The organism is Pseudomonas sp. C2B4 (assembly GCF_013359695.1).
Lineage (GTDB): Bacteria > Pseudomonadota > Gammaproteobacteria > Pseudomonadales > Pseudomonadaceae > Aquipseudomonas.
The window spans coordinates 57,672-113,846 of the sequence record NZ_JABFMU010000012.1 but is presented as its reverse complement, the minus strand read 5'-3'; the positions used below and the strand labels follow the sequence as shown (position 1 = coordinate 113,846).

58 protein-coding genes (2 of these 58 running past the window's edge) are annotated in these 56,175 nt (G+C 59.4%); 14 read left to right on the top strand and 44 right to left on the bottom strand.

The genetic code is table 11. The features are described from left to right. Both mprF and HNQ83_RS11430 read left to right on the top strand, forming a co-directional pair. A protein-coding gene (mprF, locus tag HNQ83_RS11435; protein ID WP_175389043.1) for a bifunctional lysylphosphatidylglycerol flippase/synthetase MprF crosses the window boundary here: on the top strand, window positions 1-1,605 show its 3' portion. Its footprint begins 1,038 nt before the window's first position; 1,605 of the gene's 2,643 nt are visible here — the last part of the coding sequence; the start codon falls outside the window, past its left edge; its stop codon occupies window positions 1,603-1,605. Further along, the gene (locus HNQ83_RS11430; RefSeq protein ID WP_175389042.1) at window positions 1,605-2,894 is read left to right on the top strand and encodes a virulence factor family protein; all 1,290 of its coding nucleotides are present in this window, start codon (window positions 1,605-1,607) and stop codon (window positions 2,892-2,894) included. Before mprF ends, HNQ83_RS11430 begins: the two co-directional genes overlap by 1 nt. Before the next feature lie 251 nt (window positions 2,895-3,145). On the opposite strand, the gene HNQ83_RS11425 is transcribed toward HNQ83_RS11430, so the two are convergent. Further along, window positions 3,146-5,047, bottom strand: a complete 1,902-nt coding sequence (locus HNQ83_RS11425) for a potassium transporter Kup (RefSeq protein ID WP_175389041.1) — start codon at window positions 5,045-5,047, stop codon at window positions 3,146-3,148. A 288-nt stretch (window positions 5,048-5,335) separates the two neighbouring features. Between HNQ83_RS11425 and rimO the strand changes: the two genes are divergently transcribed. From rimO to tsaA, 6 genes are all read left to right on the top strand, one after another. Further along, a complete protein-coding gene (gene rimO, locus HNQ83_RS11420) occupies window positions 5,336-6,673 on the top strand; it encodes a 30S ribosomal protein S12 methylthiotransferase RimO (protein WP_175389040.1) in 1,338 nt (445 codons plus the stop codon). A gap of 112 nt (window positions 6,674-6,785) precedes the next feature. Then, window positions 6,786-7,259, top strand: coding sequence for a GNAT family N-acetyltransferase (locus tag HNQ83_RS11415; protein WP_175389039.1), 474 nt, complete (start codon window positions 6,786-6,788; stop codon window positions 7,257-7,259). Between the two features lie 102 nt (window positions 7,260-7,361). Further along, complete coding sequence (locus HNQ83_RS11410) at window positions 7,362-8,072, top strand: rRNA pseudouridine synthase (RefSeq protein WP_175389038.1); 711 nt, start codon at window positions 7,362-7,364, stop codon at window positions 8,070-8,072. A gap of 75 nt (window positions 8,073-8,147) precedes the next feature. Then, window positions 8,148-8,618, top strand: coding sequence for a DUF1456 family protein (locus HNQ83_RS11405; RefSeq protein WP_175389037.1), 471 nt, complete (start codon window positions 8,148-8,150; stop codon window positions 8,616-8,618). 204 nt (window positions 8,619-8,822) lie between these two features. Further along, on the top strand, window positions 8,823-9,593 hold the full coding sequence (locus tag HNQ83_RS11400) for an SDR family oxidoreductase (RefSeq protein WP_175389036.1): 771 nt from the start codon (window positions 8,823-8,825) through the stop codon (window positions 9,591-9,593). 187 nt (window positions 9,594-9,780) lie between these two features. Then, window positions 9,781-10,479: a tRNA (N6-threonylcarbamoyladenosine(37)-N6)-methyltransferase TrmO gene (tsaA, locus tag HNQ83_RS11395; RefSeq protein WP_175389035.1), complete on the top strand. Its 699-nt coding sequence runs from the start codon at window positions 9,781-9,783 to the stop codon at window positions 10,477-10,479. Between the two features lie 132 nt (window positions 10,480-10,611). Here tsaA and fpr read toward each other — a convergent pair whose 3' ends face one another. Continuing rightward, complete coding sequence (gene fpr, locus HNQ83_RS11390) at window positions 10,612-11,391, bottom strand: ferredoxin-NADP reductase (RefSeq protein WP_003443014.1); 780 nt, start codon at window positions 11,389-11,391, stop codon at window positions 10,612-10,614. 133 nt (window positions 11,392-11,524) lie between these two features. Here fpr and HNQ83_RS11385 point away from each other — a divergent pair, with 133 nt between their 5' ends. Continuing rightward, window positions 11,525-12,451: a LysR family transcriptional regulator gene (locus HNQ83_RS11385; protein ID WP_095197037.1), complete on the top strand. Its 927-nt coding sequence runs from the start codon at window positions 11,525-11,527 to the stop codon at window positions 12,449-12,451. On the opposite strand, the gene HNQ83_RS11380 is transcribed toward HNQ83_RS11385, so the two are convergent. The 3 genes from HNQ83_RS11380 to HNQ83_RS11370 all read right to left on the bottom strand — a co-directional run bounded on the left by HNQ83_RS11380 (window position 12,448) and on the right by HNQ83_RS11370 (window position 14,470). Continuing rightward, window positions 12,448-12,810, bottom strand: a complete 363-nt coding sequence (locus HNQ83_RS11380; RefSeq protein ID WP_095197038.1) for a diacylglycerol kinase — start codon at window positions 12,808-12,810, stop codon at window positions 12,448-12,450. The two genes, HNQ83_RS11385 and HNQ83_RS11380, sit on opposite strands and share 4 nt — an antisense overlap. Window positions 12,811-12,885: 75 nt before the next feature. Beyond that, window positions 12,886-13,536 carry a response regulator transcription factor ErdR gene (gene erdR / locus HNQ83_RS11375; protein ID WP_175389034.1) on the bottom strand — a complete coding sequence of 217 codons (651 nt, stop codon included), beginning with the start codon at window positions 13,534-13,536 and terminating at the stop codon, window positions 12,886-12,888. Window positions 13,537-13,726: 190 nt separating this feature from the next. Further along, window positions 13,727-14,470: a tRNA-uridine aminocarboxypropyltransferase gene (locus tag HNQ83_RS11370; protein ID WP_175389033.1), complete on the bottom strand. Its 744-nt coding sequence runs from the start codon at window positions 14,468-14,470 to the stop codon at window positions 13,727-13,729. 186 nt (window positions 14,471-14,656) lie between these two features. Here HNQ83_RS11370 and HNQ83_RS11365 point away from each other — a divergent pair, with 186 nt between their 5' ends. Beyond that, the gene (locus tag HNQ83_RS11365; RefSeq protein WP_175389032.1) at window positions 14,657-15,082 is read left to right on the top strand and encodes a PA3611 family quorum-sensing-regulated virulence factor; all 426 of its coding nucleotides are present in this window, start codon (window positions 14,657-14,659) and stop codon (window positions 15,080-15,082) included. On the opposite strand, the gene HNQ83_RS11360 is transcribed toward HNQ83_RS11365, so the two are convergent. Then, a complete protein-coding gene (locus tag HNQ83_RS11360) occupies window positions 15,083-15,283 on the bottom strand; it encodes a hypothetical protein (RefSeq protein WP_175389031.1) in 201 nt (66 codons plus the stop codon). A gap of 483 nt (window positions 15,284-15,766) precedes the next feature. Between HNQ83_RS11360 and HNQ83_RS11355 the strand changes: the two genes are divergently transcribed. Beyond that, entirely contained in the window at window positions 15,767-16,891 is a 1,125-nt protein-coding gene (locus HNQ83_RS11355; protein WP_175389030.1) for a TIGR00730 family Rossman fold protein, read from the top strand. A 43-nt stretch (window positions 16,892-16,934) separates the two neighbouring features. Here HNQ83_RS11355 and recX read toward each other — a convergent pair whose 3' ends face one another. The 22 genes from recX to HNQ83_RS11245 all read right to left on the bottom strand — a co-directional run bounded on the left by recX (window position 16,935) and on the right by HNQ83_RS11245 (window position 34,109). Continuing rightward, a complete protein-coding gene (recX, locus tag HNQ83_RS11350; RefSeq protein WP_175389029.1) occupies window positions 16,935-17,402 on the bottom strand; it encodes a recombination regulator RecX in 468 nt (155 codons plus the stop codon). Between the two features lie 8 nt (window positions 17,403-17,410). Next, window positions 17,411-18,469, bottom strand: coding sequence for a recombinase RecA (gene recA, locus HNQ83_RS11345; protein WP_175389028.1), 1,059 nt, complete (start codon window positions 18,467-18,469; stop codon window positions 17,411-17,413). A gap of 83 nt (window positions 18,470-18,552) precedes the next feature. Continuing rightward, entirely contained in the window at window positions 18,553-19,053 is a 501-nt protein-coding gene (locus HNQ83_RS11340) for a nicotinamide-nucleotide amidohydrolase family protein (protein WP_175389027.1), read from the bottom strand. Window positions 19,054-19,133: 80 nt separating this feature from the next. After that, window positions 19,134-19,658 carry a lysis system i-spanin subunit Rz gene (locus tag HNQ83_RS11335; protein ID WP_175389026.1) on the bottom strand — a complete coding sequence of 175 codons (525 nt, stop codon included), beginning with the start codon at window positions 19,656-19,658 and terminating at the stop codon, window positions 19,134-19,136. After that, entirely contained in the window at window positions 19,640-20,203 is a 564-nt protein-coding gene (locus HNQ83_RS11330; protein WP_175389025.1) for a glycoside hydrolase family 19 protein, read from the bottom strand. Before HNQ83_RS11330 ends, HNQ83_RS11335 begins: the two co-directional genes overlap by 19 nt. Window positions 20,204-20,352: 149 nt before the next feature. Next, complete coding sequence (locus HNQ83_RS11325) at window positions 20,353-21,369, bottom strand: phage late control D family protein (protein ID WP_175389024.1); 1,017 nt, start codon at window positions 21,367-21,369, stop codon at window positions 20,353-20,355. A gap of 9 nt (window positions 21,370-21,378) precedes the next feature. Further along, complete coding sequence (locus HNQ83_RS11320) at window positions 21,379-21,591, bottom strand: tail protein X (RefSeq protein WP_175389023.1); 213 nt, start codon at window positions 21,589-21,591, stop codon at window positions 21,379-21,381. Then, on the bottom strand, window positions 21,584-21,967 hold the full coding sequence (locus HNQ83_RS11315; RefSeq protein WP_175389022.1) for a phage tail protein: 384 nt from the start codon (window positions 21,965-21,967) through the stop codon (window positions 21,584-21,586). Before HNQ83_RS11315 ends, HNQ83_RS11320 begins: the two co-directional genes overlap by 8 nt. After that, entirely contained in the window at window positions 21,967-24,138 is a 2,172-nt protein-coding gene (locus HNQ83_RS11310) for a phage tail tape measure protein (RefSeq protein WP_175389021.1), read from the bottom strand. The genes HNQ83_RS11315 and HNQ83_RS11310 overlap by 1 nt, the downstream gene beginning before the upstream one ends. Window positions 24,139-24,266: 128 nt before the next feature. Continuing rightward, window positions 24,267-24,851 (bottom strand): phage tail assembly protein, encoded by a 585-nt coding sequence (locus tag HNQ83_RS11305; protein WP_175389020.1) that lies wholly within the window; start codon window positions 24,849-24,851, stop codon window positions 24,267-24,269. Window positions 24,852-24,924: 73 nt separating this feature from the next. Next, on the bottom strand, window positions 24,925-25,431 hold the full coding sequence (locus HNQ83_RS11300) for a phage major tail tube protein (protein WP_175389019.1): 507 nt from the start codon (window positions 25,429-25,431) through the stop codon (window positions 24,925-24,927). Continuing rightward, entirely contained in the window at window positions 25,431-26,597 is a 1,167-nt protein-coding gene (locus HNQ83_RS11295; protein WP_175389018.1) for a phage tail protein, read from the bottom strand. Before HNQ83_RS11295 ends, HNQ83_RS11300 begins: the two co-directional genes overlap by 1 nt. Window positions 26,598-26,599: 2 nt before the next feature. Next, window positions 26,600-26,809, bottom strand: coding sequence for a hypothetical protein (locus HNQ83_RS11290; RefSeq protein WP_175389017.1), 210 nt, complete (start codon window positions 26,807-26,809; stop codon window positions 26,600-26,602). A gap of 99 nt (window positions 26,810-26,908) precedes the next feature. Next, on the bottom strand, window positions 26,909-27,340 hold the full coding sequence (locus HNQ83_RS11285) for a phage tail assembly chaperone (protein ID WP_372241894.1): 432 nt from the start codon (window positions 27,338-27,340) through the stop codon (window positions 26,909-26,911). Between the two features lie 57 nt (window positions 27,341-27,397). Further along, window positions 27,398-29,389, bottom strand: a complete 1,992-nt coding sequence (locus tag HNQ83_RS31155) for a phage tail protein (RefSeq protein ID WP_256668940.1) — start codon at window positions 29,387-29,389, stop codon at window positions 27,398-27,400. Then, window positions 29,390-30,025, bottom strand: coding sequence for a phage tail protein I (locus HNQ83_RS11275; RefSeq protein WP_175389016.1), 636 nt, complete (start codon window positions 30,023-30,025; stop codon window positions 29,390-29,392). After that, window positions 30,022-31,017: a baseplate J/gp47 family protein gene (locus HNQ83_RS11270; protein ID WP_175389015.1), complete on the bottom strand. Its 996-nt coding sequence runs from the start codon at window positions 31,015-31,017 to the stop codon at window positions 30,022-30,024. Before HNQ83_RS11270 ends, HNQ83_RS11275 begins: the two co-directional genes overlap by 4 nt. Beyond that, window positions 31,014-31,346 carry a phage baseplate protein gene (locus HNQ83_RS11265; protein ID WP_175389014.1) on the bottom strand — a complete coding sequence of 111 codons (333 nt, stop codon included), beginning with the start codon at window positions 31,344-31,346 and terminating at the stop codon, window positions 31,014-31,016. Before HNQ83_RS11265 ends, HNQ83_RS11270 begins: the two co-directional genes overlap by 4 nt. A gap of 11 nt (window positions 31,347-31,357) precedes the next feature. Continuing rightward, window positions 31,358-31,969, bottom strand: coding sequence for a phage baseplate assembly protein V (locus HNQ83_RS11260; RefSeq protein ID WP_175389013.1), 612 nt, complete (start codon window positions 31,967-31,969; stop codon window positions 31,358-31,360). A 3-nt stretch (window positions 31,970-31,972) separates the two neighbouring features. After that, a complete protein-coding gene (locus HNQ83_RS11255) occupies window positions 31,973-32,497 on the bottom strand; it encodes a hypothetical protein (protein WP_175389012.1) in 525 nt (174 codons plus the stop codon). A gap of 29 nt (window positions 32,498-32,526) precedes the next feature. Continuing rightward, window positions 32,527-32,877 (bottom strand): phage holin family protein, encoded by a 351-nt coding sequence (locus HNQ83_RS11250; RefSeq protein ID WP_175389011.1) that lies wholly within the window; start codon window positions 32,875-32,877, stop codon window positions 32,527-32,529. 497 nt (window positions 32,878-33,374) lie between these two features. Beyond that, window positions 33,375-34,109, bottom strand: a complete 735-nt coding sequence (locus HNQ83_RS11245; protein WP_175389050.1) for an XRE family transcriptional regulator — start codon at window positions 34,107-34,109, stop codon at window positions 33,375-33,377. 199 nt (window positions 34,110-34,308) lie between these two features. Here HNQ83_RS11245 and mutS point away from each other — a divergent pair, with 199 nt between their 5' ends. Beyond that, on the top strand, window positions 34,309-36,888 hold the full coding sequence (gene mutS, locus HNQ83_RS11240; RefSeq protein ID WP_175389010.1) for a DNA mismatch repair protein MutS: 2,580 nt from the start codon (window positions 34,309-34,311) through the stop codon (window positions 36,886-36,888). Between the two features lie 142 nt (window positions 36,889-37,030). After that, window positions 37,031-37,372, top strand: coding sequence for a ferredoxin FdxA (gene fdxA, locus HNQ83_RS11235; RefSeq protein ID WP_175389009.1), 342 nt, complete (start codon window positions 37,031-37,033; stop codon window positions 37,370-37,372). A 485-nt stretch (window positions 37,373-37,857) separates the two neighbouring features. On the opposite strand, the gene rpoS is transcribed toward fdxA, so the two are convergent. The 8 genes from rpoS to HNQ83_RS11195 form a co-directional block, all read right to left on the bottom strand. After that, a complete protein-coding gene (rpoS, locus tag HNQ83_RS11230; protein WP_175389008.1) occupies window positions 37,858-38,865 on the bottom strand; it encodes an RNA polymerase sigma factor RpoS in 1,008 nt (335 codons plus the stop codon). 104 nt (window positions 38,866-38,969) lie between these two features. Further along, on the bottom strand, window positions 38,970-39,827 hold the full coding sequence (locus HNQ83_RS11225) for a peptidoglycan DD-metalloendopeptidase family protein (RefSeq protein ID WP_175389007.1): 858 nt from the start codon (window positions 39,825-39,827) through the stop codon (window positions 38,970-38,972). A 211-nt stretch (window positions 39,828-40,038) separates the two neighbouring features. Then, a complete protein-coding gene (locus tag HNQ83_RS11220; RefSeq protein WP_175389049.1) occupies window positions 40,039-40,674 on the bottom strand; it encodes a protein-L-isoaspartate(D-aspartate) O-methyltransferase in 636 nt (211 codons plus the stop codon). Window positions 40,675-40,715: 41 nt separating this feature from the next. Then, on the bottom strand, window positions 40,716-41,465 hold the full coding sequence (gene surE / locus HNQ83_RS11215; protein ID WP_175389006.1) for a 5'/3'-nucleotidase SurE: 750 nt from the start codon (window positions 41,463-41,465) through the stop codon (window positions 40,716-40,718). Further along, entirely contained in the window at window positions 41,453-42,511 is a 1,059-nt protein-coding gene (gene truD, locus HNQ83_RS11210) for a tRNA pseudouridine(13) synthase TruD (RefSeq protein WP_175389005.1), read from the bottom strand. The genes surE and truD overlap by 13 nt, the downstream gene beginning before the upstream one ends. Beyond that, window positions 42,508-42,981, bottom strand: a complete 474-nt coding sequence (gene ispF / locus HNQ83_RS11205) for a 2-C-methyl-D-erythritol 2,4-cyclodiphosphate synthase (protein WP_038979164.1) — start codon at window positions 42,979-42,981, stop codon at window positions 42,508-42,510. The genes truD and ispF overlap by 4 nt, the downstream gene beginning before the upstream one ends. Window positions 42,982-43,046: 65 nt before the next feature. After that, window positions 43,047-43,889, bottom strand: coding sequence for an S-formylglutathione hydrolase (gene fghA / locus HNQ83_RS11200; protein WP_175389004.1), 843 nt, complete (start codon window positions 43,887-43,889; stop codon window positions 43,047-43,049). A gap of 8 nt (window positions 43,890-43,897) precedes the next feature. Then, window positions 43,898-45,010, bottom strand: coding sequence for an S-(hydroxymethyl)glutathione dehydrogenase/class III alcohol dehydrogenase (locus HNQ83_RS11195; RefSeq protein WP_175389003.1), 1,113 nt, complete (start codon window positions 45,008-45,010; stop codon window positions 43,898-43,900). Window positions 45,011-45,117: 107 nt separating this feature from the next. Between HNQ83_RS11195 and HNQ83_RS11190 the strand changes: the two genes are divergently transcribed. Next, window positions 45,118-46,014, top strand: a complete 897-nt coding sequence (locus tag HNQ83_RS11190) for a LysR substrate-binding domain-containing protein (RefSeq protein WP_175389002.1) — start codon at window positions 45,118-45,120, stop codon at window positions 46,012-46,014. A gap of 147 nt (window positions 46,015-46,161) precedes the next feature. Here HNQ83_RS11190 and ispD read toward each other — a convergent pair whose 3' ends face one another. The 8 genes from ispD to dnaE form a co-directional block, all read right to left on the bottom strand. Next, on the bottom strand, window positions 46,162-46,869 hold the full coding sequence (ispD, locus tag HNQ83_RS11185) for a 2-C-methyl-D-erythritol 4-phosphate cytidylyltransferase (RefSeq protein ID WP_175389001.1): 708 nt from the start codon (window positions 46,867-46,869) through the stop codon (window positions 46,162-46,164). Beyond that, entirely contained in the window at window positions 46,866-47,144 is a 279-nt protein-coding gene (ftsB, locus tag HNQ83_RS11180) for a cell division protein FtsB (RefSeq protein WP_175389000.1), read from the bottom strand. Before ftsB ends, ispD begins: the two co-directional genes overlap by 4 nt. Window positions 47,145-47,315: 171 nt before the next feature. Further along, the gene (gene eno, locus HNQ83_RS11175) at window positions 47,316-48,605 is read right to left on the bottom strand and encodes a phosphopyruvate hydratase (protein WP_095197077.1); all 1,290 of its coding nucleotides are present in this window, start codon (window positions 48,603-48,605) and stop codon (window positions 47,316-47,318) included. Window positions 48,606-48,761: 156 nt separating this feature from the next. Next, window positions 48,762-49,607, bottom strand: a complete 846-nt coding sequence (gene kdsA / locus HNQ83_RS11170) for a 3-deoxy-8-phosphooctulonate synthase (RefSeq protein WP_008057333.1) — start codon at window positions 49,605-49,607, stop codon at window positions 48,762-48,764. Between the two features lie 5 nt (window positions 49,608-49,612). After that, window positions 49,613-51,244, bottom strand: coding sequence for a CTP synthase (locus HNQ83_RS11165; protein ID WP_175388999.1), 1,632 nt, complete (start codon window positions 51,242-51,244; stop codon window positions 49,613-49,615). A 274-nt stretch (window positions 51,245-51,518) separates the two neighbouring features. Next, on the bottom strand, window positions 51,519-52,847 hold the full coding sequence (gene tilS, locus HNQ83_RS11160) for a tRNA lysidine(34) synthetase TilS (RefSeq protein WP_175388998.1): 1,329 nt from the start codon (window positions 52,845-52,847) through the stop codon (window positions 51,519-51,521). A gap of 149 nt (window positions 52,848-52,996) precedes the next feature. Continuing rightward, the gene (locus tag HNQ83_RS11155) at window positions 52,997-53,944 is read right to left on the bottom strand and encodes an acetyl-CoA carboxylase carboxyltransferase subunit alpha (protein WP_175388997.1); all 948 of its coding nucleotides are present in this window, start codon (window positions 53,942-53,944) and stop codon (window positions 52,997-52,999) included. A 139-nt stretch (window positions 53,945-54,083) separates the two neighbouring features. Beyond that, window positions 54,084-56,175 carry the 3' portion of a DNA polymerase III subunit alpha gene (dnaE, locus tag HNQ83_RS11150; protein ID WP_175388996.1) on the bottom strand. It continues 1,430 nt past the right edge of the window, so only the last 2,092 of its 3,522 coding nucleotides appear in the window; its start codon lies beyond the right edge, outside the window; its stop codon occupies window positions 54,084-54,086.

Here is a 56,175-nt window from a genome sequence, read left to right as displayed (position 1 = left end):
ACCTTGCGTGCAGCCTCCGGTCTGGCCGCGCCGATACTGGCGGTGCTGGTGTTCCTGTCCGGCGTGGTGCTGTTGTTCTCCGGTGCGACCCCGGAAATCGATACCCGCCTGGAACACATCGGCTTTCTGATCCCACACCGACTGGTCGACGCCTCGCACTTTGGCGCCAGCCTGATCGGCGTGCTGTGCCTGCTGCTGGCCCAGGGCCTGCGCCGCCGACTGTCGGCGGCGTGGATGCTGACCACCATTCTGTTGCTGGTCGGCGCCCTGCTCTCCCTGCTCAAGGGCTTCGACTGGGAAGAAGCCAGCCTGATGGTCCTGACCGCCAGCTTGCTCGGGGTTTTCCGGCGCTCGTTCTATCGTCCGAGCCGCCTGACCGAGCTGCCGTTCTCACCGCTTTACCTCGTGGCCAGCCTGTGTGTGCTGGGCGCCTCGATGTGGCTGCTGCTGTTCGCCTACCAGGACGTTCCCTACAGCCATCAGCTCTGGTGGCAGTTCACCCTCGACGCCGATGCCCCCCGTGGCTTGCGCTCGCTATTGGGTGCCGCCGTGTTACTGCTGGTGGTGTCCCTGACCTGGTTGCTGCGCACGGCGCGCCCGGTGATTCACCTGCCGACACCCGATGAACTGGAGCGCGCCAGCAAGATCCTCATGGCTTCGGCGCAACCGGATGGCGGCCTGGCCCTGACCGGCGACAAGGCGCTGCTGTTTCATCCCAACGACGAAGCGTTCCTGATGTACGCCCGCCGTGGCCGCAGCCTCGTGGCGCTGTACGACCCGATCGGCCCGGGCCAGCAACGGGCGGAAATGATCTGGCAATTCCGAGACCTGTGCGACATCCACCACGCCCGGCCCGTGTTCTATCAAGTACGCGCCGAGAACCTGCCGTACTACATGGACATCGGCCTGACCGCGATCAAGCTCGGTGAAGAAGCCCGGGTCGATCTCAGGCGCTTTGATCTCGAAGCCAAGGGCAAAGAGATGAAGGACCTGCGCTACACCTGGAACCGTGGCACCCGCGATGGCCTGTCGCTGGAGATCTTCGAGCCGGGCCAGGCGCCGATGGATGAGCTGAAGGTGATTTCCGATGCCTGGCTGACCGGCAAGAACGTGCGAGAGAAAGGCTTCTCCCTCGGCCGTTTCAGTGATGACTATCTCAAGCACTTTCGCATTGCGGTGATCCGTTTCGAAGGGCGCCCGGTGGCGTTCGCCAACCTGCTCGAGACCTACGGCCACGACCTGGCCAGCCTCGACCTGATGCGCGCGCACCCGGACGCCCCCAAGCTGACCATGGAGTTCATGATGGTCGGCCTGATCCAACACTATAAGAGTCATGGATACGCGCGCTTCAGCCTGGGCATGGTGCCGTTGTCGGGGTTGCAACCCCGTCGCGGCGCACCATTGACCCAGCGCTTGGGCTCGATGGTATTCCGCCGTGGTGAGCAGCTCTACAACTTCCAAGGCTTGCGCCGCTTCAAAGACAAATTCCAGCCTGACTGGGAACCCCGTTATATGGCCGTGCCCGCCGGACTCGATCCGCTGGTGGCCCTGGCCGACACTGCTGCCCTGATCGCGGGCGGCTTGACTGGATTGGTGAAACGCTGATGATTCAACGCTCCTTGCGCTACGTACTGGGCACGCTGGTTGTGCTGGCCCTGATTCTCGGTGGTGGCTACTGGTACCTGAAACGCCCGGCACCGGAACCGACCCTCGAACAGCTGAACCCGGCCGACGGCCCTGCGATGACCCGCGTCATTCCCGGCAACACGCCACGCGCCCAGGTGCTGGTGGCTGTCAACGAAGATCAAAAACTCAGCGACAAACAATTGTTGACCCTGAGCCGCAGCGGCTCGGCGCAGATCGTTCAAGTGATCCTGCCCAAGGACTGCCTGCTGCAAAGCCGCGCCCTGCAAACGGGTCTGAGAGAACTCAAGGGCCCGGCGACCCTGGTCAGCGGCATCGGCCCGGGCGCCGTATTGGCCTGGCGCTGGTTGTCCGAGCAGAAGGACGATAAATCCCAAGCCGTTTCGGTGGACCTGGCCCTGGAAAAACCTGGCTGCACGCACCTGCTGCCGAAAAGCGCCGCCCACGGTCACTGGCTGGTGGCATGGAACGACAACCCGGACGACACCAGCGCCGGCTTCGTGCGCGATCAACCCAACGCCGAAACCAGCATCAGCGACTACGACATCAACCTGCCGCAAGTGCTGAACAATGAACTGCGCAAGATTCTCGTCGGTGGCGATAAAGCCGCGGGCGGCTTGCAAATTCCGGTCGTCGAAGTGCCAGCAGGCCAGGCAAAGGACACCGTAACCCTGTTCCTGTCCGGTGATGGCGGCTGGCGCGACCTGGACCGCGATGTCGCGGGCGAGATGGCCAAGATCGGCTATCCGGTGGTCGGCATCGATACCCTGCGCTACTACTGGCAGCACAAGAGCCCCGAGCAAAGCGCCCTGGACCTGACCGAACTGATGCAACACTACCGGCAGAAATGGGGCACCAAGCGCTTCATCCTGACCGGTTACTCGTTCGGCGCCGACGTTCTGCCGGCGATCTACAACCGCTTGCCCGAGTCGGAGCAGCAGCGCGTCGACGCGATCATCCTGCTGGCCTTCGCCCGTACCGGCAGCTTCGAAATCGAAGTCGAAGGCTGGCTCGGCAACGCCGGCAAGGAAGCCGCCACCGGCCCGGAAATGGCCAAGCTGCCACCCGCCAAAGTGGTGTGTATTTTTGGTGAAGAAGAAATCGACGAAAGCGGCTGCACCGACAAGACCGCCGTGGGGGAAACCATCAAATTGCCTGGCGGTCACCATTTCGACGAGAACTACCCGAAACTGGCCCAACGGTTGGTGGATGTGATCGAGAAACGCCAGACCAAGGTGGCTGAAGAGTGATCTGAGCCAGCACACACAAAAAGCCCTCGCCATTTCACGATAGCGAGGGCTTTTTCATTTTCGCAGACACTAAAGCTCCCTTGTGGGAGCGAGCCTGCTCGCGAAAGCAACCTTTCAGACAACGTTGATGTTGAATGTCAGTCCGCCTTCGCGAGCAGGCTCGCTCCCACAAGGGAACTGTGGTGTCTGCCGAAATGCAAAAAAGCCCCCGCAGCCGCAAGGCTGACGGGGGCTTTTTGATGAGGCAGTGCTTACATTTCCACCTGCGTCCCCAATTCAATCACCCGGTTCAGCGGCAGATTGAAGAAGCGCAGATTGCCGTTGGCGTTCTGCAACATGAAGGCGAACAGCGCCTCGCGCCAGCGGGACATGCCTTCGAGCTTGGAAGCGATGACCGTCTCGCGACTGAGGAAGTACGTGGTGCGCATCGGACTGAAGTCCAGTTCAGCCAGATGGCACAGTTTCAGCGCCTGCGGCACATCCGGCTCGTCGGTGAAGCCAAAATGCAGAATCACCCGGAAGAACCCTTCGCCATAGGAATCGACTTCGAAGCGCCGACTTGGCGGTACTCGAGGGATGTCTTCATACAACACGGTCAGCAGGACCACCTGCTCATGCAACACCTGGTTATGCAGCAGGTTGTGCAGCAACGCGTGGGGCACGGCGTCCGGTCTCGCGGTGAGGAACACCGCCGTGCCCTGCACGCGATGCGGTGGTTGCACGGCGATACTGCTGATGAAGATCGGCAGCGGCAGTCCACCCTCGTCGATGCGCTCCACCAGCAACTGCTTGCCGCGCTTCCAGGTGGTCATCAGCACGAACAGCGCGAGACCGGCGATCACCGGGAATGCGCCGCCCTGAACGATTTTCGGCACGTTGGCGGCGAAGTACACGCCGTCTACCAGCAGAAATCCGAGACAGACCGGCACCGCGAGCACCGGTGGCCACTTCCATAGCAGCAACATCACCGCCGACACCAGGATGCTGGTCATCAGCATGGTCCCGGTCACCGCCACCCCGTAGGCCGAAGCCAGGGCACCGGAAGACTCGAAACCCAGCACCAGCAGCACCACACCGACCATCAGCGACCAGTTCACCGCACCGATGTAGATCTGGCCCTGCTCGGCGCTGGACGTGTGCTGAATGTGCATGCGTGGAATGTAACCCAGCTGGATGGCCTGGCGGGTCAAGGAGAACGCCCCGGAAATCACGGCCTGGGAGGCAATCACCGTGGCCAGGGTCGACAGGCCGACCAGCGGAATCAACGCCCAGCTTGGCGCCAGCAGATAGAACGGGTTGCGCGCGGCTTCAGGATCGCCCAGCAGCAGCGCACCCTGACCGAAGTAGTTCAGTACCAGCGCGGGCAACACCAGGATGAACCAGGCACGGGCAATCGGCTTGCGGCCGAAGTGGCCCATGTCGGCGTACAGGGCTTCGGCACCGGTCAATGCCAGTACCACCGCGCCAAGGATCGCCACGCCCATGCCCGGGTGCACGATGAAGAAGCGCACGCCCCATACCGGGTTTACTGCCTGCAATACTTCCGGATGCTGAATGATGCCATGGACACCCAACGCGCCCAGCACCACGAACCAGGTGACCATGATCGGACCGAACAGGATGCCGATGCGCGCGGTGCCATGGCGCTGGATCAGAAACAGCGCAACGAGTACCACCAGCGACAGCGGCACGACCCAGTGGTCGATACCCTCGAATGCCAGCCCGAGGCCTTCAATGGCCGACAGCACGGAAATCGCCGGCGTGATCATGCTGTCGCCGTAGAACAGCGCCGCGCCGATCAGTCCGCACACCACCAGCAAGGTCCGCAATTTGGCGTGCCCCGCCGCCGCCCGCCGCGCCAGCGCAGTCAAGGCCATGATCCCGCCTTCGCCCTGGTTGTCGGCGCGCAGCACGAACATCATGTACTTGATCGACACGACCCAGATCAGCGACCAGAAAATCAGCGCCAGAATGCCCAGCACGCCGTCATGGGTCACCGGCACGCCATAGCCACCGGAGAACACTTCTTTGAGGGTATACAACGGGCTGGTGCCGATATCGCCATAAACCACCCCGACCGCCGCGACCAGCATGCCGATCGGCTTCGCCGCCGAATGCCCGGCGCCCGCCGCGTGACTACTTGCCTGACCCATCCAACACTCCTGATTCCCAGACCGGCTTCTTCAAACGAAGCACTATGCTTTGTGGTTCAGCATGCGCTGTTTTACCTCTTGTTACAGTCGTTTTGTTGACTGTAAAAAATCGGTAAAGCCCAACGGCGCGAAGCATAGCGCAGCACTCGTCGTATTTCCCTGCATAAAGCTGGTCAAGAGCGCTTCCCATCGCTAGAATTGCGCACTTTTTGATCAGAGACGCGAAAAAGCGTCCGTTTGTCGCCTTGCCGTTGTCGGCTGGAGGCGTCACAAATACCGAGGTTAGACATGTCCACCACTCCTGCGCCGGCCAATCCAAAGGTTGGCTTCGTATCCCTGGGTTGCCCGAAAGCACTGGTCGACTCCGAGCGCATCCTCACTCAGCTGCGCATGGAAGGCTATGACGTCGTGTCCACTTATCAGGACGCCGATGTCGTGGTGGTCAACACCTGCGGCTTCATCGATTCGGCCAAGGCGGAATCCCTGGAAGTGATCGGCGAAGCCATCAAGGAAAACGGCAAGGTCATCGTGACCGGCTGCATGGGCGTCGAAGAAGGCAATATTCGTAACGTGCACCCGAGCGTGCTGGCCGTTACCGGCCCGCAGCAGTACGAGCAAGTGGTCAACGCCGTGCACGAAGTGGTGCCACCGAAACAGGATCACAACCCGCTGATCGACCTGGTGCCGCCGCAGGGGATCAAGCTGACCCCGCGCCACTACGCCTACCTGAAGATTTCCGAAGGCTGCAACCACAGCTGCAGCTTCTGCATCATCCCGTCCATGCGCGGCAAGCTGGTCAGCCGTCCGGTGGGTGACGTGCTCGACGAGGCCCAGCGCCTGGTCAAGTCCGGCGTCAAGGAACTGCTGGTGATTTCCCAGGACACCAGCGCCTACGGTGTCGACGTGAAGTACCGCACCGGCTTCTGGAACGGCGCGCCGGTGAAAACCCGCATGACCGAACTCTGCGAAGCCCTGAGCACCCTCGGTGTCTGGGTTCGCCTGCACTACGTTTACCCGTATCCGCACGTCGACGAGCTGATCCCGTTGATGGCCGCCGGCAAGATCCTGCCGTACCTGGACATCCCGTTCCAGCACGCCAGCCCGAAAGTGCTGAAGTCGATGAAGCGCCCGGCGTTCGAAGACAAGACCCTGGCACGCATCAAGAACTGGCGCGAAATCTGCCCGGACCTGATCATCCGTTCGACCTTCATCGTCGGCTTCCCCGGCGAAACCGAAGAAGACTTCCAGTACCTGCTGGACTGGCTGACCGAAGCCCAGCTCGACCGCGTGGGCTGCTTCCAGTACTCGCCGGTTGAAGGCGCACCCGCCAACGATCTGGACCTGGAAGTGGTGCCGGACGACGTCAAGCAGGACCGTTGGGAGCGCTTCATGGCGCACCAGCAGGAAATCAGCTCGGCGCGCCTGCAAATGCGCATCGGCCGTGAAATCGAAGTGCTGGTCGATGAAGTCGACGAGCAAGGCGCGGTTGGCCGCTGCTTCTTCGATGCCCCGGAAATCGACGGCAACGTGTTCATCGACAACGGCAGCAACTTGAAGCCGGGCGACAAGGTCTGGTGCAAAGTGACCGACGCCGACGAATACGACCTCTGGGCCGAGCAGATCTAAACGCAAAAAATATGAAAAGCCCCGCTCTCTTGACGAGATGCGGGGCTTTTTTACGGCTATCGTTTTGTGTGGAATGGATTCTCCTCACTAACAACACAAGGGGCAGGCGGGCATGCGCCAACACTCGGTCATTCACACACCGAAACTGAGCGACTACGAGGAACTGACACAGGTCTGGGAAGCGTCAGTGCGCGCCACCCATGACTTTCTGCCGGACAGCTACATCGAACTGCTGAAGAACCTGGTACTGACCCGCTACCTCGACGCGGTGATGCTGATCTGCACCCGGGACTCGCGTCAGCGCATCACCGGATTTGCCGGGGTCGCGGCGGGCAAAATCGAAATGCTCTTCATCGACCCCGTCCATCGCGGCCAGGGCCTGGGCAAGCAGTTGTTGCGCTATGCCATGGAACACCTGAACGCCGATGAACTGGACGTCAACGAGCAAAATCCGCAAGCCTTGGGGTTTTATTTCAAGCAGGGTTTTGAAGTGATCGGCCGTTCGGAAGTCGATGGCATGGGGCAGCCGTATCCGTTGCTGCACATGCGTTTTCGCCAAGATCAGAAATGTTCCAAGCATGGCTGACACAACACAGCTCCCACAAAAAAGCCCTGCGGCAAAATGGTTCCGGGATTAACCGACGCCACGCAGGTACAATGGCCCCCCCTTTTTTGTTACGGCCCTGTCATGACTGACCCGATTCGACTCTCCAAACGCCTCATCGAACTCGTCGGCTGTTCCCGTCGGGAGGCTGAGCTGTTCATCGAGGGCGGCTGGGTCACCGTCGACGGCGAAGTCATCGACGAGCCGCAGTTCAAGGTCGACACCCAGAAAGTCGAACTCGACAAGGACGCCAAGGCCACCGCGCCAGAGCCGGTGACCATTCTGCTCAACGTACCCGCTGGCATGGACGCGGACAGCGCCATGGCCACCCTCAGTGCCGAAACCTTGAGCGAAGAACACCGCTACGGCAAACGTCCGCTGCGTGGCCACTTCCTGCGCCTTACCGCCAGCACCGACCTGCAGCCCAACGCCAGTGGTTTGCTGGTGTTTACCCAGGACTGGAAAATCCTGCGCAAGCTCACCGCCGATGCAAGCAAGATCGAGCAGGAATACGTGGTCGAGGTCGAAGGTGACATGGTCGAGCATGGCCTCAACCGCTTGCAGCACGGCCTGACCTACAAAGGCAAGGAACTGCCGCCGGTCAAGGCCAGCTGGCAGAACGAAAACCGCCTGCGCTTCGCCATGAAGAACCCGCAACCAGGCGTGATCGTCCTGTTCTGCCAGGCTGTCGGCCTGAAGGTCGTGGCCATCCGCCGCATCCGCATCGGCGGCGTGTCCATCGGCAAAGTGCCCTTGGGACAATGGCGTTACCTGTCCGGCAAAGAGAAGTTCTAAGGCGTCCCACGCCGCCACACATTTCGGCGTCGCGCCTGGCCGCCACGCCCACAGCTGAATATCAGGACTGCACACATGATTCATAACGACGTACTGCGCAGCGTGCGCTACATGCTCGACATCAGCGACAAGAAAGTCATCGAGATCATCAAGCTCGGCGGCATGGACGTGGCCCTGCAGGACCTGGTGTCGTACCTCGACAAGAAAGAAGAAGACGAGGAAGGCTTCGTACGCTGCCCGGACGAAGTCATGGCGCACTTCCTCGACGGCTTGGTGATCTTCAAGCGCGGCAAGGACGAAAGCCGTCCACCAATGCCCATCGAAGTGCCGGTGACCAACAACATCATTCTGAAAAAGCTGCGCGTGGCCTTCGAACTCAAGGAGGACGACATGCACGCGATTCTCAAGGCCGCTGAATTCCCGGTGTCCAAGCCTGAGCTGAGCGCACTGTTCCGCAAATTCGGCCACACCAACTACCGCCCGTGCGGCGACCAGTTGCTGCGCAATTTCCTCAAGGGCCTGACCTTGCGCGTACGTCCGCAGTAAACGGCCCCCTGTAGGAGCGAGCTTGCTCGCGATGGTCGAAAACGATAACGCGGGCTTTCGGGATAAACGCGGCGTTCTCGAATCCATCGCGAGCAAGCTCGCTCCTACACGACCGAATGGCCCTCCATTCCCCGCAAAAATAGTGGCTCCGCTTTTCGCGGCTGACGACTAGGGTGTAAAGACCCTCAGCTCTCAGGACTCGCCATGCATCCCTACTTCTCCCTGCAAGGCCGCACCGCTCTGGTGACCGGCGGCACCCGTGGTATTGGCAAAATGATCGCGAAGGCCTACGTCGAGGCAGGCGCTACCGTGTACGTCTGCGCCCGCGATGCCGAAGCTTGCCAGCAAACCGCTGACGAACTCGGCTTGCTTGGACGTTGCCATGGCGTGGCGGCCAACCTGGCCACTGAAGAAGGCGTGCTGCAATTGGCCACGCGAATGGGCGAGCACATCACCCACCTCGACATTCTGGTCAACAACGCCGGCACCACGTGGGGGGCGCCCTTGGAGAACTACCCGATCAAGGGCTGGGAAAAGGTCATGCAGCTCAATGTGACGTCGGTATTCAACTGCATCCAGCAATTCCTGCCACTACTGCGCAAGGCCGGCTCCCCGGCGAATCCGGCGCGGGTCATTAACATCGGCTCGGTGGCCGGAATTTCATCCTTTGGCGAACAGGCGTATGCCTACGGGCCCAGCAAAGCGGCCCTGCATCAGCTGTCGCGGATATTGGCACGGGAACTGGTGAGCCAGCATATCAACGTCAACGTCATCGCCCCTGGGCGCTTCCCGAGCAAGATGACCCAACACATCGGCAATGATGAACAGGCCTTGGCACAAGATACCGCGCTGATCCCGATGAAGCGCTGGGGTCGCGAGGAAGAGATGGCAGCGCTGGCGATCAGTCTGGCGAGTACGGCAGGGGCTTACATGACCGGGAATATCATTCCGCTGGATGGCGGTTTTAGCCTCTAGATCGGCGGTGCGGCCTTCGCGAGCAGGCTCGCTCCCACAGGGATTTTCTTTGTTCACAAAATCTGTGGCCGACGACCGAGCGCTACTGTGGGAGCGAGCCTGCTCGCGAAGGCGGAGTGACAGGCACCACCGATGCCGTGGTCGATCGGGTTATCATGCCCGCCTCTTCCCGCCTCGATCACCAACCATGACCTACAGCGTCTCCCCCATCGGCTTCGTACGCTCCTGCTTCAAGGAGAAGTTCGCCATCCCGCGACAACCGCAACTGGCCCCGGCCGCGCGCGGTGTTCTGGAACTGGTGGCGCCATTCGATCAGGGCGATGCCGTGCAGGGTCTGGAACAGGTCAGCCATGTCTGGCTGCTGTTCCTGTTTCATCAGGCCCTGGAAGAAAAGCCACGCCTGAAAGTCCGACCGCCTCGCCTGGGCGGCAACAAGTCCATGGGCGTGTTTGCCACCCGCGCCACCCACCGCCCCAACGGCATTGGCCAATCCGTTGTCAAACTGGATAAGGTCGAAGCCGATCGCTTGTGGATATCCGGTATCGACCTGCTGGATGGCACGCCGATTCTCGACATCAAGCCTTACGTGCCTTACGCCGACATCATCGACAGCGCCTCCAACAGCATCGCCAGCGCCGCGCCGCAGTTGATTCCCGTGCAGTGGACGGATAACGCGTTGCAACAGGCTCACGGGCACGCTCAGCGCCTTGCAGAGCCGTTGGTTGAGCTGATTGAGCAATGCCTGGCGCAGGATCCGCGTCCGGCGTATCAGTCACCCGCGCCGGAACGGGAATATGGCGCGCAATTCTGGGATCTGGATGTGCGCTGGCATTACCCGACGCCGGATTCGATTCGAGTGCTCGAAGTCATTCCCGCAAAGGCTTGAACGCCATAAACGACTGTGGGAGCGAGGCTGCTCGCGAAAGGGGCGTGTCAGTCAACATCAATGCTGACCGATACATCCTCTTCGCGAGCAGGTTCGCTCCCACAGGTAAAGCACAGCCGTTGAGCAGTGCGCTTATTTCTCTACGAACGCACGCTCGATCAGGTAGTCACCCGGCTCGCGCATCCGCGGCGAGACTTTCAGGCCGAAGCTGTTCAGCACTTCGCTGGTCTCGTCGAGCATGCTCGGGCTGCCGCACAGCATGGCACGGTCGTCCTGCGGGTTGATCGGCGGCAGGCCGATGTCGCTGAACAGCTTGCCGCTGCGCATCAGGTCGGTCAGGCGACCTTCGTTCTCGAACGGCTCGCGGGTCACGGTCGGGTAGTAGATCAACTTGTCACGCAGGGCCTCGCCGAAGAATTCGTTCTGCGGCAAGTGCTCGGTGATGAACTCGCGATAGGCGACTTCGTTGACGTAACGCACGCCGTGGCACAGGATCACTTTTTCGAAACGCTCGTAGGTTTCCGGGTCCTGGATGACGCTCATGAACGGCGCCAGGCCGGTACCGGTGCTGAGCAGGTACAAATGTTTGCCAGGCTTCAAGTCATCCAGCACCAGCGTGCCGGTAGGCTTCTTGCTGATAATGATCTCGTCGCCTTCCTTCAGATGCTGCAGCTGGGAAGTCAGCGGACCATCAGGCACCTTGATGCTGAAGAACTCGAGATGCTCTTCCCAGTTCGGGCTGGCAATCGAGTAAGCGCGCATAAGCGGGCGGCCATTGGGTTGTTGCAGGCCGATCATCACGAACTGACCGTTCTCGAAGCGCAGACCCGGATCACGGGTGCACTTGAAGCTGAACAGAGTGTCGTTCCAGTGATGAACACTGAGGACACGCTCGTGGTTCATGTTGCTCATGTACGGGGACTCCTGGAGATTGTCTGCGCATGCTCCGCACTCGATGAACGGCGCGCAATTGCATCGCATTCTAATGGCAGTCACAATATCTGTTAAATGGATTATTAAGATAAGGGTTATCGGTTATATCGATATGCGATTTACTCTCCGTCAACTTCAAGTTTTCGTCGCCGTCGCCCAGCAGGAAAGCGTGTCCCGTGCCGCGGGCCTGCTCAACCTTTCGCAATCGGCAGCGAGCACGTCGATCACCGAACTGGAGCGCCAGTCGAGCTGCCAGCTGTTCGACCGTGCCGGCAAGCGGCTGAGCCTCAACGCCCTCGGCAAGCAACTGCTTCCGCAAGCGGTCGCCATGCTCGATCAGGCCAAGGAAATCGAAGACCTGCTCAACGGCAAGTCCGGATTCGGCTCACTGGCGGTGGGCGCGACCCTGACCATCGGCAATTACCTGGCGACCCTGTTGATCGGTGGTTTCATGCAACGCCACCCGGAAAGCCAGGTAAAGCTCCATGTGCAGAACACCGCCAATATTGTGCAACAAGTGGCCCACTACGAAATTGATCTGGGTCTGATCGAAGGCGACTGCAGCCACCCGGACATCGAAGTGCAGAGCTGGGTCGAGGATGAACTGGTGGTGTTTTGCGCCCCCCAGCATCCACTGGCCCAACGCGGCACTGCAACCATGGACGAGTTGAGCCACGAGGCCTGGATTCTGCGTGAGCAAGGATCGGGGACACGGCTGACGTTCGATCAGGCCATGCGTCATCACCATCGTGCGCTGAACATTCGCCTGGAACTGGAGCACACCGAAGCGATCAAACGCGCGGTGGAGTCGGGCCTGGGGATTGGCTGTATCTCGCGATTGGCGCTGCGGGATGCGTTCCGCCGCGGCAGCCTGGTGCCGGTAGAGACGCCGGACCTGGACCTGGCCCGGCAGTTCTACTTCATCTGGCACAAACAGAAGTACCAGACGTCAGCGATGCGCGAGTTTCTCGATTTGTGCCGCGCTTTCACCGCCGGGGTCCAGCGCAGCGACGAAATCGTGCTGCCAACCATCGCTTAAAGCAGAATCACCGCCCACACCAGCGCGATCATGGTCAATGCCACCAGTTGTGCGGCGCTGCCCATGTCCTTGGCGTTCTTCGACAGCGGATGCCGCTCAAGAGAGATGCGGTCGATGGCCGCTTCCACGGCCGAATTGAGCAATTCGACAATCAAGGCCAGCAGGCAGACCGCAATCAACAGCGCCTGCTCGACACGGCTGACGTTAAGAAAGAACGACAAGGGAATCAGAATGACGTTGAGCAACACCAGTTGCCGGAAAGCCGCTTCGCCAGTAAAGGCAGCGCGCAGGCCATCAAAGGAATAGCCGGAGGCGTTGAGGATGCGTTTCAGGCCGGTCTGGCCTTTGAAAGGGGACATAGAGTAGGCAACTGACCAAAAAGGAGTGGGAAAGCTAGATTAACCAAAGTCAAAAAAGCGTGAAGATGCCAACCCTCAGTGGCTCGAAATTGACTCAAGTTGTTGCAGGAGCAACGCCGCCTGGGTTCGGGTTCGCACGTTCAGTTTACGGAAAATCGCGGTCACGTGAGCCTTGATGGTCGCTTCGGAAACACTCAATTCATAGGCGATCTGCTTATTCAGCAAACCTTCGCAGACCATGGTCAAGACCCGGAACTGCTGGGGTGTCAGGCTGGCAAGGCCTTCACTGGCGGCCTTGGCTTCATCGGAAACACTGACTGCTTCGAACGCTTGCGGTGGCCAGTACACGTCGCCATCCAGTACGGCACGCACCGCTTTCTGGATCACGCTCAGGTCACTGGACTTGGGAATAAAGCCGCTGGCACCGAATTCCCGGGACTTGACCATCACCGAGGCTTCCTCCTGGGCTGAGACCATCACCACCGGAATCTGCGGGTACTGACCACGCAACAGCACCAGTCCGGAAAAACCGTAGGCCCCCGGCATGTTCAGATCCAGCAGGACCAGATCCCAGTCGGACTTTTCGGTCAGGCGGGTTTCCAGTTCGGCAATGCTCGCCACTTCCACCAGGCGGACATCCGGGCCAAGCCCCAGGGTCAACGCTTGATGCAAGGCGGAACGAAAAAGCGGGTGGTCATCGGCAATCAGGATTTCGTATGTGGCCATATTTCAAATGATCCTGTTTTTCAAACAACTCGAGGCGCAGCCACGCAGCTGCACCAACAGGGCACGTTCAACACCAATACACACGGCGTATCAAACTTTGGCCGCGCCCCAATCGGCGCCAAGCATGCCCAGCGAAGCCGGGGTGGTCAAGCCACATGGCCAGCACAGACTTTTGCAGTATGGGCGACAATCAGCCCATGACAGGGGCGACACTCTGCACAAATGGCAGTAGCTCGGCATGGGCCGGCGTTTCAACGTTCATTTCAAGTTGCCGCTTGGCATCGAGGTAATGCTGGCTGAACACATCGAAATAGGCATCCAGTGCCGTTGCCGCCTGTACATCGCCGGCCAGATCAAGGCACAGCGCCGCGACTTCCGCGGTGCACAGATGTTCGCTTCGGGTCGATCGGCGCAATTGATAGCGGGAGAGTTTTTCGGGCAGCAGACTGAGGATCGGCAACCTGTCGAAATAGGGGCTTTTGCGGAAAATCTTCCGCGCTTCGGTCCACGTCGCGTCCAACAGAATGAACAGCGGACGCTTGGCGCTATCAACCGCCACGCTGTGGGTGACGCGCTCGGGCTCGACATACTCGCCGGGAAATACCAGGTAAGGTTGCCATTGCGGATCGGACAACAATGCCAGCAACTGCTGATCGACGTCAGTCCGAGACCAGATGAACGCGTGGTTATCGCGCACCACGTCGGCGATCAACCAACCGGTGTTGCTCGGCTTGAACACTTCCTTGCCGGTCATGATCAGGCACACCCCGGAACGGGCCTCGACCTGCGGGCGCCAGGCGCACAGGCAATGGCTCTCGATCACACGGCAGGCACGGCAACGTGTTGCGCGCCAGCCACGGGCCTGAATCGGCTTGATGCCTTCGTCTTCGCGTTGATCGCGCAGGCGGGCTACGGCGTTGGGAGCATGGTTCATCGGGGACAACACCGGCAGACAGGGAAACTCGACACGAATAGCACTCAGGGCAATAAAGGCCGGCAGTTTACCAGAGCGGTCGGCACAAGCCTGTACCGTCCAGACGGGCTCCCCTATAATTCGCCGCCACTGAACGCACAGTCACGTGGCTGGTCGAACCACCAGTCACTGAACCAGGAGAGTTTCATGCTGCGCCTTATCGTTCCCACCGCTGCCATTCTGCTGGTGTCGTCCTTCAATGCTCAGGCTGCGTCCTTGAGCGAGCAGAATCTGAACAAAGAGCTGCGAAACGTCGCCGCACAAAGCAGCGTCGGCACGCCACGGGCCATCAACGAAGACATTCTTGACCAGGGCTACACCGTGGAAGGCAATACGTTGATCAACCACTTGAGTGTGCAAAGCAGCCACGCCAACAAGATGCGGGCCGACCCGAAAGCGGTGTACTTCCAGCTGGGTGCCTCCGTCTGCAGAAACGACGGGTATCGCAAGCTGATGAAGAAAGGCGCGATCATGCGTTACGACTTTACCGAGGTGAAAACCAATCGCGCAGTCGGCTCGGCAAGCTTCCAGGAATCGGACTGCCCGAAAGCCACACCGGTGAAGAAGAAGTAATTACCTGGATTTGGCGCGCCGCTGTTCATCCTCGGCGCGCAGATCTGCCAATAACGCCTGCAAATAGCGCGAGCGCCGCTCTGCCCCCTCCAGTCGTCGGCAGCACTCCTCTTCGAGACTCACATGATTGGTCTCGGCCGACGATTTGAGCAGTCGATACAGTTGCGTATCGATCTCTATTTCCAGAATGACTCTGGCCATGGATCCCGCCTCCTTGCACCTCGCTCTCGTTGAGCGATAAATCCTTCTACCGCTTTTACCCTTGCGCCCTGCCCTTGACGCGAAGTTGTCTTTTGCTGCCTGTAATTTAGTAAATCAGAGTGCAGGACATGCGGCGCACGTTCAGACGAGCGGTGAAACCACCTTGCAAATCGTCAATAAGCGGTTGCCAGGAAAGACTTTGCAGCGCAATGATCAAGCAAGCGCAAATCACTGCGAGGGTCTAGATTTCAGGGTATCCACGTTCACTTTTCCGGGCAGGAAAGGAGCTGTCCGTTACGTGTTGTGCTGTGAGAATGTTTCTTTCATCCAAGGGAAAACAGGGCCTGTATGGATGACCCGATGACCATTCGGGTCGAGTGGATCGCCCAGGCATGGGCCTGGGCAGACAGCGACACAGGGAGTGTCGTGGCGTCGACACATGTTTTGTCGAGGCCGAGGGTTCTGTGCAGAAGGAGAAGTTGAATGCCTTACCAACCGAATGACCTCCTTAGCCGTCATTTTCAGGAAAGCGGCCACGACCTCATCAGCAAGGTCGAAGAACAACTCAACCTGGTTTCACCCAACAGCCCGAACATCCCCATCTACCGCGACATGATCCTGACCGTGCTGCGCATGGCCCAGGAAGACCACAACCGCTGGAATGCCAAGATCACCCTGCAAGCCCTGCGGGAACTGGAGCACGCGTTCCGTGTGCTGGAACAGTTCAAGGGGCGGCGCAAAGTCACGGTGTTCGGCTCCGCCCGCACACCCATAGAACACCCGCTGTATGCACTGGCCCGGGAACTCGGTGCAGCGCTCACACGCTCGGACATGATGGTCATAACCGGTGCCGGTGGAGGCATCATGGCAGCGGCTCACGAAGGTGCCGGGCTGGCGAACAGCCTGGGCTTCAACATCACCCTGCCCTTCGAACAGCACGCCAACCCCACCGTCAACGGGACGACCAACCTGCTGCCCTTCCACTTCTTCTTTACCCGCAAGCTGTTCTTCGTCAAGGAAGCCGATGCGCTGGTACTGTGCCCAGGTGGTTTCGGCACGTTGGATGAAGCGTTGGAGGTACTGACACTGATCCAGACCGGTAAAAGCCCGCTGGTGCCCGTGGTGCTGCTGGATGCGCCGGGTGGCAAATTCTGGCAAGGGGCGCTGGACTTCATCCACCAGCAACTGGAGGAAAATCGCTACATCCTGCCCACTGACATGAAACTGATGAGACTGGTATACAGTGCCGAGGAAGCCGTCGAACACATCAACCAGTTCTACAGCAACTTCCACTCCAGCCGCTGGCTCAAGCATCAGTTCCTGATTCGCATGAACCACAAGCTCAGTGACCGGGCACTCGAGCACATGCAAGAGGCGTTCGCCGACCTCTGCCTGAGCGACCAATTCCACCAGCATGCCTACAGCGGCGAAGAACACGATGAAGCGCAGTTCAGCCATCTGGCTCGACTGGCCTTTGCCTTCAACGCCCGCGACCATGGCCGGTTGCGAGAGCTGGTGGACTACATCAACCTGCCGGAAAACTGGGCGCAACCGCAACCGCAACCCCAGTCCCAACAACGCACGCGGGAACCCTCAAAGGTTACGTAAGGCAAAAAAAACGGCCCGCTATCGAAATAGCGAGCCGTTTCAGTCAATCGTCCATTCCCCGGCCGCTGAACAAACGGTTGATCATTTCCATGGAGTATCCCCGATATGCCAGGAACCTGCCTTGCTTGGCACGCTCCCGGGCATCTATAGGTAACTGCCCGGAGAACTTGCGCCGCCAGGTGTCCTCCAGCTGCGCCTGCCAATCGATACCACTCTCACGCAAGGCAAGTTCGATATCACTACGCTGCAGTCCGCGCTGACTCAGCTCTTCACGTATACGCAAAGGGCCATAACCCGAACGGGCACGGTAGGAAACGAAACTTTCGAGGTAACGGGATTCGGAGAGCAGGCCCTCTTCCGTCAATCGGTCGAGCGCTGTTTCAATCATTTCAGGGAGAGCGCCGCGCTGACGCAGTTTACGCGTCAGCTCGACACGACCGTGCTCGCGTCGTGCGAGCAGGTCCATGGCGGTTCGCCGCACCGCGACGAGTGTATCGAGTACGGCGATCATCGGATCAATCAGATATCAGCGTCGGCCAGATCGTCTTCGGTCTCTTTGACCGCAGAAGCCTTGGACTCTGCTACTGCTGCTGGAGACAGCAACTTGTCGCGCAGTTGTTTTTCCAGAGCTGCGGCAACATCCGGGTTATCCGCCAGGTACTTGGCCGAGTTGGCCTTGCCCTGACCAATCTTGGTGCCGTTGTAGGCATACCAGGCACCGGATTTCTCGACAAAGCCGTGCAGAACGCCCAGGTCGATCATCTCGCCATTGAGGTAGATGCCCTTGCCGTAAAGAATCTGGAACTCGGCCTGACGGAACGGCGAAGCCACCTTGTTCTTCACAACCTTGACGCGGGTTTCGCTACCAACGACTTCATCACCTTCTTTCACCGCGCCTGTACGGCGGATGTCCAGACGAACCGAGGCGTAAAACTTCAGTGCGTTACCACCGGTGGTGGTTTCCGGGCTACCGAACATCACACCGATTTTCATACGGATCTGGTTGATGAAGATGACCAGGCAGTTGGCGTTCTTGATGTTACCGGTGATCTTACGCAGCGCCTGGGACATCAGACGGGCTTGCAGGCCCACGTGCATGTCACCCATTTCGCCTTCGATTTCAGCCTTTGGCACCAGGGCTGCCACGGAGTCGACGATGATCACGTCAACCGCGTTGGAACGCACCAGCATATCGGTGATTTCCAGGGCTTGCTCACCGGTATCCGGCTGGGAAACCAGCAGGTCGTCGACGTTGACGCCCAGCTTGCCGGCGTATTCAGGGTCGAGGGCGTGTTCGGCGTCGACGAATGCGCAGGTCGCGCCGGCTTTTTGAGCCTGGGCGATCACGGACAATGTCAGTGTGGTTTTACCGGAAGATTCAGGACCGTAGATTTCAACAATGCGGCCCTTCGGCAGACCGCCAATGCCCAGTGCGATGTCCAGACCCAGAGAGCCAGTAGAGATGGCCGGGATCGCCTGACGGTCCTGATCGCCCATACGCATTACGGCACCCTTGCCGAATTGACGTTCGATCTGACCCAGGGCCGCAGCCAAGGCTTTCTTCTTGTTGTCGTCCATTAAAGTCCTCACGTAATCAATAAGGCCTGACGGCCAACACCTGTATAAGTAGCCAGTATTATTCCACAGCGCTTGAGGATCGCCTACCCCTGATTTGATATTTCTGCCGCGGTATAGCGCAGCAACCCCTCTAGCGCGGCCTTCACCGTTTGTCGGCGGACCTCGTCGCGGTCACCAGGGAAGTGCTGCAACTCGCTGAACACCCGCTCGCCCACGCCCCAGGCCAGCCAGACCGTGCCTACCGGCTTGCTCGGCGAACCCCCGTCCGGCCCGGCGACGCCACTGACCGCCACGGAAAAAAACGCGCGGCTTTTGTCCTGGGCGCCTTTTGCCATCGCCTCGACCACCTCGCGACTGACCGCCCCCACCGTGGTAAACAACTCCACCGGGACATTCAATTGCAGGTTCTTCTGCAGATTGGAGTAAGTGACATAACCGGCCTCAAACCACGCCGAGCTGCCGGGGATACGGGTAATGGCCTCGGCGATCCCGCCACCGGTACAAGACTCGGCCGTAGAAACATGGGCGTTGAGCATCTGCAATTGCCTGCCAAGGTCAGCGGCCAGCTGGGTGATTACTTTCACGGGCATCTCCTGTTGGGGCGGAATGAGACCTACCGTACACGAGCGCATCGCGCTTGCAAGTTACAGGGTCGAACAAGATGTTAGCGGATCAGTGCTCTTACATAAGCCTGACAGGCCTGCAAGGCAATCAATCCAAGGTCGCCGGCATCGGTGATGGCGATAATTCGTTGAGCATGCGTCGGGTCAAGTCGGGCGCGTACCCCTCCATGATCCACGCCGCCGGCGCTGGAGGTGGCTGGCACGACACCGGCACCGGCATCGAGGAGGACTGACAGGCGCACATCAGCAGTGGCAAGACGATCGCGCAGGCGATCCTGATCACGTTGGACATCGCTCAACACTCGGTAATGGGTTTGTTCGCTGGTCGAAAGCCGTTGCTCAAGAGCCAGCCGTTTGTTCTGCTCGGCTTCTTGCCGCTTCGCCGCAATCCGTGTCAATTGAGTCAGCGTTTCACCGTGCAATTTCGCCTGCTCTGCCAGTAGCCGCCCATAACGCCAATCCTGCACACGCCAGGCCAGCGCCGCCGAGCCACCGGCCAACATGACCAGTAACACAACTACACCGATCATTCGGTAAGGCGCAGGAATCAAATCGAAGGCTGACATAACACCGCCCTCGCCCGCGCCCAGAGCTGCAAGCGATCCTGCAGCCCGTTCAGACCGCCGTTGATGCGGCGGGTAATGCTGTTGAACTGATCGCGGTCGGCCAGTTCATTCAATCCGTTTTGCTCCCAGAACCACGCGGCAGATTCAGCGGCCCACTGCGGGTGCTCCAGCAGTTCAGGAAAGGCAAGCAAGCGCTCGTCGCCAAACAACCCGAGGCTGCATTGACGATAGTTGTTACGACCGGTGATCTGGATCAGGCCTCGACCGCGATAGCGTTGCCCATCGCCGTCGGGCTCCACCGTATTGCCCAGGCGCGAAGCGAGCGTACCCGTATCGTACTTGCTCAAATATTGATCGCTGCCCAGCTCACGTACGTATTGCAACTGCCCCGATTCGTGGCCGACCTGGGCGAGAAACGCAGCTACACGCATGGGCGTATTGATATTGCGGTGAGCCATGGCGCTGTTGAGGACAGAAATGAAAACGCCCGCTTGGAGGCGGGCGTTGGGGAATATCTTGAGTAACTGTTGCTCAGTCAGATGCATCGTTCGCTCCGGTGAGTAATGGGGGGACTCACACGATTGGGATTGTCCTGCAAGCACGCCCGCAATGTGTCCTGCGGCCGACAACCCCGGATGATCATGAGGTTACAGTCACAGCCAACGAGAGTGGGCTCTGCAATTGTTGCCTCGTGTTATGTCGTCGCCCCCAGGCAAGTCGCCGCAATTTTGCAGCGATAGCTGTCTTTTCGAGTACCACCGGCCGTCACCTTGTCGATGGACCAACGCCCGCGCATGAAATCGGGCCAGGTATCGTCCAGCACCACGACCCCTTCGGCGGACAGGGCGGGGTTGCCAGGACAATCGATCTGCACCTTGAGCGCTTCGCGCATCATTCGGCGCACTTCACCTTCACAGGCTAGCAGGGCTTCCTCCGCATTCTGGCAACGCCGCCGCACGCTCTTGAACGGCGCGATGCCGCTGGCGACCACCCGCTCCTTTCCGGCCGCAGCGTCCCACCAACTCATTTTGCAGCCCTGGTATTTCGCCCGGGCGGTCTCATCCAGAGTCGCGGCGATGAAGGCGTGATCGTCCGGCCGATTGTTTGTCGTTACCGACAGGCGAACACTCGGCAATACCTTGCCCGACAACGATTTGGCCTGACCACGCCGCGCCAGCACATACAGCTCATTGATCGGCTTGGCCACCGCGTCATGAATCCAGGCCAGGCGCGTCAGAAAACCCATGTCGGTTTCATTGGACTGATCGATGTGTTCAATCTTGATCATGGACAGATCGGGCGCGACACGGGGCGAAAATCCGTGTCGCGAAGCCAGCAGGCGAAACAGCGCGCCAAGGGTCGTCGGGCCGTGGCTGACGGATCGGCGCAGCTTGAAACCCGTTTCGTCCGCCACCCTGAACGGCGCTGCCGTGGCCACCAGCGTCAAGGTCAGGGGAAACAACTTGGGCGTGCGACGACTAATCACGAACTCACCTTTGTCCATTAGCCCCGACTCCAGATAGCCGACGCGCAAGCCGATTTTTCCACCCAGATCCGGCAGCCCCTCCAATCCGTGCAGATCGATCGTCAGCGTCAACTGATCAGACTCGATTCCTGCCGCATCAATGTGCTGCCAGTCGATCAAACGCTCGTTGAGCAGTGCCGCGTTGGCACCGTAAATCTCCACCGCGGGAGTGAATCCCAAAGCCATAGCGCCTCCTTAATCCCAGGCTGATACCGGTCGGGTGACAATGGGCCGGGAATCGATTTCCGGCAGCACAATCAAGACGCCCGCGGACAATACGCCCCCCTGCTCGGCCAGTGTCGGGTTGAGCTGCCACAGCGCGTCTTCCAGTGCATCGTCACTGCGGCCCAGCTCCCGAAACAGCAGCAAATTCACCGAATCGCCGGCAATACTTCTGACTTTACGCATGGGTAAACTCCGCCAACTCGACCGTCCAATCAATCACCATCGCCGTGCCATCATCGATGATCAGGCTCTGGTTCTCCGTTAAGTTGTTGATGCGCCATAGCCCCCAGTTACGACCAATGCCATCGACCAGCGGCAACGGCACTCGCAGCGCCTGCAAGGCGCGCAATTCATCCAGGCGATCCATCGCCTGCGCATACATCGACTTGCCCCCGATAATCAGGCCCTGCAAGTCTTGGCCGGTCTGGCTGGACTTGGGTTTGCTGGTGAGGATATCGATGTTTGTCCAACCACCCCCCGACTTACGCTGCAGGGTGCTGTAAGCGAAATTTCTGGACAGACCAAAAATGAAACTGCCCAGTGCCATTTGCTGTTTCATCAAGCCGCTCCATCTGTCAGGGCCGTATCACGTCGTGTGGCAAGGGCATTGGTCGGCATGAACTGGCCCAACTGCCCCAGCGTCGTTTGCACCACTAGATTGGCCAACTCCCTCGCGCTGGCCTGATCCTGGCCGTTGATCTGGATGGTGGAGTTGAACGTTATGGGTTGATTGTCCATTCGGGTGCTGATCAGATCGTTGCTGACCTGTGCCGGCGAACCGAGCCGATCGGCTGCAGGGGCCGCGAGTTTTTCCCCGAGAGACGCGCCGGATTCGCTCCCCAGCCAGCCACCTATCAGCCCGCCAAGAAGACCGCCGATAGCCGTACCGATGACTGGAACGACGCTGCCCAATGCGGCACCTGCGACCGAACCAGCGGTTGCGCCTGCCCAGCCACCCCCTGCAGCCCCCAGACCCGCCCCTATCATTCTTTTGTCACCGGCCATCGCGCCTTCGGCGACATCGGCAACGGCGCCGATGATCTTTAACGGACCAGGTGCCCTGCGGACCAATGGGCGCAAGGCAGCAACAGGACCCAGTGCGTAACGTGCAGTGGACGCTCGCACCTCGCGTGGCCCCGCAGACTTGGTCAAGCCAACGGGAGAACCAGTGCCCGGCTTGGTGCTCATCCCTGTTTTGTCCCCGCGACTCCCTGCTCGGAAGTCTTCGGAGAAAACCTCGCCAAAACGGCCAGGAAGGCGGGCAGCCGCGCCGCCCAGCACCTTCTTGGCCACCTGATTGGTCATCTCATCCACAACAGCCTTGAACAGCCCGCCAACCAGCGGTTTGATTGCCGCAGCAGCGACCACGATGACCGCGGTGGTCCGGGGAAAGGTTTCGGCCAACTCACTCAAGGCGTCGACCAGCGCCCCCAGGGAGGAGAGCGTGATATCCGTTGCGGGCGCCAGTGCATCGCCGGTGGCTGTGGACAGACGATCGCTGCGTGCATTGAAGATGTTCCATTGCCCTTGACGGGTATTGGACTGCGTCAATGCCGACTGCCTGATGGAGCCTTGGTCTCCCCGTTCGGACGTGGCGTATTGACGTTTGTCCTTCACCTGCCAGAAGGCTTCATTCAAATCAGCAAGATTTTGCGACAGGCGCATCGCCGCTTCATCGCCATTGGCAAACAAAGTGGTAGCGAGCGTCGAGCGATTCTCGGCAGGTTGTGCATTCAAGGCCGCAAGCACCGACATGACTGCGCCGGGGGCTTGATCCTTGTCGCGCAATAGCCCCGCCACTTCGCGAGGGTCAATACCCAATTGGCTCCAGGCATTTCGCTCAGTCGAAGAGACCTGATCCCCCTTGCCCAGCGCCGTGACGATGTTTTTGAAAGCACTACCGGCATCGGCCTTTTGCGTACCTGTATTCAGCAACGCCGCCGAGAGCGCAGCGGCTTGCTCAGGTATCAGGCCTGTCGCTGTAGCTGCACGACCGTGGTGTTGCAATATGGCACCCACGTCAGCGGCTTGCGCTCCCCCCGGAATCTTGCCCAAGTGATTGGTGGCATCCGCCAGATCGAATGCCTGGACACCGCTGAGCTTCATGGACGTGCGCCAGCCGGCCATCATCTCGCCGACCTCCATGGCCGGGACTTTGAATGCCGACGCGGTCACTGCCGCATCGCTGGCGAAATGCATCAACTCAAATTGCCTGTCCGAGGCATTCGGCAGGTCATTACCAATGCCGGCGCTAGCCGCCAGGGCCTCGACTCTTGTCAAATCAACAGCGGTGGTACCTCCCGCCGCAACCAGCGGAGCGATTGCCATCTGCTGGGTCGACTGTGCCATGTCATCGCTCTGGCGTTGGGTCAGTTGAGCCACCGCTCTCAGATCGGCCATTGCCGAATCCATCGCTATCGCTGATTTCAGCAGGTCCGGTGGTTCGAAACCGCCACTCGTTTTATCTGTCGATTTTTGCCCACTGACCGTAATACCTTTCACATCGGCATCCAGCGGCTGCGACAACGGACGTGGCAACGACAGTCTCAAATTCAACGAATCAATAGCTGCAGTCAGCAGGCCAACTTTGAGACTGATCGTGACCAGTGCCTGGCTGAGCCCCTCGAGTGGCGCACTGTTCATCACAGTCACACCCTGGCCGACTTCGCCGAACGATATATCGCCGGTATTGAAGCCTGCGTTCCTGAGTGAATATTTTGTGTCTGCCATGCCGCTCTACTCCTGTTTCACGCCAAGGCGAGTGATCGCTATGTCGTAGCGGCGCAACGCCTTCGCGACGTCCCACTCCAGAATCTCCGCTTCACTTACCCGGTAAATGAGCGGCACCACATCGAGGATTACTTCGATGTCGCGCTCCGAAAGAAGGCCGCCGGTTGATTTAAAAAATCGTCGATGCGCACCTGCAGTTGCGTCCAGTCGGGCACGGTCAACAGGGCCAGGTCGGGGATCATCAAACCGGTGCAGTGGGCGGTGATGAACTCGGCGCGTTCCTTGGGCGTCTTGTGTTTTTTCATCGCCCTGGTGGCGCGCAGTACCGGCATTTCCAGGATCAGGGACGACAGGCTGCGGCCTGCTACAGCAAGCGGTTGCAGCAAGGTCACTTCGTCGGGGTCGACAATCGATTGCTTCCCCTCGCCCCCTTGCTCAAGAAAGTGCGAAGCCGGCAAGGTCGACATCTCGTGTACGTATCGGGCGATGGTCACGTAGTCCGGGCGTTTGAGCTGGTCGAGTTCCTTGACCGACAGACCGGTGGCCAGCAGCGCCAGCTCGAAGAACTGGTCCTCTTCATCATCGCCAGCGCGGGCCAGGGCCTCTTTTTGTGCAGCGTAATACAAGGGTTTGAGTTGGATTTGCTCGATCTGCGACCCGTCGTCGCCGGTGATTGGCGACAGCAGGTCGTGTTGAGGTGGCATCCAGGTCATAAAAAAATTCCTTGGTGATTTCAGCCTTGTGGGAGCGGACTTGACCACTCCCACAGTCTTTATCTATGGAGGGTTATGGCAGCAGGACTGCGCGGCGGGCATCGCCGAGAATGTCGACGCCGTTGAGCACGAACTTCTGGGTGCGCACATCAATGTCGATCACTGGGATGCCGTTTTCCAGACGGTTGTAGGTGCGGCAGGCGAGCTCGAGGGTGGTGGTGGGTTTATCGCCCATCTTCAGCTTGGCCTCGGCCAGGGATTTGAGCTTGCCGCCGACGGTGTGGTAGGTGAACCAGGTATTGCCATCCTGATCCTGCCCGGCTTCACGCACGTTCAGCAGAATGTCGTCACCCAGCTTCACGCCCAGCGCCAGCATGATTTCCGGACCAGCGCCTTGCAGCACGAGCGTGGCACCCAGCACTTTGCCGCTCTTGGCCATTTCCTCGGCGATGAAGCGTCCACCAGCCAAGGCTTCCATTTCGAATTCGATCTTCGGCGGAGTGAATTCCTCCACCGTCGCCGACAACGGCAGGCCTTGCAGGGTGGCCGCGATGGCCTGTCTTACGCGGTTGGTAAACATTAGAGAACGTCCTCCAGGAACTGCTCGATGATTTCATCGCGGGCATTGAGTTGATAAACCATGTGTTCATTTGGCGCGTAGCGGCCGTAGTCGATGACCACGTACCAGGTGCCGTTCTTGTACTTCTCGACGCAGTTCAGTTCCGGGTGCAGGTACACGCTGCCGCCAGGAATGGTTTCGTCGGCGACAAGGGTTTGCAGCCAGTCGTTGATGCGCTTGACCTCCTGATCCATGAACGACTTGGTCAGGTTCTTGGCCATGGCTTTCTGGCCGGCCTTGACCAGCTTGCGGCTGATCGCGTCTTCGAGGCCGACGTAGCTGATGAACTTGCCGGTGATCGAGCGGTTACCCAGCAGCGAGAAGCCGCCGAGGATGGTGCGGGCGTAGTAGCTGATGCCGTAGCGGTTGAGCAGATCGCCCTCGGTGGAGGTGTCGAGGATGTTGTATTCCACCACCCGCGAAACGTCCTCGGCGTAGGTCACCTGATTGCCCGGACTCTCCCATTGCTTGACCTTGGCCAGCGCCGCGATGGCCAGGCTTGAAGGCGACAGGAAGACGTTTTTCTTCGCCGCCTTGGAGTACACCGACGGCATGTTGTGCACCAGCAGGCAGCGGTCGAAGCCCAGCTCCGCGCCACCCAGTTCCTGGCTATACGTCACCTGATCGGCGACTGCGGCGTCTTTGCCGTCAAGCACCACCCGAGCCTTGATGCGTTTGCCAAACGAAGCAAACTCGCTGGCCACCGCTTTGGTACCGGTGAAGCCAGGTGCACCGATGATGGTCAGGTCCTCGGCCACACCGCTCAACGCCGCGAGACCGAGCTTGCGACCGGTCAATGGATCGATGCCGCCGATGACGTTGTTCAGCGTATCGGCCGGGGTGTCGCCCTCTTCGACGATGACCACATAAACCGGCACCTTGACCACTTTCAGGATCTGGAACACCGCGTGAAACAGAGTGCCCTCTTCGCTGCCGGTCGGGTCCAGCAGCGCCTGGGTGGTGAAGCTGTTGATGCGAAACGGTGCGTTGCGCGGAATCAGCGGATCGGCCTTCGGCGCGGTGCCGATCAGACCGATGACGTTGTCACCCAGGCCACCCATGGCCTCGGGGGATTCAGTGGCATTGACGGTGATGCCGTTGTGCTCGAAGTTCAAAACCTCAGCCATGGTTATTCAGCCTTCTTGGCAGCGGCCTTCTTGGCCGCGATGGATGGAGAGGCCGACTCGGCAGCCTCGGTTTTTTTCAGTTCCAGGCGACCGGCGCTGCGCAACGCATTGGCCTCCACGTCGAGCAGTTGCAGTTCCTGGCCGAGGCTCGACCAGTGACCACCCCCGGTGGGGAATGGGCGCAGTACGGTGTAGGTTTGGCGTTCTGCCATTTTTGTTTCTCCATGAATGAAAAAGCCCCTTGGATAAGGGGCTGTTGTGTGTTTTTCTGGGTTTGGTGGAAAAGAAAACGCCCCAGCGGTGCGGGGCGTTTATTGTTCTTGCTTGGTCAGCCACGGAGGCGCGACCGGACGCTGATCCGCTTCAGGAAACCCCGTCGTTTGAGGCCAGTCCCTTAATTTTCGGCGGTAGACTTGCAGATCGAGGTATTGCTCGGCGGTGAGCGTAGTTGCGGTACCTTGCTCCAGTTCATCGCGTTGGCGGGTTACAACGCAGTCCGTGATCGCCAATGTTCCGTTGCGCCAACGGCGCTCGATGCCAATCAATTGTTCATAAGTAACTTCCACGCGCGCGCGCTCCGCCAGCGACGGCGGGCTAGTAGAGAAGTCAATGATTTTCCCCATTGCCTGCTCTTCCAGGTACTGCCTATGCAGTTCATCAGTGATGAAAAAACCATCATCTGGCATCGGTCCAAATGTGTCGTCCCAAAAACCGCTTTTTGAGAAGCTCGCATAAATTGCCACATGCACCTCACTGGGGGACTCGCCCCCCATCTGTACAATAATAAAAGGGGTAAAGGCTTAACCACCGATGGCGAAAATTTTGGCCGGTGCAGTGATTGGCCCCCAGTTGTATAGGGTCATGCCTGACGGCGACACGTCACCCGCAACAACATTGCCGGAAGATGTGCTGGCGCTGAAACCTAAGGGGGCAGCGATTGCAAAAATGCAGGCATTGGGGAACACAATCGGAAATGCAACGCTGCCCGAGCCGCCGGCAGTAACGTACGCCGACTGACACCATTGCAAGATCAAACCGTTCGGAAGTTTTTGCCAGCCATTGGAAGTTTGCGAACTCGCAAATAAAGTGGTTTTTCCCATCATCCCCGTACCAGTCAGCAACCATGTTCCGGTACCGAGATGTATGGCGTCGACATAGGTGTCCGCCGGGATAGTCCTGGCGGTGCTCGAAGGCGTGCCGACGCTGATTGTTTCCTGCATCTTGTCCGTGCCTTGGACGGTCAAAGTAATTGCAACCGAGGGCGACCAGTTCTGAATCCGAACCGTAGCGCCAGCCGGCAAAGAATTCACAACCGAGTCGGGTAGGCTATAGGACGATGCAGTAAAGCATGAGAAATGCACGATTCCACCAACATGTGCCAGAACGCCGGTCAACGTACTCGCGGTTGCAGTCACACTGGAGTACTGAAGCCCACGCGCCTGGACCGCCGCCATGGTGGCCAGCTTGGTGGTCGTGTCAAACCGACCCGGCGTCGGCGCAGTCGGCGTACCGGTCAGCGCTGGCGAAGCCAACGGCGCCTTGGTCGCCAGTTGGTTGGTCATGGTGGTGGCAAAGTTCGGGTCATTGCCCAGCGCCGTTGCCAATTCGCTCAGGGTGTCCAGCGCAGCCGGCGAAGAGGCCACCAACGCAGCGACGGCCGACTGAATAAACGCAGTAGTCGCAATTTGCGTGGTATTGGTGCCTGCAGCAGCCGTCGGTGCGGTGGGAATGCCGGTCAGCGCTGGACTCGCCAATGGCGCTCGCGACGTATCCGTGGGGTGCCGATGGTCCTCACGCGTCAGTTTGGTGCTCGTTCCGACCGCCGCTGCGCCATCCATCAACGGTGCTGCCGTGGCCAAGTCAGCGGCTATTTCCTGCTGGACAAAGCCCGTAGTAGCGATCTGTGTGGAGTTCGCGCCAGGCGCTGCCGTTGGAGCTGTTGGAACACCCACCAAGGCTGGCGATGCCAATGGAGCGAAACCGTAGGTGACGTTCTGAAAAATCAATGCCGTGGTACCCAGCACAATCACGCCATCTGTCACGAGTTGCCAACGACTGTCAGCCTGCGTTGTCCCCTGCTCAACCGAAACCTGCAAGGCCGAGGTCACCTCTGCATTGGTATTGGCATCCTCAGAACGCATCCATGCAGCATTAGCTACAACGTACAAACCATTGTCTTTTGCCGATGCCTGGTTTTTAACCAGTACCCTATCTCCAGCGATAACAGCCACACCGTCGATTGTTTGTGCCCCGGTTAAAACGATGTTGTTTGTGGTTGCCACCCTCACAGACTGCTTGTTGTCGAGTTTTGCGAGCTCGTCAGCGACATAGGAAGTCACCCAGGCCCGCGTCGCCTTGACCACCGTGTCATCAATCAACAAGGTTACCAACGCCGCATTGCTGGTCTCGAAAATCGAACGAATGTAGAACTCTTTCCCCGACCCCGACGTCGCCAATACCGGCTTGAACGACTCCGGGTATTTGACGATGGCGTAGAGAATACCGGTGTCCGTCCACAGCCCGGCCTCGCGCACATACCAGCCGCCGACTTCGGGCGGAATCGTGACTTCTGCCAACAACCAGCTCGGATTTTTCTCGTCCTGGAACAGTGCATTGAGCGGCCCGCGCCAGACTTCGCGCTTGAGCGCAGTGTCAGTGGCCGCCGGGTTGTAGATTGCGCCAGCGCCGTCACCGACCGAAATCTGCGACAGTTTGATCGGCACGCCCGCCGCCTTGCAGGCGGTTTCGTAGGCAATCCCTGCATTCGTGAGCAGGGTGTAATAGTCAGCCATTCAGGCCCCCTGAGGATAAATAGTGGATGTTTCGACGGTGTAGATTCCGGCAGCCATAAAGGCCTCGCCTGAGGTTTCCAGCCCTTCGATGACGACGGGATAAACCGTGGTCAGCTCGCCGCACACCGTCGCCGCGCCAATCACGTGACGACCGAAGGCACTCAAGCCGACAGACACTGACAAGGTGTCGCGTTCGCTTTTGGCATCCGCCAGGCGTCGATCAAGACGTGCATCGATGTCTTCGCTGTAAGGCTGTTCGGTGAACGCCCTGACGGAAAAGCTGTAGGGCTGACCCGGCGGTATCTGCTCGTACCAAGCGCGCACTTCGGGTATCAGGCGCAAGCCCTTGGCTGCATTTTCCAGCGCCTGTCGTGTGCCGGCCTGACGCGCCGTGGGCCAGGCAAGTTCAACGGTCAAGCGCTTTTCCGCTTCGGCCGCGTCGGTGCTCCACTCGCTGACACCCCGATCCGCCGCGAGGTACGGGAGAAACGCCGCGGGTGTGTCGGTCGGGTTCATCAACTCGGGGAACGGCGGTTCAATGCGATCAAGCAAGATGCCGAACCCGAGATCCAGGGCTTTTTCCAGCGCCGAGCTGTTGGCTGGCAAAAGGCTTGGTCGATGTTGTGGGTCACTCATAGCGTGAGCACCTCCACGTCGATGCCGGTGCAGTAAGGTGCCTCGAAGGCCGTCGTCACAATCGGCTCCAGCGGTTCGAGAATTTCAAGCTGAACCGCGCCGGCGTTGTGCAGCGTGTAGTCGATCCAGCTCGGATCGACCCGTCCTTCGAGGCGATGACAGCTGTCGGCATAGGCTTGCAACTGCTGTTGCGCGGCGACTTTCGTCAGTCCCGAGTCAGGGCCGGCGTTGATCCTGGCGACCACCCGGATCTTGTAGTCCTTGATGTGGGCGCCCTGCACCGTGACCCGATCCGTTTCCGGTCGCACATCCGGTCGCTCGAAGTGCTGGCGTACCCCATCGAGCAACGCCCCGGAAGCCGTGCCATCCCCCTCCCGTGACAGCACTGTTACCATCACCTCGCCGGGGGCCGTGCGCCGTCCGTTGCCATCCTTGACCTGCGCGGCATAACCATCCGGGGCGAAGGTATAAGTGACCATCACCTCGCCCGGTTCGGCCGACTCCACCTTCATCACCGGACGCTCGCCGAGGGTGAACACCTCCCGTCGATACTGCATGCGCGAGCCGGCAGCGGGTGCATGGGGAGCCAGGTAGTAGCGCAATCGCGCGTCGTCGTCGCTTTCATAAACCGGTGCAATGGGCGGGAACGCCGCCGGATCGCCAGGGTCGAGCAACTGACGCTCAAGCCCCATGTCCGCCAGACGCGCATCGAGGTTACTCCCCGTCGCCCACCACGCCAGCATCTGCTTGATGCGGGCGTTGTACTTGCGCTCGTGCAGTTGCAGGCGCACACAAAACGCTTCGAGCGCCAGGGTCAGCAACTCGCTTTCGTTCTCCAGGCTGACCTTCAGTTTTGCCGCACTCTGCGGAGCACGGGCGCCGACGTACTCGACGACAAAGGTCTTGAATTCAGCCAGCAGCTCCTCGAACGCTTCGACCGTGACGATCGCCGGCTCGGCCAACTGGTTCTGACCCGGTATCAACATGCTCATGTCACCACCTCGAAAGACTGATTGCGGTTGTTCCAGGTACCCGCGAAGCGCAGGAGCAAACCCGCGCCGTGTCGACTGGCGACAATGACCTGTGGCTGGAAATCGCTGATGCCGTTCTGGCTGTTGTAGAACGCCTGTGCGGCGTGGCTCTGGGCCAGGATCAGCAAGTCGTCGCCGAGGTTCTGACCCAGCAGGTCTGGGATGGCGCAGCCATACAACGGACGTTTCTGGCGTGTACCCAGAGGCGTGGTCAGCGCCCGGGTGGCGCGCTGCACAAATTGCGGCCAGTCGTCGACCGTCGCGCCGGTATTTCTATCGATTCCAATCATGGGAAAACTCTTTATGCAGTGCTGATCACGCGACCCTGGTGATCCACCAGCGGGCCGCTCAAGTGCACACCGGATGCGTCGAGTCGCAGGCCGACCGCCCCCAGTTGCCATTCGATGACGTCAGTGCTCATCGCCAGTCGCGCCGGGCCGATGCTCAGTTCGAGCACTTCGCGATTGCCGTTGAACGCCGCCGGGCCGTTGTTCCAGTGCAAGGCATGACTGGCGTCGTCGTAACCGCTTTCCGTACCGTCCCGATAGAGGCGACGCGTCAGCGAAGCCTGGGTCGAAGCCGGGGGAAACTGATTGCCGTTAAGCCCGAACAGCGCAACGGATTGCGCGCTGCTCTCGCCGCCGCCATGGTTCAGCAACAGGCATTGCTCGCCCACGGAGGGAATCCGCGACTCGCTTTGCGCCCCGGCGCTGGGATTGAAAAAGCGGATAGCCGGCGTCAGCAATTCACCGTGGCTGACCCGGCATGTATTGCTGGCCGCATCAACTTCCTGGCATACGCCGATTCGGCACAGGCTGTCGGTACGTCGGTAAAGGTCTTCAAGCTCCGCCTCCATCTCGGCCAGACGCTCGATGATCGGGCCAAGCTGCAGGCGTAACAGCGCATCGAACATGGCTCAGCCCTCCAGCTCTGTGTATTGGTCCGGATCGTCGATATCCGACACTTCCCAGGTGCGGGCGTATTTCGGGGTGCCCAGCGGGTCGTCCAGCAGCGGTGGACCGAAGTACAGCACTTGGGTGAAGGACAGGGTCCAGGCAGGGAATTGCCCTGTGCCCTTGATAAATAACGACGGAATGGCGTCGAGGCTGGTGGGCAAATCGCATTGATCACCCGGCAGACCCCATCGGTTATCCGTGACCAGATCCTTGAGCAAACTGGTCAGATCGCAGGCTGCAAGGCTTGGGTTTTCGGACTCGGGACGCACCACGGCTTGCAACGAAACCGTCAGTACATGAGCAATTCGCCCATCACGACCACGACAATCTGCGGCATCACGCTCAAGGGCGATCAACACCCAGGGCTGGTCGCCGACATCCGTGAAGTCTTCACGACTACCGACGCTGATTCCGAGCTCCGAGTTGCGTAACGTCGCGGCAATGGCCGTAAACAGCTGCGAAGGTTTTTCGATGAGGGTGGGCATAAAAACTTCCTGTTCATGCGTCGAAGGGTTCATTGCTGATCGGGGCGAGAATCACGGGGCGGCACTTCGCTAACCCCGATCCGTTTCGCGGCCCAGCGCTCATAAAGCCCGATGGCCACGTCCGCCCCGGACATCGCCGTAAGGCAGCCAAAGGCGCCCGCGGCCCAGATCGACACGCCAGCCGCATACAGCAGCAGAATGGCCGAGACGCCGCAGACCATGCAGGCGCCGGAGCGCAAGGCCAGCCGTCGCAGCAGTGACCAGCCCCGAGCGCCGTCCTTGTCGGCGCGCCACATTTCGCCGGACACCCCGCCCACCAGGGCGAGAACGATGACGAGCCAGATCGGCATGTCCAGCAACGCTTGTTGCTCGTTTGTCATGTCACGCCTCCTGGGGTGATTGATGTGTGTGGTTCAGATGTCGCTTGTTGAGTGATTGATGGTCGGTAGGCATTCCAAAAAGCCCGACTCGCGTCGGGCTTTTCAGTAATGCGGTCCTTCGCGTTGACCTTTCGGCGCTACTGGCGCGGTACGGGTCCATTCAAATTGTTCTTCCGACCGCGGTCCCTGCCCGCCGGATAACTGCTTCTGGTGCTTTACGCTGCACACCCGGGTCAGTTGCCAACCCTCTGAACCGTTGAGGCCGGTTCATCGCTGCCTTTTTGGTGGAACTAAAGAGCTTCGTTTCGAGCCGCTTTGCTGAGCGGCTTGAGACAAAGAATATGCATGGATGCATATACAGTCAATGCACAAATGCATTTATTTATGCATTTGAAATGCACTGACGCATTGAACGCCCGCAAACAAAGGCGTTGGCGCCTTTTCGCAGGCGAAAAAAAACCCGCCTGATGGCGGGTTTTTATCTGACAGCGATGAGATTATCGGGCGTACATGCCCCACCAGAAGACGTGACCGAGGATGACGATTTGCTCTTCCTGCATTTCCTGGAAGCTGTAGTCCTCGTCCGGATGTTCATCGCGATTGAAGCTGCGCAGACGAATGCCGGTAGGCAGGCGATAAAGCTGTTTCACCCGCAACTGGCCATTGTGATTGATCGCATAAAGGTCGCCATCGATGATGTCGCCAATCCCGCTCTTGCCGGCATTGACGCCGACCGTGGCGCCGTCGCGCAGCACCGGCAACATACTGTTGCCGCGCACGGTCACGCATTTGGCCTGGTCGAACTGCACCCCATTATGGCGCAAACTGCGCTTTCCGAAGCGCAGGCTAGAGCGCTCGCTCTCTTCGATGACGAATCTTCCCGATCCCGCAGCCAATTCCACCTCGCGAAGAAAGGGGACCGACACCTCGTCATCATCAACGGGCGTATCGTCGTCCCACAGACTGATGTCCTTGAGTTCAGAATGCATTTGATCGCGCCCGCCGGTGGCCGCCGGCGCGACTTCCGCGCGACCGCGCAATTGGTCGGTGCTCACGGCGAAGTACTCGGCGATTTTCGAAATGTGTTTATCCGAAGGATCGACGATCTTCCCGCTGAGAATCCGCGAGAGCGTGGATTGAGGTACGCCGGTGCGACGGTGAAGCTCCGTGGGGGAGATCCCGTGCTGATCGAGCAGCGCTCTTAAGACAGTAGAAACATTGCGTTTTTGCATAACGAGCATAGTGCTGGTTCTTTTGGCGGAAGACAAATGCTCATTTGCATATATAGCGCATAAAGAGTCAGAAAGAGGCCGCGCAGCGTTCATGCCTGCGTCCGGTAGACCGCCCATGTTAATCTTGCGCCCATCGCGGAAAAGCCGGGCCGATGCCCCACCTTTGCCCCACACCTTTCAACGAGTTTTCCGATCCCCAATGAATAAAGCCGTTTCCGACCTGTCCTCACACACGCCAATGATGCAGCAGTACTGGCGCCTGAAGAACCAGCACCCCGACCAGTTGATGTTCTACCGCATGGGTGACTTCTACGAGATCTTCTATGAGGACGCGAAGAAGGCCGCCAAGCTGCTGGACATCACCCTGACTGCCCGCGGGCAGTCGGCCGGCCAGGCGATTCCGATGTGCGGGATTCCTTACCACGCCGCCGAAGGCTACCTGGCGAAACTGGTGAAGCTCGGCGAGTCGGTGGTGATCTGTGAACAAGTCGGCGACCCGGCCACCAGCAAAGGCCCGGTCGAACGTCAGGTGGTGCGGATCATCACGCCGGGGACGGTGAGTGATGAAGCGCTGCTGGATGAGCGTCGCGATAACCTGATCGCGGCCGTGCTGGGTGACGAGCGCCTGTTCGGCCTGGCGGTGCTGGACATCACCAGCGGTAACTTCAGCGTGCTGGAAATCAAGGGTTGGGAAAACCTGTTGGCGGAACTGGAGCGGGTCAACCCGGTGGAGCTGTTGATCCCGGATGACTGGCCGAAAGATCTGCCGGCTGAAAAACGCCGTGGGGTTCGTCGCCGTGCGCCGTGGGATTTCGAGCGTGATTCGGCGCTGAAAAGCCTGTGCCAGCAATTCTCCACCCAGGACCTGAAAGGTTTCGGTTGCGAGAACCTGACCCTGGCCATCGGTGCCGCCGGCTGCCTGCTGGCTTATGCGAAAGAAACCCAGCGCACCGCCCTGCCGCATTTGCGCAGCCTGCGCCATGAACGCCTGGACGACACCGTGGTGCTGGACGGTGCAAGCCGCCGTAACCTGGAACTGGACACCAACCTCGCCGGCGGTCGCGACAATACGCTGCAATCGGTGGTCGACCGTTGCCAGACCGCCATGGGCAGCCGTTTGCTGACCCGCTGGCTGAACCGTCCATTGCGGGACCTGAACGTTTTGCTGGCCCGCCAGACCTCGATCACGTGCCTGCTCGATGGCTACCGCTTCGAAAGGCTGCAACCGCAGCTCAAGGAAATCGGCGACATCGAGCGAATTCTTGCCCGGATCGGCCTGCGCAATGCGCGCCCGCGGGATCTCGCACGCCTGCGCGATGCCCTCGGCGCTCTGCCTGAATTGCAAGTGGCGATGACTGGGCTGGAAGCCCCGCATCTGCAACAACTGGCGACCACCACCAGCACCTACCCGGAACTGGCCGCACTGTTGGAAAAAGCCATCATCGACAACCCGCCAGCGGTCATCCGCGACGGCGGCGTGTTGAAGACCGGTTACGACAGCGAACTCGACGAATTGCAGTCGCTCAGCGAAAACGCCGGGCAATTCCTGATCGACCTTGAAGCCCGGGAAAAAGCCCGCACCGGCCTGTCGCACCTCAAGGTCGGCTACAACCGCATCCACGGTTACTTCATCGAGTTGCCGAGCAAGCAGGCCGAATCGGCGCCTGCCGATTACATCCGCCGACAAACCCTCAAGGGTGCCGAGCGTTTCATTACCCCGGAACTCAAGGCCTTCGAAGACAAGGCCCTGTCGGCCAAGAGCCGCGCCCTGGCCCGGGAGAAGATGCTCTACGAAGCATTGCTCGAAGACCTGATCGCACAGTTGCCACCGCTGCAGGACACCGCTTCGGCGCTGGCCGAACTGGATGTACTGAGCAACCTCGCCGAGCGTGCGCTGAATCTCGACTTGAACTGCCCGCGTTTCGTCAGCGAGCCGTGCATGCGTATCAGCCAGGGTCGTCACCCGGTGGTCGAGCAGGTGCTGACCACGCCGTTCGTGGCCAATGACCTGAGCCTTGATGACAACACGCGCATGCTGGTGATCACCGGTCCCAACATGGGCGGTAAATCCACCTACATGCGCCAGACCGCGCTGATCGTACTGCTGGCCCATATCGGCAGCTTTGTACCGGCAGCCAGCTGTGAATTGTCGTTGGTCGACCGGATCTTCACGCGGATCGGCTCCAGCGATGACCTGGCGGGCGGGCGCTCGACCTTCATGGTCGAAATGAGCGAAACCGCCAACATCCTGCACAACGCTACCGAGCGCAGCCTGGTGCTGATGGACGAAGTCGGACGCGGCACCAGCACCTTCGACGGTTTGTCCCTGGCCTGGGCGGCGGCGGAACGACTGGCACATCTGCGGGCCTACACATTGTTCGCCACGCACTATTTTGAGCTGACGGTCCTGCCGGAAGCCCAACCGCTGGTGGCCAACGTGCACCTCAATGCCACTGAGCACAACGAACGCATCGTCTTCCTGCACCACGTGCTGCCCGGGCCTGCCAGCCAGAGCTACGGCCTGGCGGTGGCGCAGTTGGCCGGTGTGCCAAGTGAAGTGATCGTGCGCGCCCGCGAGCATTTGAGCCGGCTGGAAGACACCGCCCTGCCCCATGAAGCGCCCAAACCGACCAAAGGCAAACCGGCCGCGCCACAGCAAAGCGATATGTTTGCCAGCCTGCCGCATCCGGTGCTGGATGAACTGGCCAAGCTCGACCTGGACGACATGACGCCGCGTCGCGCGCTCGAAATGCTCTATACACTAAAGACACGGATCTAACGCATCAGCTTGCAAGCTGTTAGAATCTCGCGCGGTTTGGGATGCTGCTGGCTTTTAGCCTGGCCTGCAGACTATCGCTCCCAAACCTTGCGACCCCTACGTGAAGGGGCGCAGCAAGCCGCGCCTGAGGAGAAAATTAGAAATGACCTTCGTCGTCACCGACAACTGCATCAAGTGCAAGTACACCGACTGCGTAGAAGTCTGTCCGGTGGACTGCTTTTACGAAGGCCCGAACTTCCTGGTGATTCACCCGGATGAGTGCATCGACTGCGCACTGTGCGAACCTGAATGCCCTGCCGTGGCCATCTTCTCCGAAGATGAAGTCCCTACCGGCATGGAGAACTTCATCGCATTGAACCTGGAGTTGGCCGAGGTCTGGCCGAACATCACCGAAAGGAAAGATGCGCTGCCCAATGCAAAAGAGTTCGATCGCGAGATAAGCAAATCTGTAGGCAGCAGCAAGCTGGAACTCCTCGAACGCTGATTACCCACGCGTTCGCGAAAAAGGCCCCACAAGGGCCTTTTTGCTTTTCTACGGGCAAAAAAAAGGGGCGGTTTGACCCGCCCACATTTTTTCCCTATTCCCTGTGTTCCTTTTCATCGTCCTGATGAATCGCTTCCTGCGATGTCCCTTCCCCTCGTCCTTGAAGGGTGTGTCCATCCTTCGACACGCCCCAGATACTAATGCGATCCCCGGTGAGAGCAACTGCCCTTTCGAGCCAAAACAGGCTGTCACATGCTTATAATCTTTAAATTTTTACTTAGTATTCAGTTAGATAACGATCTGCGCGAAAGCCCATCGCAGACTGCCACGCTGTAAAAATAACGAACACTTACGAGAGAGTAAGCCAAGACTTACACATCAAGACTACAAACCTGAGGAGGTCTTGCAGCCCCGAGGGAGTCGATTAACAGGCAATAAAAAGCCCCGAACCAGTCGGGGCTTTTGTTGCTTGCTTCACTGGTCTGTCATTGAAACAGCGACTCGCTCGACAGGCCGTTTTTCTCCAGGATCTCCCGAAGACGCTTCAGGCCTTCTACCTGAATCTGTCTGACCCGTTCCCGGGTCAGGCCAATCTCCAGGCCTACGTCTTCAAGGGTGCTGCTCTCGTGACCCCGCAGACCGAAGCGGCGTACAACCACTTCGCGCTGCTTGTCGGTCAGCTCCGAGAGCCATTGATCGATGCTCTGGGACAGGTCGTCATCCTGCAGCAGTTCGCATGGATCGGTTGGACGATCGTCAGTGAGAGTGTCCAGCAGGGTTTTATCCGAATCCGGACCCAGCGAGACGTCGACCGAAGAAACCCGCTCGTTCAAGCCGAGCATGCGCTTGACCTCTCCCACTGGCTTTTCCAGCAGATTGGCGATTTCTTCAGGTGAGGGTTCATGGTCGAGTTTTTGCGTCAGCTCCCGAGCCGCTCGCAGGTACACGTTCAGCTCTTTGACCACATGGATCGGCAACCGGATGGTCCGGGTCTGATTCATGATCGCGCGCTCGATGGTTTGACGAATCCACCAGGTAGCGTAGGTCGAAAAGCGGAAACCGCGCTCAGGGTCGAACTTCTCCACCGCCCGAATCAGGCCGAGGTTGCCCTCTTCGATCAGATCGAGCAGCGACAAGCCACGATTGACGTAGCGCCGGGCGATTTTCACCACCAGCCGCAGGTTACTTTCAATCATGCGTTTGCGCCCGGCCGGATCGCCACTTTGCGACAGGCGCGCAAAATGAACTTCTTCTTCGGGGGATAACAGCGGGGAAAAGCCGATTTCATTGAGGTACAGCTGCGTGGCATCGAGTGCCCGCGTGTAGTCAATGTACTTGTGTTGCTTTAACGAAGCGGAGTGTCTGGATTTGGCACGAACGGAAGGTGGAGCCGCCCCTTCATCATTCGACATCGAATCCGTATCGATGCCGGTCTCCATCAGGAGAACCTCATCGTCGATGTCAAACTCCGGCACTTCTTTACTGAGAGCCATTGTTATAGTCCTTTGGTGAGTTCGACCTCAAGCTCAAGCGGCGCCTTTATCCTTGGCAACGCTGGAGCCTGTCCCCTCTACGTGACGGAACAGGCTGGTAGCGATCAACGACGTGGCAGGAATTGCAGCGGATCTACAGGTTTACCTTGGCGGCGAATCTCAAAATGCAGTTTCACCCGGTCTGTACCCGTTGACCCCATTTCGGCAATTGTCTGTCCGACCTTGACCTGCTGCCCCTCCCGAACCAACAGCCTGCGGTTATGTCCGTAGGCACTGACGTAGGTTTCACTGTGTTTGATGATGACTAATTCGCCGTAGCCCCTTAAGCCACTCCCGGCGTATACCACCGTCCCATCAGACGCAGCTAAAACAGGCTGTCCCAAATCTCCGGCGATATCAATTCCTTTATTCAAACTACCGTTTGAAGAGAATTTGCCAATCAAAATGCCATTAGATGGCCATCCCCAGCCGGTCGGGGCTGGGCCTGGAGGAGGCAAGGGAGCGGGTGCTGGCTTGTTGGCGACGGACGGTACAACCACCGGTGCAGTCGTGGTGGCACCGTCCACGGGACGACGGATGACCGTGGTTTTACTCGACGACGAGGGGCTGGAACTGGACGAACTGACCACCGTTGTCGGTGTTGAACCGGTGCGGCCATCGAAGCGAATCGTCTGACCCGGATGGATCGTGTAAGGCGCAGGAATGTTGTTGCGTGCCGCGAGGGCCTTGTAGTCCCAACCGTAACGGAAGGCGATCGAGAACAAGGTGTCTTTCGGTCTGACGACGTATTGTCCCGTCGTCACAGCCGGGCGCTGGGCAACGGCGTTGTTGCGGTCAACGACGCGCACGTCGCTGGATTTGTTGCTGGAACAACCGACCAGCAAGGTGCTCATGACAAGGCCAGTCACCAGGCGCTGAAAGCTCGTTTTACCCATACGCTGCGCAATGACTGTGAGACTCACCCGCCGCTCCCTTTGTGGTGGCTGAAAATGTGATTTACCGTGTTTCGGCACGAATTGTCGCCAGTATAACGGGCCGTGCAGGCTTTACCCGTAATGAAGCGAAATGGCTCCGCGCACACGTTTGCTGCATGGCAAATGAACCCGTTTATCCAATCGACGCTGCTGTAAGACAAAGGCCGTCGAAGAGAATTCAGCGCGTTTAAACAAATGCTCAGGCCAGTGGTCCATTGAGCAACGGAACGAAGCGTACCGCCCCGAGAACACGCCTGGAAAAACCCTGTTCCTCGCGAATGATCAACATCAATTGTTGCACTTCACCGGACCCGACCGGGATCACCAGACGCCCTCCGGGCGCCAATTGATCGAGCAATGCCTGAGGCACGTCGGTCGCCACTGCTGTCACGATAATGCCGTTATACGGCGCCAGCGCCGGCCACCCCTCCCAGCCATCGCCCCAGCGAAACACCACGTTGCGCAGATTCAACTCCACCAGGCGCTCCTTGGCCCGGTCCTGCAGCACCTTGATGCGTTCGACGGAAAACACCCGCTCGACCAACTGGGACAGCACCGCCGTCTGATAGCCCGAACCGGTACCGATTTCCATCACCTTGTCCAGTGGACCTGCTTCCAGCAGCAGCTCGCTCATGCGAGCCACCATATAAGGCTGGGAGATGGTCTGGTTATGTCCGATCGGCAGCGCTGTGTCTTCATAAGCACGGTGCGCCAGCGCTTCATCGACGAACAGGTGACGTGGTGTACGGCGGATGACTTCCAGCACCCTTGCGTTGGACACCCCTTCCTCGTACAAACGCTGAATGAGGCGTTCACGGGTCCGTTGCGAGGTCATGCCGATGCCGCGACGCAGCATATCGTCTTGCTCACGAGACATCAGCGCAGCCCCTCCAGCCAGCCATCAAGACTTCTGAAGGCATCATTGAAGGTCCGATCCAGTTGCAATGGCGTGATGGAGACATAGCCCTGCATCACTGCATGGAAATCAGTGCCGGGGCCGCCGTCCTCGGCGTCCCCCGCGGCGGCAATCCAATAGCCGGACTTGCCGCGCGGGTCGACCACTTTCACCGGGGCCGCTGCACGGGCGCGATGCCCCAGGCGTGTCAACTGGACACCGCGGATATGCTCGAGTGGCAAATTGGGAATATTCACGTTCAGTACTGTACGCGGTGGCAGCTCGAGATCCGCATGGGCCTCGACCAGTTTGCGCGCAAAGTAAGCCGCCGTGGGAAGGTTATCGACTTGCCGCGAGACCAGTGAAAAGGCAAACGCAGGACGGGTCAGGAAACGCCCTTCAAGCGCCGCCGCCACGGTTCCGGAATACAGCACATCGTCCCCCAGGTTGGCGCCCAAATTGATCCCGGACACCACCATGTCCGCCTCACGCTCCAGCAAGCCATTGAGGCCCAGGTGCACGCAATCGGTCGGCGTGCCGTTGACACTGATAAAGCCATTGGCCAGCGTCTGCGGGTGCAAGGGACGGTCGAGCGTCAGCGAACTGCTGGCGCCGCTTTTGTCCTGGTCCGGGGCGATAACCACGCATTCGGTGTAATCCGCCAGCGCAGCATAAAGCGCGGCGAGACCGGGTGCGGTTACCCCATCGTCGTTAGAAATCAGAATACGCATGGGCTGTCCGTCTGCCCTACCGGCACCAGATCTACAAGCTCGCGCACCAATACGGTGGCGAAGCATCCGGCCGGCAGGACGAATTCCAGTTGCAGAATGTCAGGCTCGGGATAATGCCACGTCAACCCGGCAATGGGCAGCCGCAGGATGCGACGTTCGTGGCTCATTCCGGCGTTAATCAACCAATCGCGAAGGTCCGCTTCGCGCGCAGCGATTGCCTGCTCCAGTTCATGGACAGCGCCCGTGGCCGGCGAGTCACCTTCGCCCCACTGCGGCCCCGTCGGGTGCAGATCCAGAATCGCCAGGCGCGGGTCACTGCACTCGGCCTCACCAGCCGGAAAGAAGCTGCGGCTGTCGGTGAATGCCAGCAGATCACCGACCTGGGCACGCTGCCAGGTCCCATCGGCGACACGCGCGGCCAACACCTGGTTGAACAGAAAACTGCGGGCGGTCGAGAGCAGGCGCGAACGAACGTTGCGCTGCTCCGGCAACGCCTTGCGAGCAGCCCAGGCACGGGCGTCGACCACGTTGCCGCCGTCATGCCCGAAGCGCTGGGCGCCGAAATAGTTGGGGATGCCTTGCTTGGCAATCAGTTGCAGGCGCGCGTCGATGGCCGCCTTGTCACCGGCGAACTGCGTCAGGCGCAAGGTGAAGCCGTTGGCCGAATGGGCACCGCGCTGCAGCTTGCGTTTATGCCGGCTGGTCTTGAGGATCTTCAGCGTGTCGTTTTCTGCCGCCGACAGATCGGGATCGGCCTTGCCCGGCAGTTGCACGCTGAACCATTGGCGGGTCAGCGCCTGGCGATCCTTGAGCCCGGCGTAACTGACGGTGCGCAAGGGCACACCCGCTGCCTTGGCAATGCGTCGCGCTGCTTCCTCGGTATTCAGTCCGCGCTTTTCCACCCAGATCCACAGGTGTTCGCCGTCGCCGGTCAGGGGAATATCCAGGACTTCATCGACCTGAAAATCTTCCGCGATGGCTTTCAATACCGCGGTACCGAGGGCATCACCATAGGCCCGCGGGCCGAGCAATTGCAGTTCGTTCATGCGCGCAACAACAAGGCAACGGAGTGCACGGCAATGCCTTCTTCGCGACCGACAAAGCCAAGCTTTTCGGTGGTGGTAGCTTTTACGTTCACTTGATCCAACTCAACTTGAAGATCCGCGGCAATCAGCGCACGCATCGATTCGATATGCGGGGCCATTTTCGGCGCCTGGGCGACGATGGTGTTATCGACGTTGCCGACCTTCCAGCCTTTGGCGTGGATCAGTGCGACGACATGACGCAACAGCACACGGCTGTCGGCGCCTTTGAATTGCGGGTCGGTATCCGGGAAATGCTTGCCGATATCACCCAGCGCGGCAGCGCCGAGCAAGGCATCGCTCAAGGCGTGCAGCAGGACGTCACCGTCGGAGTGAGCGAGCAGTCCGAAGCTGTGTGCAATGCGCACACCACCCAGAGTAATGAAATCGCCTTCAGCGAAACGGTGCACATCATAGCCGTGGCCAATACGCATAAAAAAACGCCCCGATTTTTGTCAGGGCGTGATTCTACCTGCTATTGCTCAGCTAGTGTCCTGTCTCACACCAAAGCATGCGCGTGATGCCGCAAGTGATCTTCGATGAAACTGGCGATGAAGAAATAGCTGTGGTCGTAGCCGGGTTGCAGACGCAGCGTCAGTGGATGACCGGCCTGCCGGGTCGCCTGTTGCAGCGCTTCAGGCTTGAGCTGGGTGGCGAGAAAATCGTCGCGGTCGCCCTGGTCGACCAGCAGCGGCAACTTCTCATCGGCCTCGGCAATCAACGCACAGGCATCCCATTCGCGCCATTTCGAACGGTCCTCGCCCAGATAACGGGAAAAGGCCTTCTGCCCCCAAGGGCAGTCGATCGGATTGTTGATCGGCGAAAACGCCGACACCGACAGATAGCGTCCCGGATTGCGCAGGGCACAGACCAGCGCACCGTGCCCCCCCATCGAGTGACCACTAATGCCGCGCTTGTCCGACGCCGGGAAATGGGCTTCGACCAATGCCGGCAATTCCTGCACGACATAGTCATGCATCCGATAGTGGCGCGACCAGGGTTCCTGGGTGGCATTCAGATAGAACCCGGCCCCCAGGCCGAAATCCCATGCTCCCTCCGGATCACCCGGCACATCGGCACCGCGAGGGCTGGTGTCCGGCGCGACGATAATCAGCCCAAGCTCGGCGGCCACGCGCATGGCGCCGGCCTTCTGCATGAAGTTCTCATCCGTGCAGGTCAGGCCGGACAACCAGTACAACACCGGCAACTTGCCGCCCTGCTCCGCTTGCGGCGGCAGGTAGACGGCGAACACCATGTCGCAACCGAGCACGTCGGAGCGGTGTCGATAGCGCTTGTGCCAGCCGCCGAAGCTTTTCTGGCAGGAAATATTTTCAAGGCTCATGGCAGACCTCAGAAATGGATGACGGAGCGAATGCTTTTTCCTTCATGCATCAGGTCGAACGCCTTGTTGATATCTTCCAGGCCCATGGTGTGGGTAATGAACGTATCCAGCGGGATTTCACCGGTTTCGGCCATTTCCACGTAGCTTGGCAATTCGGTACGACCACGCACACCACCGAACGCTGAACCGCGCCAGACGCGACCGGTGACCAACTGGAACGGACGGGTGGAAATTTCCTGGCCCGCACCGGCAACGCCGATGATCACCGACTCACCCCAACCCTTATGGCAGCACTCCAGTGCGGCACGCATCAATTGCACATTACCAATGCACTCGAAGGAAAAGTCGACGCCGCCATCGGTCATGTCGACGATGACTTCCTGGATCGGACGATCGAAGTCTTTCGGGTTCACGCAATCGGTTGCACCCAGTTGCTTGGCGATTTCGAATTTTGCCGGGTTGATATCGATGGCAATGATTCGGGCAGCCTTGGCTTTCACCGCGCCGATGACAGCCGACAGACCGATACCGCCGAGACCGAAAATGGCCACGGTGTCACCCGGTTTCACCTTGGCGGTATTGAGCACGGCGCCGATGCCAGTGGTGACACCGCAGCCCAGCAGGCAGACTTTTTCCAGAGGCGCTTCCTTGGCGATTTTGGCGACGGAGATTTCCGGCAGCACGGTGTACTCGGAGAACGTCGAAGTGCCCATGTAGTGGAAAATCGGCTGGCCCTTGTAGGCAAAACGCGTCGTGCCGTCCGGCATCAAGCCTTTGCCCTGGGTCGCACGAATGGCCTGGCAGAGGTTGGTCTTGCCCGACAGGCAGAATTTGCACTGGCGGCATTCCGGGGTGTACAGCGGAATGACATGATCGCCCACCGCGACAGAGGTCACGCCATCGCCGATTGCCTCGACAATCGCCCCGCCCTCGTGACCGAGGATAGACGGGAAGATGCCTTCCGGATCAGCGCCGGACAGGGTGTAGGCGTCGGTGTGGCAGACACCGGAAGCCACCACACGCAGCAACACTTCACCCGCCTTGGGCATGGCGACATCCACTTCAACGATCTCCAGAGGTTTCTTGGCCTCGAAGGCAACGGCGGCGCGTGACTTGATCATGGTGATTCTCCAGTGAATGAAAACGAGACAGGAAGTGTAATACAGCCCATATCGGTGAATAATCCAGACAAAAGCAAAACATTATTGCCATACAGGGATAATCATCCATGTCCGATAATCGCTGGGAAGGTATCGACGAGTTCGTGGCCGTCGCCGAATGCAGCCAATTCACCGCTGCCGCCGAGCGCCTGGGGGTTTCTTCCTCCCACATCAGTCGACAAATCGTACGCCTGGAAGAACGCCTGCAAACCCGCCTGCTCTATCGCAGTACCCGCCGGGTCACGCTGACCGAGGCTGGACACACTTTCCTGCAACATTGCCAACGCTTGCAGGATGGCCGCGAAGAAGCGCTGCGGGCGGTGGGCGACCTGACCAGCGAACCCAAAGGCATGCTGCGTATGACCTGCGCCGTTGCTTACGGCGAACGCTTCATCGTGCCTTTGGTGACGCGCTTCATGGGGCTGTATCCACAGCTGCGGATCGACATTGAATTGAGCAATCGCCAACTCGATCTGGTGCATGAAGGCCTGGATCTGGCGATCCGCCTGGGGCGCCTGCAGGATTCGCGACTGGTCGCTACCCGCCTGGCACCCCGCCGCATGTTTCTATGCGCATCACCGTCTTACCTGGAACGTTATGGGCGCCCTCACAGCTTGTCGGAATTGAGCCGTCATAACTGCCTCATCGGCAGCTCTGATCTCTGGCAACTGGAACAGAACGGGCGGGAATTTTCGCAACGCGTCCAGGGAAACTGGCGTTGCAACAGTGGGCAGGCCGTATTGGACGCGGCGCTGCAAGGCGTCGGATTGTGCCAGTTGCCGGATTACTACGTGCTTGAGCACCTGAAAAGCGGTGCATTGATTTCACTGCTGGAGGCACATCAACCGCCGAACACGGCCGTTTGGGCGTTGTATCCACAGCAGCGGCATCTATCGCCGAAGGTGCGCAAACTGGTGGATTATCTGAAGGAAGGGTTGGCCGAGCAGCCGGAGTATCAGTGCTAGTGGTTTGCCGGTGTTGTCAGTGAGATGTTGGCTGACTGGGCTGGCGCTTTCGCGAGCAGGCTCGCTCCCACAGGGGACATTTGGCAGCGCAAAACAACTGTGGGAGCGAGCCTGCTCGCGAAAGCCATCTGATAGACAGCACAGCCATCAGCGGCGGTGAGCCCAGCGCTGTCTTAGCCATTCAAGATCCTCAGGGCGAGTGACCTTGAGATTGTCCGATCGCCCCTCGATCAGGCGCGGCGCTTGACCCGCCCACTCCATGGCCGACGCTTCATCAGTGATGACGACGTCAGCCACCAGGCTGTCCGCCAACGCCCGATGTAACGCACCCAGGCGAAACATCTGCGGCGTGTAGGCCTGCCAGATTACGCTGCGGTCCACGGTTTCGACGACACGACCGTGTTTGTCGACGCGCTTGAGCGTATCCCGTGCGGGCACCGCGAGCAGCCCACCCACCGGATCATCCGCCAGCTCAGCCAGCAGGTTATCCAGATCGTCACGACCCAGATTCGGTCGCGCGGCATCGTGAACCAGCACCCAGTCTTCATCGCCAGCGCCTTGCGCGTGCAAATGCAACAGCGCGTTCAGCACCGACCCGGAACGCTCGGCACCACCTTCGACCCGGGCAATGCGCGGATCGCTGGCACAGGCCAGGTTCGGCCAGTAAGGATCATCAACAGCAAGACTGACCACCACGCCTTTGAGGCAAGGGTGATCAAGGAAACAGCCGAGGCTGTGTTCGAGAATTGTGCGCCCGCCCAGTTGCAGGTACTGCTTGGGACGGTCCGCGGCCATACGGGCTCCGACGCCCGCGGCAGGAATCACGGCCCAGAAGGCCGGTAGCGAGAGGTTCATTGCGCCAACTGGTAAAGGGTTTCACCGTCCTTGACCATGCCCAACTCATGGCGAGCCCGCTCTTCAACGGTCTCCATGCCCTTTTTCAACTCACTGACTTCAGCGTCCATCACCCGATTGCGCTCCAGCAACGCCTCGTTCTCAGCTTGCTGATCCGCAATCTGCTGAGTCAGCTCGGCCACTTGCGCCAGACTGCCATTACCCACCCACAGGCGGTACTGCAGGCCAGCCAGCAGCAGGAGCAAGACGAGGAACAACCAATTGGGACTGCGCATCGAATATCAGGTATCCAGTGAAAAAAGACAGCCATACCAAAACATGAAGCTACTGATAGCACGAAGCCTGGAAGAACCAGGCTTGTGCTTATAAGGCATCAGATTAGTGGCAAAAGCGTCGCTTCAGCGATTTTTTCGACACAATCCGGTGTCTTTTTTATCAGCTAACGATCAACCGCGGAATTCGCCGCGACCGTTGTACTTGGCTTTGCCGTTCAACTGCTCTTCGATACGCAGCAGTTGGTTGTACTTGGAAACGCGATCGGAACGGCACAGGGAACCGGTCTTGATCTGGCCAGCCGAGGTGCCCACGGCCAGGTCGGCAATGGTCGAATCTTCGGTTTCGCCGGAGCGGTGCGAGATCACGGCGGTGTAACCAGCGGCCTTGGCCATCTGGATGGCTTCCAGGGTTTCGGTCAGGGTGCCGATCTGGTTGAACTTGATCAGGATCGAGTTGGCGATCTTTTTGTCGATGCCTTCTTTCAGGATCTTGGTGTTGGTCACGAACAGGTCGTCGCCCACCAGCTGGGTTTTCTCGCCGATCTTGTCGGTGAGGATTTTCCAGCCAGCCCAGTCGGACTCGTCCAGGCCGTCTTCGATGGAGATGATCGGGTAACGCTCGGTCAGACCTTTCAGGTAATCGGCGAAACCTTCAGCAGTGAACACCTGGCCTTCGCCGGACAGGTTGTACTTGCCGTCTTCGTAGAACTCGCTCGCCGCGCAGTCCAGTGCCAGGGTCACGTCGGTGCCCAGCTTGTAACCAGCGTTGGCCACCGCTTCGGAGATCACTTTCAGTGCATCTTCGTTGGACGCCAGGTTAGGTGCGAAACCACCTTCGTCACCAACAGCAGTGCTCAGGCCACGGGCCTTCAGTACGGCTTTGAGGTGATGGAAAATTTCGGTGCCCATGCGCAGGCCTTCCGAGAAAGACTTGGCGCCAACCGGCTGAACCATGAATTCCTGGATGTCGACGTTGTTGTCAGCGTGCTCGCCACCGTTGATGATGTTCATCATCGGAACCGGCATCGAGTAAACACCCGGGGTACCGTTCAGGTTGGCGATGTGAGCGTACAACGGCAGGTCCTGGTCCTGTGCTGCAGCCTTGGCCGCAGCCAGGGACACGGCGAGGATGGCGTTGGCACCCAGGGAACCTTTGTTTTCAGTACCGTCCAGCTTGATCATCGCCAGATCCAGCGCTTTCTGGTCGCTTGGATCTGTACCTTTCAACAGGTCGCGGATCGGACCGTTGATGTTGGCAACGGCTTTGAGCACGCCCTTGCCCAGGTAACGGCTCTTGTCGCCATCACGCAGCTCGAGCGCTTCACGCGAGCCAGTGGAAGCACCGGACGGCGCGCAGGCGCTGCCGATGATGCCGTTATCGAGAAGCACATCCGCTTCCACGGTGGGATTGCCACGGGAGTCGAGAACTTCACGACCTTTGATGTCGACGATTTTAGCCATTGTTGTAAACACTCCAAAGTTGACGAAAACGACGCAGCTAGAGGAAATCTTGTATCGCCGGCAAGTGGATTGCAGCGGGCAGACTTGCGGGCGATAAGGCTCAAGCCCGAGGGCCTGAGCGTTTAATCGTGCGGTACTTTACCGGAGAAATGAGGATTACGCGGTTTCTACCGTCGGAAAACTCTTAACCAGTTCGTCCAGCGCTTTGAGCTGGGCCAGGAATGGCTCCAGTTTGTCCAGACGCAGGGCGCAAGGGCCGTCGCATTTGGCGTTGTCCGGGTCCGGGTGGGCTTCGAGGAACAGGCCGGCCAGGGACTGGCTCATGCCGGCTTTCGCCAGATCGAGGACCTGGGCGCGACGACCGCCGGCGGAATCAGCGCGACCGCCCGGCATTTGCAGGGCGTGGGTCACGTCGAAGAACACCGGGTATTCGAACTGCTTCATGATGCCGAAGCCGAGCATGTCGACGACCAGGTTGTTGTAGCCGAAGCTCGAACCACGTTCGCAGAGGATCAACTGATCGTTACCCGCCTCCACGCACTTGTTCAGGATGTGTTTCATTTCCTGAGGTGCGAGGAACTGGGCTTTCTTGATGTTGATCACCGCGCCGGTCTTGGCCATCGCGACCACCAGGTCGGTCTGGCGCGACAGGAAGGCCGGCAACTGGATGATGTCGCAGACTTCAGCGACGACCGCTGCCTGTTCAGGCTCGTGGACGTCGGTGATGATCGGCACGCCGAAGGCTTGCTTGATGTCCTGGAAAATCCGCATGCCCTCTTCCAGGCCTGGGCCACGGTAGGAGGTCACGGAGGAACGGTTGGCCTTGTCGAAGCTGGCCTTGAACACGTAAGGGATACCCAGTTTCTGGGTAACCTTCACGTACTCTTCGCAGACCTGCATCGCCATGTCGCGGCTTTCCAGCACGTTCATGCCACCGAACAGCACCATTGGCTTGTCGTTGGCAATCTCGATATCGCCTACGCGGATGATCTTCTGCGCCATAAGGTTCAAGCCTTCTTCTGGTGTTGAGCCAAAGCTGCTTTAACGAAACCGCTGAACAACGGGTGGCCGTCGCGTGGTGTCGAGGTGAACTCCGGGTGGAACTGGCAAGCCACGAACCATGGGTGATCCGGCGCTTCTACCACTTCGACCAGCGCGCCATCACCGGAGCGACCGGAAATTTTCAGGCCGGCTTCCATGATTTGCGGCAGCAGGTTGTTGTTCACTTCGTAGCGATGACGGTGACGCTCGACGATTACGTCCTTGCCGTAGCAATCGTGCACCTTGGAGCCGGCTTCAAGCAGGCATTCCTGAGCGCCGAGACGCATGGTGCCGCCCAGGTCCGATGCTTCGGTACGGATTTCGACGGCGCCGGTGGCATCTTCCCACTCGGTGATCAGACCCACGACCGGGTGACCGCTTGCACGATCGAACTCGGTGGAGTTGGCATCTTTCCAGCCCATGACGTTACGAGCGAACTCGATCACCGCCACTTGCATGCCCAGGCAGATGCCCAGGTATGGAACCTTGTTTTCGCGAGCGTATTGAACGGCAGTGATCTTGCCTTCCACGCCACGCAGACCGAAGCCGCCAGGGACCAGGATCGCGTCGACGCCTTCCAGCAGCGCGGTGCCCTGGTTTTCGATGTCTTCGGAATCGATGTAGCGCAGGTTGACCTTGGTACGGTTACTAATGCCGGCGTGACTCATCGCTTCGATCAGCGACTTGTAGGCGTCCAGCAATTCCATGTACTTGCCGACCATGGCGATGGTGACTTCGTGCTCAGGGTTGAGCTTGGCATCGACGACCTTGTCCCACTCGGACAGATCGGCGCCGCCACATTGCAGGCCGAAACGCTCGACGACGAAATCGTCGAGACCCTGGGCGTGCAGGATGCCCGGGATCTTGTAGATGGTGTCGGCGTCTTCCAGGCCGATGACCGCACGCTCTTCAACGTTGGTGAATTGCGCGATCTTGCGACGGGAAGAGACATCGATCGGGTGATCGGAGCGGCAGACCAGCACGTCTGGTTGCAGGCCGATGGAGCGCAGCTCCTTGACCGAGTGCTGGGTTGGCTTGGTTTTGGTTTCGCCGGCAGTGGCGATGTACGGCACCAGCGTCAGGTGCATCAGCATCGCGCGCTTGGCGCCGACTTCGAAACGCAGCTGGCGGATGGCTTCGAGGAACGGTTGGGATTCGATGTCACCCACGGTGCCACCGATCTCGACCATCGCCACGTCGGCATCGCCGGCGCCCTTGATGATGCGGCGCTTGATTTCGTCGGTGATGTGCGGGATCACCTGAATGGTGGCGCCCAGGTAATCACCACGGCGCTCTTTGCGCAGCACGTGTTCATAGACACGGCCGGTGGTGAAGTTGTTGTTCTGGGTCATGGTCGTGCGGATGAACCGCTCGTAATGGCCCAGGTCCAGGTCGGTCTCGGCGCCGTCGTGGGTGACGAACACTTCACCGTGCTGGAACGGGCTCATGGTGCCCGGGTCGACGTTGATGTACGGGTCCAGCTTCAGCATGGTGACCTTAAGTCCCCGCGCCTCCAGGATGGCCGCCAATGATGCCGATGCAATGCCTTTCCCCAATGAAGAAACAACACCGCCCGTGACGAATATGTAGCGCGTCATGAAAAACCCTAGAAGTCTGCGTTAAAGCGGTCCGAGCCGCCGGGGAAAGCGAAGGAAGGCCGAAGCCCCCGATCACCTGCATTAATCACAGTGCACCTTTCAAAAAAACCGCCGCGTTGGGACAGACCGGGAGATGAAACACCGGTACGTTGCTCGCTACACATTTTTTGGAATCGCCCAGCAAAGACTGCTTGGTAATCGGCAACTCCTGCAATTCAGGCGAATCCACAGAAGTTGTATCAAGAAGGGAGCGTAGTCTACCGGAAAGCCCCTTTCAGCTCAAACCTTGATCTTCGCCCGGCGGTTGCCAGTGCAAATTCCATTCACCTGCCGCATCGCCATTGAGCCCAGGAAGATTAGCCACCGCCAACAACTGCTCGCCCTTGAACAGCAGCGGCAATCTGCCGCGCACGAACAGCGGCACGCCACGTTCGTTGAGCAAACGCTTCAAATCACGATGCCCGCGACCCGGCAAATCCATCACCTCTCCCCCCTCACGATAGCGGATCTGCAAAGGGCCATCGGGAATTTGCCCGGTGAGCGTGACAACGCCATTGCCAGGCAACGCCAGCGGCAGCGAGGGCTCAGGCCATGCGCCGGAAAGGAACGAAGGACGTAGCCAGCTACCGGACAACCACCAGATCCGCCCACCGGCCCGGTGCAATTCGCCATCCGCCAGCCGCCAGATCGGCCGGGCATCGCCGGTCGCATCGCGCAGATCCTCCCAACCCGACCAATGGTCGCTATCGGGGAGCCGTGTCAGCGGCTCAAGCCAGTGACTCAGTACATTGCGCTGCCGCGCGGTGGAGAGATCTTCCAGTGGCGCAAGCTCCAGCGAAGGCACACGCAGCCAATCGAATTCACTGACGGTACGTGCCTGGCTCAAGTCGATCTGTGCCAGCTCATCCAGCAGCCCCTGCGCCTCACTCAAGTGCGCAGCGCTGCGGGCCATGGTTGTCATTGCCTGCGGCCAACGCGAGATCAACACCGGGAACACCTGGTGACGCAGATAATTGCGCGAGAATTGTCGATCCTGATTGGAGGGATCCTCGATCCAGCTCAGCTGATGCTCGGCCGCATAAGCTTCCAGCTCCATGCGGGAAACGTCGAGCAAGGGCCGCAGCAAATGCCCTTCACCCAACGGGCGCTGCTGCGGCATGCCTGACAAGCCCCTCACCCCGGCGCCCCGCAACAAGCGAAACAGCAGGGTTTCCGCCTGATCGTCCCGATGCTGAGCGGTCAACAGCACTTCGTTGGCGTGAGTAACATCATTGAACGCCGCATAACGCGCATCCCGAGCCGCACGCTCAAGGCTGGCACCGGACTGAACTTGAACGCGCACAACCTCTAGCTGCACACCCAGCCCATCACAGACCGATTGGCAGTGCTCCGGCCACGCGTCGGCCGCAGCCTGAAGGCCGTGATGGATATGGATGGCGCTCAGCGCCGGCAGGGATTCGGTTTTTGCGAGGTGTGCAAGCAGGTGCAGCAGGACGGTGGAATCAAGCCCACCGGAGAAGGCGATGCGCCAGGTTGTGGCGTTGCGCCAAGAGGCAAGGTTTAGCAGGAGCCGGAGTGGCAGATCAATCTTCGAAGGATTCATAGGTCGATCGCTTCACATAGACCCCATGTGGGAGCGAGCCTGCTCGCGAAGGCTGCTTAACTTTCAACATCTCTGTTGATTGTTATACCGCTTTCGCGAGCAGGCTCGCTCCCACATTGGTTTTGCATCATTTCACAAGCGTGGTCAGATCAGAGACCGTAGCTCATCAGGCGCTCGTAACGACGGTCCAGCAGTGCCTTGTGGTCCAGCTTCTTCAGCATCGCCAGCTGCGAGCTCAGCTCGGCACGGATCGAGGCAGCCGCAGCGGCCGGATCACGGTGCGCGCCGCCCAATGGCTCGTTGATCACCTTGTCCACGATGCCCAGGCCTTTCAGGCGTTCAGCCGTGATGCCCATGGCTTCAGCGGCGTCCGGTGCCTTCTCGGCGGTTTTCCACAGAATCGAAGCGCAACCTTCCGGCGAGATCACCGCGTAGGTCGAGTACTGCAGCATGTTCAGTTGATCGCAAACGCCGATCGCCAGCGCACCACCAGAACCACCCTCACCGATCACGGTGGCGATGATTGGGGTTTTCAGGCGAGCCATGACGCGCAGGTTCCAGGCGATCGCTTCGCTCTGGTTACGCTCTTCGGCATCGATACCAGGGTATGCACCCGGCGTGTCGATGAAGGTCAGGATCGGCATTTTGAAGCGTTCGGCCATTTCCATCAGGCGACAGGCCTTGCGGTAGCCTTCCGGACGCGGCATGCCGAAGTTGCGACGAACCTTCTCGCGCACTTCACGGCCTTTCTGGTGACCGATCACCATGACTGGCTGGTCGTCAAGACGGGCAATACCGCCAACGATGGCAGCGTCGTCGGAGAAGTGACGGTCACCATGCAATTCGTCGAACTCGGTGAAGATATGTTCGATGTAGTCCAGGGTGTATGGACGTTTCGGGTGACGCGCCAGACGCGCGATCTGCCAACTGGTCAGCTTGCCGAAGATGTCTTCGGTCAGCGTGCTGCTTTTGTCCTGCAGGCGGGAGATCTCATCGCCGATATTCAGCGAATTGTCATTACCGACCAAGCGCAACTCTTCGATCTTGGCTTGCAGGTCGGCGATCGGCTGTTCGAAATCTAGAAAATTCGGGTTCATAGGCGTCCGTCTTGGGTCGACATCCAAGGGAGCTTGGGCCGGCCGGTTGTCTATTCGCGCCCTACCTTAAGGGAGAGGCGCGTTCAGGTCGAGATTAAAAATGTGGTCACAAATGAGGAAGCGTAATGCCACCTCACCGTTAACGGTATTGGAGGAAGACGTTGTCTCGCCCGAACTGGTCACGCAGGGCTTGAATCAACGCATCCGCCGGATCAATTCGCCAGCCTTCGCCGAACTGCAACAAGGCCTTCGCATCGGGGCTGGTGTACTCCATGGTAATCGGGCACGCACCGCGGTGACGCTTGAACAAGTCGCCCAACCAGCGTAGCTGATCGCCCTTGAGGTCCTGGGTCTGGACCTTCAGGCGCAGGCTTTCGGCCAGGTTGGTGCGTGCATCTTCCATGCTCATCACCCGCTTGACCCGCAACCTCAGGCCACCCGAGAAGTCGTCGTTGCTGACTTCGCCTTCGACCACCACCATCGCATCGGTCTGCAACAGTGCCTGCGCGGAGTGGAACGCATCGGCAAACAGCGACGCTTCGATCCGGCCCGAGCGATCGTCGAGGGTGATGAAACCCATCTTGTCGCCCTTTTTGTTCTTCATCACACGCAGGGCAATGATCATGCCCGCCACGGTCTGGGTATCACGCGCAGGTTTCAGGTCGATGATGCGCTGACGGGCAAAACGACGGATCTCACCTTCGTATTCGTCAATCGGGTGCCCGGTCAGGTACAGGCCCAGGGTGTCTTTCTCCCCTTTCAGACGCTCCTTGAGCGTCAACTCCCTGGCCTTGCGGTGATTGGCGTAAACGTCGGCATCTTCCTCAACGAACAAACCGCCGAACAGGTCGGCATGGCCGCTGTCATGGGTACGGGCGGTTTGCTCGGCGGCCTTGATCGCCTCTTCCATCGCTGCCAGCAGGACTGCACGATTGCGATCGATGTTGGCCTGATAGGCCTTCGGCTCGTCGTGGAAGTACGGCCCCAGGCGATCCAGTGCACCGCTGCGGATCAAGCCATCGAGGGTACGTTTGTTGATACGCTTGAGGTCGACCCGGGCGCAGAAATCGAACAGATCCTTGAACGGACCGTCCTGACGCGCCTCGGTGATCGCCTCCACCGGCCCCTCGCCAACCCCCTTGATCGCCCCCAGCCCGTAAATGATCCGGCCTTCGTCGTTCACCGTGAACTTGAACTCCGACGTGTTCACGTCCGGCGCGTCGAGGCGCAACTTCATGGTCCGCACTTCTTCGATCAAGGTCACGACCTTGTCGGTGTTGTGCATATCCGCCGAGAGTACCGCCGCCATGAAAGGCGCCGGGTAGTGCGTTTTCAGCCATGCGGTCTGGTATGACACCAGGCCGTAGGCAGCGGAGTGGGATTTGTTGAAGCCGTAACCGGCGAATTTTTCCACCAGGTCGAAAATGTTACCGGCCAGGTCGGCGTCGATGTTGTTGGTGGCGCAACCCTCAATGAAACCGCCGCGCTGCTTGGCCATTTCTTCGGGTTTTTTCTTACCCATGGCCCGGCGCAGCATGTCCGCACCACCCAGGGTGTAGCCAGCCATGACCTGGGCAATCTGCATCACCTGTTCCTGATACAGGATGATGCCGTAAGTCGGTGCCAATACCGGTTTGAGGCCTTCGTACTGGTAGTCCGAGTGTGGGTATGCCAGTTCGGCGCGACCGTGCTTACGGTTGATGAAGTCGTCCACCATGCCCGATTGCAGCGGGCCGGGACGGAACAGTGCCACCAGTGCGATCAGGTCTTCCAGGCAGTCGGGCTTGAGCTTCTTGATCAGCTCCTTCATGCCACGGGATTCGAGCTGGAACACCGCTGTGGTTTCGGCTTTCTGCAGCAACTCGTAGGTTTTCTTGTCATCGAGCGGGATGAAGTCGATGTTCAAGTCATCCAGGCCTTTCTTGGCCTGTTCGCGGTTGATGGTTTCCATCGCCCACTTGATGATGGTCAGGGTCCGCAAACCGAGGAAGTCGAACTTCACCAGGCCGGCAGCCTCGACGTCGTCCTTGTCGAACTGGGTGACCAGGCCACCGCCCTCTTCATCACAGGCGATCGGCGAAAAGTCCGTGAGCTTGGTCGGGGCGATAACCACGCCACCGGCGTGCTTGCCGGTACCCCGGCAGACACCCTCAAGCTTGCGTGCCATGTCCCAGATTTCCTTGGCGTCTTCGTCGACCTTGAGGAAATCGCGAAGCACCTCTTCCTGTTCG

Bases quoted from the DNA above. Each gene is read 5' to 3' on its own strand.
- HNQ83_RS11430 (WP_175389042.1), top strand. From the start codon at position 1,605: ATGATTCAACGCTCCTTGCGCTACGTACTGGGCACGCTGGTTGTGCTG.
- HNQ83_RS11425 (WP_175389041.1), bottom strand. From the start codon at position 5,047: ATGGGTCAGGCAAGTAGTCACGCGGCGGGCGCCGGGCATTCGGCGGCG.
- rimO (WP_175389040.1), top strand. From the start codon at position 5,336: ATGTCCACCACTCCTGCGCCGGCCAATCCAAAGGTTGGCTTCGTATCC.
- HNQ83_RS11415 (WP_175389039.1), top strand. From the start codon at position 6,786: ATGCGCCAACACTCGGTCATTCACACACCGAAACTGAGCGACTACGAG.
- HNQ83_RS11410 (WP_175389038.1), top strand. From the start codon at position 7,362: ATGACTGACCCGATTCGACTCTCCAAACGCCTCATCGAACTCGTCGGC.
- HNQ83_RS11405 (WP_175389037.1), top strand. From the start codon at position 8,148: ATGATTCATAACGACGTACTGCGCAGCGTGCGCTACATGCTCGACATC.
- HNQ83_RS11400 (WP_175389036.1), top strand. From the start codon at position 8,823: ATGCATCCCTACTTCTCCCTGCAAGGCCGCACCGCTCTGGTGACCGGC.
- tsaA (WP_175389035.1), top strand. From the start codon at position 9,781: ATGACCTACAGCGTCTCCCCCATCGGCTTCGTACGCTCCTGCTTCAAG.
- fpr (WP_003443014.1), bottom strand. From the start codon at position 11,391: ATGAGCAACATGAACCACGAGCGTGTCCTCAGTGTTCATCACTGGAAC.
- HNQ83_RS11385 (WP_095197037.1), top strand. From the start codon at position 11,525: ATGCGATTTACTCTCCGTCAACTTCAAGTTTTCGTCGCCGTCGCCCAG.
- HNQ83_RS11380 (WP_095197038.1), bottom strand. From the start codon at position 12,810: ATGTCCCCTTTCAAAGGCCAGACCGGCCTGAAACGCATCCTCAACGCC.
- erdR (WP_175389034.1), bottom strand. From the start codon at position 13,536: ATGGCCACATACGAAATCCTGATTGCCGATGACCACCCGCTTTTTCGT.
- HNQ83_RS11370 (WP_175389033.1), bottom strand. From the start codon at position 14,470: ATGAACCATGCTCCCAACGCCGTAGCCCGCCTGCGCGATCAACGCGAA.
- HNQ83_RS11365 (WP_175389032.1), top strand. From the start codon at position 14,657: ATGCTGCGCCTTATCGTTCCCACCGCTGCCATTCTGCTGGTGTCGTCC.
- HNQ83_RS11360 (WP_175389031.1), bottom strand. From the start codon at position 15,283: ATGGCCAGAGTCATTCTGGAAATAGAGATCGATACGCAACTGTATCGA.
- HNQ83_RS11355 (WP_175389030.1), top strand. From the start codon at position 15,767: ATGCCTTACCAACCGAATGACCTCCTTAGCCGTCATTTTCAGGAAAGC.
- recX (WP_175389029.1), bottom strand. From the start codon at position 17,402: ATGATCGCCGTACTCGATACACTCGTCGCGGTGCGGCGAACCGCCATG.
- recA (WP_175389028.1), bottom strand. From the start codon at position 18,469: ATGGACGACAACAAGAAGAAAGCCTTGGCTGCGGCCCTGGGTCAGATC.
- HNQ83_RS11335 (WP_175389026.1), bottom strand. From the start codon at position 19,658: ATGTCAGCCTTCGATTTGATTCCTGCGCCTTACCGAATGATCGGTGTA.
- HNQ83_RS11330 (WP_175389025.1), bottom strand. From the start codon at position 20,203: ATGCATCTGACTGAGCAACAGTTACTCAAGATATTCCCCAACGCCCGC.
- HNQ83_RS11325 (WP_175389024.1), bottom strand. From the start codon at position 21,369: ATGGCTTTGGGATTCACTCCCGCGGTGGAGATTTACGGTGCCAACGCG.
- HNQ83_RS11320 (WP_175389023.1), bottom strand. From the start codon at position 21,591: ATGCGTAAAGTCAGAAGTATTGCCGGCGATTCGGTGAATTTGCTGCTG.
- HNQ83_RS11315 (WP_175389022.1), bottom strand. From the start codon at position 21,967: ATGAAACAGCAAATGGCACTGGGCAGTTTCATTTTTGGTCTGTCCAGA.
- HNQ83_RS11310 (WP_175389021.1), bottom strand. From the start codon at position 24,138: ATGGCAGACACAAAATATTCACTCAGGAACGCAGGCTTCAATACCGGC.
- HNQ83_RS11305 (WP_175389020.1), bottom strand. From the start codon at position 24,851: ATGACCTGGATGCCACCTCAACACGACCTGCTGTCGCCAATCACCGGC.
- HNQ83_RS11300 (WP_175389019.1), bottom strand. From the start codon at position 25,431: ATGTTTACCAACCGCGTAAGACAGGCCATCGCGGCCACCCTGCAAGGC.
- HNQ83_RS11295 (WP_175389018.1), bottom strand. From the start codon at position 26,597: ATGGCTGAGGTTTTGAACTTCGAGCACAACGGCATCACCGTCAATGCC.
- HNQ83_RS11290 (WP_175389017.1), bottom strand. From the start codon at position 26,809: ATGGCAGAACGCCAAACCTACACCGTACTGCGCCCATTCCCCACCGGG.
- HNQ83_RS31155 (WP_256668940.1), bottom strand. From the start codon at position 29,389: ATGGCTGACTATTACACCCTGCTCACGAATGCAGGGATTGCCTACGAA.
- HNQ83_RS11275 (WP_175389016.1), bottom strand. From the start codon at position 30,025: ATGAGTGACCCACAACATCGACCAAGCCTTTTGCCAGCCAACAGCTCG.
- HNQ83_RS11270 (WP_175389015.1), bottom strand. From the start codon at position 31,017: ATGAGCATGTTGATACCGGGTCAGAACCAGTTGGCCGAGCCGGCGATC.
- HNQ83_RS11265 (WP_175389014.1), bottom strand. From the start codon at position 31,346: ATGATTGGAATCGATAGAAATACCGGCGCGACGGTCGACGACTGGCCG.
- HNQ83_RS11260 (WP_175389013.1), bottom strand. From the start codon at position 31,969: ATGTTCGATGCGCTGTTACGCCTGCAGCTTGGCCCGATCATCGAGCGT.
- HNQ83_RS11255 (WP_175389012.1), bottom strand. From the start codon at position 32,497: ATGCCCACCCTCATCGAAAAACCTTCGCAGCTGTTTACGGCCATTGCC.
- HNQ83_RS11250 (WP_175389011.1), bottom strand. From the start codon at position 32,877: ATGACAAACGAGCAACAAGCGTTGCTGGACATGCCGATCTGGCTCGTC.
- HNQ83_RS11245 (WP_175389050.1), bottom strand. From the start codon at position 34,109: ATGCAAAAACGCAATGTTTCTACTGTCTTAAGAGCGCTGCTCGATCAG.
- mutS (WP_175389010.1), top strand. From the start codon at position 34,309: ATGAATAAAGCCGTTTCCGACCTGTCCTCACACACGCCAATGATGCAG.
- fdxA (WP_175389009.1), top strand. From the start codon at position 37,031: ATGACCTTCGTCGTCACCGACAACTGCATCAAGTGCAAGTACACCGAC.
- rpoS (WP_175389008.1), bottom strand. From the start codon at position 38,865: ATGGCTCTCAGTAAAGAAGTGCCGGAGTTTGACATCGACGATGAGGTT.
- HNQ83_RS11220 (WP_175389049.1), bottom strand. From the start codon at position 40,674: ATGACCTCGCAACGGACCCGTGAACGCCTCATTCAGCGTTTGTACGAG.
- surE (WP_175389006.1), bottom strand. From the start codon at position 41,465: ATGCGTATTCTGATTTCTAACGACGATGGGGTAACCGCACCCGGTCTC.
- truD (WP_175389005.1), bottom strand. From the start codon at position 42,511: ATGAACGAACTGCAATTGCTCGGCCCGCGGGCCTATGGTGATGCCCTC.
- ispF (WP_038979164.1), bottom strand. From the start codon at position 42,981: ATGCGTATTGGCCACGGCTATGATGTGCACCGTTTCGCTGAAGGCGAT.
- fghA (WP_175389004.1), bottom strand. From the start codon at position 43,889: ATGAGCCTTGAAAATATTTCCTGCCAGAAAAGCTTCGGCGGCTGGCAC.
- HNQ83_RS11195 (WP_175389003.1), bottom strand. From the start codon at position 45,010: ATGATCAAGTCACGCGCCGCCGTTGCCTTCGAGGCCAAGAAACCTCTG.
- HNQ83_RS11190 (WP_175389002.1), top strand. From the start codon at position 45,118: ATGTCCGATAATCGCTGGGAAGGTATCGACGAGTTCGTGGCCGTCGCC.
- ispD (WP_175389001.1), bottom strand. From the start codon at position 46,869: ATGAACCTCTCGCTACCGGCCTTCTGGGCCGTGATTCCTGCCGCGGGC.
- ftsB (WP_175389000.1), bottom strand. From the start codon at position 47,144: ATGCGCAGTCCCAATTGGTTGTTCCTCGTCTTGCTCCTGCTGCTGGCT.
- eno (WP_095197077.1), bottom strand. From the start codon at position 48,605: ATGGCTAAAATCGTCGACATCAAAGGTCGTGAAGTTCTCGACTCCCGT.
- kdsA (WP_008057333.1), bottom strand. From the start codon at position 49,607: ATGGCGCAGAAGATCATCCGCGTAGGCGATATCGAGATTGCCAACGAC.
- HNQ83_RS11165 (WP_175388999.1), bottom strand. From the start codon at position 51,244: ATGACGCGCTACATATTCGTCACGGGCGGTGTTGTTTCTTCATTGGGG.
- tilS (WP_175388998.1), bottom strand. From the start codon at position 52,847: ATGAATCCTTCGAAGATTGATCTGCCACTCCGGCTCCTGCTAAACCTT.
- HNQ83_RS11155 (WP_175388997.1), bottom strand. From the start codon at position 53,944: ATGAACCCGAATTTTCTAGATTTCGAACAGCCGATCGCCGACCTGCAA.